At 59.6% G+C, this 57,671-nt stretch carries 49 protein-coding genes and 5 pseudogenes; 28 read left to right on the plus strand and 26 right to left on the minus strand.

All coding sequences use genetic code 11. The features are described from left to right. Positions 1-267 (minus strand): transposase (locus ACP7E0_RS20535; protein WP_426127355.1); only part of this gene is annotated, 267 nt, incomplete at its 3' end. A 310-nt stretch (positions 268-577) separates the two neighbouring features. Here ACP7E0_RS20535 and ACP7E0_RS20540 point away from each other — a divergent pair. Both ACP7E0_RS20540 and ACP7E0_RS20545 read left to right on the plus strand, forming a co-directional pair. Beyond that, positions 578-1,366, plus strand: a pseudogene (locus ACP7E0_RS20540) (Tn3 family transposase); the annotation flags it as partial. 510 nt (positions 1,367-1,876) lie between these two features. Further along, a complete protein-coding gene (locus ACP7E0_RS20545; protein WP_426127356.1) occupies positions 1,877-2,296 on the plus strand; it encodes an Rrf2 family transcriptional regulator in 420 nt (139 codons plus the stop codon). 998 nt (positions 2,297-3,294) lie between these two features. Here the strand turns inward: ACP7E0_RS20545 and ACP7E0_RS20550 are convergent. Further along, complete coding sequence (locus tag ACP7E0_RS20550) at positions 3,295-4,383, minus strand: DUF475 domain-containing protein (protein WP_426127358.1); 1,089 nt, start codon at positions 4,381-4,383, stop codon at positions 3,295-3,297. Between the two features lie 1,391 nt (positions 4,384-5,774). Between ACP7E0_RS20550 and ACP7E0_RS20555 the strand changes: the two genes are divergently transcribed. Together ACP7E0_RS20555 and ACP7E0_RS20560 are read left to right on the plus strand one after the other, a co-directional pair. Next, entirely contained in the window at positions 5,775-6,344 is a 570-nt protein-coding gene (locus ACP7E0_RS20555) for a hypothetical protein (RefSeq protein WP_426127360.1), read from the plus strand. Further along, positions 6,341-6,676, plus strand: a complete 336-nt coding sequence (locus tag ACP7E0_RS20560; RefSeq protein ID WP_426127675.1) for a hypothetical protein — start codon at positions 6,341-6,343, stop codon at positions 6,674-6,676. The genes ACP7E0_RS20555 and ACP7E0_RS20560 overlap by 4 nt, the downstream gene beginning before the upstream one ends. Before the next feature lie 628 nt (positions 6,677-7,304). Here ACP7E0_RS20560 and ACP7E0_RS20565 read toward each other — a convergent pair. Together ACP7E0_RS20565 and ACP7E0_RS20570 are read right to left on the minus strand one after the other, a co-directional pair. Next, positions 7,305-7,745, minus strand: coding sequence for an acetyltransferase (locus tag ACP7E0_RS20565; protein ID WP_426127362.1), 441 nt, complete (start codon positions 7,743-7,745; stop codon positions 7,305-7,307). Positions 7,746-8,315: 570 nt separating this feature from the next. Continuing rightward, positions 8,316-9,435: pseudogene (locus tag ACP7E0_RS20570) on the minus strand (RHE_PE00001 family protein). Between the two features lie 183 nt (positions 9,436-9,618). On the opposite strand from ACP7E0_RS20570, the gene ACP7E0_RS20575 reads away from it, so the two are divergent. The 5 genes and pseudogenes from ACP7E0_RS20575 to ACP7E0_RS20595 all read left to right on the plus strand — a co-directional run bounded on the left by ACP7E0_RS20575 (position 9,619) and on the right by ACP7E0_RS20595 (position 12,712). Further along, positions 9,619-9,876, plus strand: a complete 258-nt coding sequence (locus ACP7E0_RS20575; RefSeq protein WP_426127363.1) for a type II toxin-antitoxin system VapB family antitoxin — start codon at positions 9,619-9,621, stop codon at positions 9,874-9,876. Further along, complete coding sequence (locus tag ACP7E0_RS20580) at positions 9,873-10,277, plus strand: type II toxin-antitoxin system VapC family toxin (protein ID WP_426127364.1); 405 nt, start codon at positions 9,873-9,875, stop codon at positions 10,275-10,277. The genes ACP7E0_RS20575 and ACP7E0_RS20580 overlap by 4 nt, the downstream gene beginning before the upstream one ends. Beyond that, positions 10,274-11,416 (plus strand): site-specific integrase, encoded by a 1,143-nt coding sequence (locus ACP7E0_RS20585; protein WP_426127366.1) that lies wholly within the window; start codon positions 10,274-10,276, stop codon positions 11,414-11,416. The genes ACP7E0_RS20580 and ACP7E0_RS20585 overlap by 4 nt, the downstream gene beginning before the upstream one ends. Positions 11,417-11,744: 328 nt before the next feature. Then, a pseudogene (locus ACP7E0_RS20590) lies at positions 11,745-11,855 on the plus strand (hypothetical protein); the annotation flags it as partial. A 215-nt stretch (positions 11,856-12,070) separates the two neighbouring features. After that, entirely contained in the window at positions 12,071-12,712 is a 642-nt protein-coding gene (locus ACP7E0_RS20595) for a DUF4143 domain-containing protein (RefSeq protein WP_426127650.1), read from the plus strand. Between the two features lie 275 nt (positions 12,713-12,987). Here ACP7E0_RS20595 and ACP7E0_RS20600 read toward each other — a convergent pair whose 3' ends face one another. The 3 genes from ACP7E0_RS20600 to ACP7E0_RS20610 all read right to left on the minus strand — a co-directional run bounded on the left by ACP7E0_RS20600 (position 12,988) and on the right by ACP7E0_RS20610 (position 18,143). Then, a complete protein-coding gene (locus ACP7E0_RS20600) occupies positions 12,988-13,194 on the minus strand; it encodes a cold-shock protein (protein WP_062603015.1) in 207 nt (68 codons plus the stop codon). A gap of 621 nt (positions 13,195-13,815) precedes the next feature. Beyond that, a complete protein-coding gene (locus tag ACP7E0_RS20605; RefSeq protein ID WP_426127367.1) occupies positions 13,816-16,902 on the minus strand; it encodes an efflux RND transporter permease subunit in 3,087 nt (1,028 codons plus the stop codon). Then, a complete protein-coding gene (locus tag ACP7E0_RS20610) occupies positions 16,899-18,143 on the minus strand; it encodes an efflux RND transporter periplasmic adaptor subunit (RefSeq protein ID WP_426127368.1) in 1,245 nt (414 codons plus the stop codon). Before ACP7E0_RS20610 ends, ACP7E0_RS20605 begins: the two co-directional genes overlap by 4 nt. A gap of 343 nt (positions 18,144-18,486) precedes the next feature. Here ACP7E0_RS20610 and ACP7E0_RS20615 point away from each other — a divergent pair, with 343 nt between their 5' ends. Further along, a complete protein-coding gene (locus ACP7E0_RS20615) occupies positions 18,487-19,155 on the plus strand; it encodes a Crp/Fnr family transcriptional regulator (protein WP_426127370.1) in 669 nt (222 codons plus the stop codon). Here the strand turns inward: ACP7E0_RS20615 and ACP7E0_RS20620 are convergent. From ACP7E0_RS20620 to ccoN, 9 genes are all read right to left on the minus strand, one after another. Then, positions 19,152-19,613 (minus strand): hemerythrin domain-containing protein, encoded by a 462-nt coding sequence (locus tag ACP7E0_RS20620; protein ID WP_426127372.1) that lies wholly within the window; start codon positions 19,611-19,613, stop codon positions 19,152-19,154. The two genes, ACP7E0_RS20615 and ACP7E0_RS20620, sit on opposite strands and share 4 nt — an antisense overlap. A gap of 136 nt (positions 19,614-19,749) precedes the next feature. Beyond that, positions 19,750-19,923 (minus strand): cbb3-type cytochrome oxidase assembly protein CcoS, encoded by a 174-nt coding sequence (gene ccoS, locus ACP7E0_RS20625; protein WP_426127374.1) that lies wholly within the window; start codon positions 19,921-19,923, stop codon positions 19,750-19,752. Beyond that, entirely contained in the window at positions 19,920-22,187 is a 2,268-nt protein-coding gene (locus ACP7E0_RS20630; protein ID WP_426127376.1) for a heavy metal translocating P-type ATPase, read from the minus strand. Before ACP7E0_RS20630 ends, ccoS begins: the two co-directional genes overlap by 4 nt. Beyond that, the gene (locus ACP7E0_RS20635) at positions 22,184-22,672 is read right to left on the minus strand and encodes a FixH family protein (protein ID WP_426127378.1); all 489 of its coding nucleotides are present in this window, start codon (positions 22,670-22,672) and stop codon (positions 22,184-22,186) included. The genes ACP7E0_RS20630 and ACP7E0_RS20635 overlap by 4 nt, the downstream gene beginning before the upstream one ends. Further along, entirely contained in the window at positions 22,669-24,228 is a 1,560-nt protein-coding gene (gene ccoG, locus ACP7E0_RS20640) for a cytochrome c oxidase accessory protein CcoG (protein WP_426127380.1), read from the minus strand. The genes ACP7E0_RS20635 and ccoG overlap by 4 nt, the downstream gene beginning before the upstream one ends. A 110-nt stretch (positions 24,229-24,338) precedes the next feature. After that, the gene (ccoP, locus tag ACP7E0_RS20645; protein ID WP_426127382.1) at positions 24,339-25,214 is read right to left on the minus strand and encodes a cytochrome-c oxidase, cbb3-type subunit III; all 876 of its coding nucleotides are present in this window, start codon (positions 25,212-25,214) and stop codon (positions 24,339-24,341) included. Between the two features lies 1 nt (position 25,215). Beyond that, positions 25,216-25,365: a cbb3-type cytochrome c oxidase subunit 3 gene (locus ACP7E0_RS20650; RefSeq protein ID WP_426127384.1), complete on the minus strand. Its 150-nt coding sequence runs from the start codon at positions 25,363-25,365 to the stop codon at positions 25,216-25,218. 13 nt (positions 25,366-25,378) lie between these two features. Beyond that, on the minus strand, positions 25,379-26,110 hold the full coding sequence (gene ccoO / locus ACP7E0_RS20655; RefSeq protein WP_426127385.1) for a cytochrome-c oxidase, cbb3-type subunit II: 732 nt from the start codon (positions 26,108-26,110) through the stop codon (positions 25,379-25,381). A 12-nt stretch (positions 26,111-26,122) separates the two neighbouring features. After that, positions 26,123-27,733, minus strand: coding sequence for a cytochrome-c oxidase, cbb3-type subunit I (gene ccoN / locus ACP7E0_RS20660; protein WP_426127387.1), 1,611 nt, complete (start codon positions 27,731-27,733; stop codon positions 26,123-26,125). Positions 27,734-27,922: 189 nt separating this feature from the next. On the opposite strand from ccoN, the gene hemN reads away from it, so the two are divergent. Continuing rightward, complete coding sequence (hemN, locus tag ACP7E0_RS20665; RefSeq protein ID WP_426127388.1) at positions 27,923-29,269, plus strand: oxygen-independent coproporphyrinogen III oxidase; 1,347 nt, start codon at positions 27,923-27,925, stop codon at positions 29,267-29,269. A 70-nt stretch (positions 29,270-29,339) separates the two neighbouring features. Here hemN and ACP7E0_RS20670 read toward each other — a convergent pair whose 3' ends face one another. After that, positions 29,340-30,506 (minus strand): MFS transporter, encoded by a 1,167-nt coding sequence (locus tag ACP7E0_RS20670; RefSeq protein WP_426127390.1) that lies wholly within the window; start codon positions 30,504-30,506, stop codon positions 29,340-29,342. 173 nt (positions 30,507-30,679) lie between these two features. Here ACP7E0_RS20670 and ACP7E0_RS20675 point away from each other — a divergent pair. Then, a pseudogene (locus ACP7E0_RS20675) lies at positions 30,680-32,187 on the plus strand (winged helix-turn-helix domain-containing tetratricopeptide repeat protein). Between the two features lie 101 nt (positions 32,188-32,288). Here the strand turns inward: ACP7E0_RS20675 and ACP7E0_RS20680 are convergent. After that, positions 32,289-32,996, minus strand: coding sequence for a transcriptional regulator NanR (locus ACP7E0_RS20680; RefSeq protein WP_426127652.1), 708 nt, complete (start codon positions 32,994-32,996; stop codon positions 32,289-32,291). 207 nt (positions 32,997-33,203) lie between these two features. Between ACP7E0_RS20680 and oiaX the strand changes: the two genes are divergently transcribed. Then, a complete protein-coding gene (oiaX, locus tag ACP7E0_RS20685; protein WP_426127653.1) occupies positions 33,204-34,460 on the plus strand; it encodes a 3-oxo-isoapionate-4-phosphate decarboxylase OiaX in 1,257 nt (418 codons plus the stop codon). 5 nt (positions 34,461-34,465) lie between these two features. Continuing rightward, positions 34,466-35,809, plus strand: a complete 1,344-nt coding sequence (locus tag ACP7E0_RS20690; RefSeq protein ID WP_426127392.1) for a four-carbon acid sugar kinase family protein — start codon at positions 34,466-34,468, stop codon at positions 35,807-35,809. 16 nt (positions 35,810-35,825) lie between these two features. Here ACP7E0_RS20690 and ACP7E0_RS20695 read toward each other — a convergent pair whose 3' ends face one another. Next, entirely contained in the window at positions 35,826-36,830 is a 1,005-nt protein-coding gene (locus ACP7E0_RS20695; protein ID WP_426127394.1) for an HD-GYP domain-containing protein, read from the minus strand. Positions 36,831-37,184: 354 nt separating this feature from the next. On the opposite strand from ACP7E0_RS20695, the gene ACP7E0_RS20700 reads away from it, so the two are divergent. From ACP7E0_RS20700 to ACP7E0_RS20750, 11 genes are all read left to right on the plus strand, one after another. Further along, positions 37,185-38,012, plus strand: a complete 828-nt coding sequence (locus ACP7E0_RS20700; protein ID WP_426127395.1) for a phosphogluconate dehydrogenase C-terminal domain-containing protein — start codon at positions 37,185-37,187, stop codon at positions 38,010-38,012. 82 nt (positions 38,013-38,094) lie between these two features. Then, positions 38,095-39,036, plus strand: a complete 942-nt coding sequence (locus ACP7E0_RS20705) for a D-ribose ABC transporter substrate-binding protein (protein ID WP_426127397.1) — start codon at positions 38,095-38,097, stop codon at positions 39,034-39,036. A 74-nt stretch (positions 39,037-39,110) separates the two neighbouring features. Further along, positions 39,111-39,767, plus strand: coding sequence for a DUF2291 family protein (locus ACP7E0_RS20710; protein ID WP_426127399.1), 657 nt, complete (start codon positions 39,111-39,113; stop codon positions 39,765-39,767). Between the two features lies 1 nt (position 39,768). Next, a complete protein-coding gene (locus tag ACP7E0_RS20715; protein ID WP_426127400.1) occupies positions 39,769-41,325 on the plus strand; it encodes a sugar ABC transporter ATP-binding protein in 1,557 nt (518 codons plus the stop codon). After that, the gene (locus tag ACP7E0_RS20720; RefSeq protein WP_426127655.1) at positions 41,325-42,389 is read left to right on the plus strand and encodes an ABC transporter permease; all 1,065 of its coding nucleotides are present in this window, start codon (positions 41,325-41,327) and stop codon (positions 42,387-42,389) included. The genes ACP7E0_RS20715 and ACP7E0_RS20720 overlap by 1 nt, the downstream gene beginning before the upstream one ends. A gap of 38 nt (positions 42,390-42,427) precedes the next feature. Further along, the gene (locus tag ACP7E0_RS20725) at positions 42,428-43,462 is read left to right on the plus strand and encodes a Gfo/Idh/MocA family protein (protein ID WP_426127402.1); all 1,035 of its coding nucleotides are present in this window, start codon (positions 42,428-42,430) and stop codon (positions 43,460-43,462) included. Next, positions 43,462-45,321, plus strand: coding sequence for a D-apionate lactonase (apnL, locus tag ACP7E0_RS20730; RefSeq protein ID WP_426127657.1), 1,860 nt, complete (start codon positions 43,462-43,464; stop codon positions 45,319-45,321). Before ACP7E0_RS20725 ends, apnL begins: the two co-directional genes overlap by 1 nt. Continuing rightward, entirely contained in the window at positions 45,318-45,644 is a 327-nt protein-coding gene (locus ACP7E0_RS20735) for a LysR substrate-binding domain-containing protein (protein ID WP_426127404.1), read from the plus strand. The genes apnL and ACP7E0_RS20735 overlap by 4 nt, the downstream gene beginning before the upstream one ends. Before the next feature lie 85 nt (positions 45,645-45,729). Continuing rightward, positions 45,730-46,206, plus strand: a complete 477-nt coding sequence (locus tag ACP7E0_RS20740) for a ribonuclease H family protein (protein ID WP_426127406.1) — start codon at positions 45,730-45,732, stop codon at positions 46,204-46,206. A gap of 432 nt (positions 46,207-46,638) precedes the next feature. Then, entirely contained in the window at positions 46,639-47,655 is a 1,017-nt protein-coding gene (gnd, locus tag ACP7E0_RS20745) for a phosphogluconate dehydrogenase (NAD(+)-dependent, decarboxylating) (RefSeq protein WP_426127408.1), read from the plus strand. Between the two features lie 47 nt (positions 47,656-47,702). After that, positions 47,703-48,080: a LysR substrate-binding domain-containing protein gene (locus ACP7E0_RS20750; protein WP_426127410.1), complete on the plus strand. Its 378-nt coding sequence runs from the start codon at positions 47,703-47,705 to the stop codon at positions 48,078-48,080. A gap of 76 nt (positions 48,081-48,156) precedes the next feature. On the opposite strand, the gene ACP7E0_RS20755 is transcribed toward ACP7E0_RS20750, so the two are convergent. Together ACP7E0_RS20755 and ACP7E0_RS20760 are read right to left on the minus strand one after the other, a co-directional pair. Then, positions 48,157-48,426, minus strand: coding sequence for a hypothetical protein (locus ACP7E0_RS20755; RefSeq protein WP_426127411.1), 270 nt, complete (start codon positions 48,424-48,426; stop codon positions 48,157-48,159). Positions 48,427-48,579: 153 nt separating this feature from the next. Beyond that, entirely contained in the window at positions 48,580-51,126 is a 2,547-nt protein-coding gene (locus ACP7E0_RS20760) for a DNA translocase FtsK (RefSeq protein WP_426127413.1), read from the minus strand. Between the two features lie 358 nt (positions 51,127-51,484). Here ACP7E0_RS20760 and ACP7E0_RS20765 point away from each other — a divergent pair. Further along, positions 51,485-52,688: pseudogene (locus ACP7E0_RS20765) on the plus strand (MFS transporter); the annotation flags it as partial. 171 nt (positions 52,689-52,859) lie between these two features. On the opposite strand, the gene ACP7E0_RS20770 reads toward ACP7E0_RS20765, so the two are convergent. Together ACP7E0_RS20770 and ACP7E0_RS20775 are read right to left on the minus strand one after the other, a co-directional pair. Further along, positions 52,860-53,024, minus strand: coding sequence for a hypothetical protein (locus ACP7E0_RS20770; protein WP_426127415.1), 165 nt, complete (start codon positions 53,022-53,024; stop codon positions 52,860-52,862). 267 nt (positions 53,025-53,291) lie between these two features. Further along, complete coding sequence (locus ACP7E0_RS20775; protein ID WP_426127417.1) at positions 53,292-53,636, minus strand: DsbA family protein; 345 nt, start codon at positions 53,634-53,636, stop codon at positions 53,292-53,294. 248 nt (positions 53,637-53,884) lie between these two features. On the opposite strand from ACP7E0_RS20775, the gene ACP7E0_RS20780 reads away from it, so the two are divergent. Then, on the plus strand, positions 53,885-54,856 hold the full coding sequence (locus ACP7E0_RS20780) for a sugar-binding transcriptional regulator (protein ID WP_426127419.1): 972 nt from the start codon (positions 53,885-53,887) through the stop codon (positions 54,854-54,856). Between the two features lie 68 nt (positions 54,857-54,924). Then, complete coding sequence (locus tag ACP7E0_RS20785) at positions 54,925-56,979, plus strand: bifunctional aldolase/short-chain dehydrogenase (protein ID WP_426127421.1); 2,055 nt, start codon at positions 54,925-54,927, stop codon at positions 56,977-56,979. Here ACP7E0_RS20785 and ACP7E0_RS20790 read toward each other — a convergent pair. The 3 genes from ACP7E0_RS20790 to ACP7E0_RS20800 form a co-directional block, all read right to left on the minus strand. After that, on the minus strand, positions 56,904-57,170 hold the full coding sequence (locus ACP7E0_RS20790) for a hypothetical protein (protein ID WP_426127423.1): 267 nt from the start codon (positions 57,168-57,170) through the stop codon (positions 56,904-56,906). The two genes, ACP7E0_RS20785 and ACP7E0_RS20790, sit on opposite strands and share 76 nt — an antisense overlap. 65 nt (positions 57,171-57,235) lie before the next feature. Continuing rightward, positions 57,236-57,415, minus strand: coding sequence for a PIN domain-containing protein (locus tag ACP7E0_RS20795; RefSeq protein ID WP_426127425.1), 180 nt, complete (start codon positions 57,413-57,415; stop codon positions 57,236-57,238). 6 nt (positions 57,416-57,421) lie between these two features. Continuing rightward, positions 57,422-57,607, minus strand: a complete 186-nt coding sequence (locus ACP7E0_RS20800; protein WP_426127427.1) for a type II toxin-antitoxin system VapB family antitoxin — start codon at positions 57,605-57,607, stop codon at positions 57,422-57,424. Positions 57,608-57,671: the final 64 nt, after the last annotated feature.

A 57,671-nucleotide genomic window follows, 5' to 3' on the forward strand; every position in this document is an offset into this window, starting at 1 on the left:
CTCAAGGAAGCTCGGGAAATAGCTGCCTGTGCGAAGCTTCGGAATGCGCAACTCGACGGTGCCCGCTCGCGTCTCCCAGTCCCGGTCGCGATAACCGTTGCGCTGGGCCAGTCGGAAGCCATTCTTCTCGCCATAACCCGCGCCGGTCTTCGTCCCGACCTCCAGCGCCATCAGCTTCTCGGCAGCAAAGCCGATCATATCCCGCAGCAAATCGGCGTCGGCGCTCTTCTCAACGAGTGAGCGCAGGTTCATCATGTCGTCGGTCATCAGTGGTGTCCTTCAGGTTGGTCTTGAACAACCCGACCCTACCGGAAAACACTGGTGACCACCGCTACGCCGCCCGCTCCCTACAGCACTATGGAAGGTGCGCTTGCGAGCGGCTTCGCTATCGCCCAGCTACACCACTCGGCGGGACACGATCCGAGCTCACTGAACAAGAGTCCTCAAGGGTCAGCGGCTTGACGTTGTAGAATGACCTACAATTTAGGGCCGAACAAGTTCCGACTGTTCACCCTGGGAACTAGCAGTTGATAAAAAAATGACGGATTATCCCTGAATTGGCGTTATCGAGGATGACAACGACCAGTTCGCGCCGTTCGCATCACAAACTATTCCCGCGACAGTCAGCGAGGCACCATACATCCTGGATGGCCTGCTGATGAATGAGGCCGGTCGGCAGGTTGGAGAGCAATATGCGGATACGGGAGGGTTTACCGATCACCTGTTCGGAACCAACGGCATGCTCGGATACCGCCTTGTTCTGCGCATCCGCGATCTTCCATCGAAGCGCCTTTACGTGTTCAATCCCGCAGGGACGCCGAAGGATTTGCGCAAACTGGTTGGCGGCAAGATCCGTGAGGAGCTGATCATTGCGAACTGGCCCGACCTGTTCCGCTGCGCCGCAACTATGGCTGCCGGCAAGATCAAGCCGAGCCAGTTGCTCCGCAAGCTTGCCTCCTACCCGCGCCAGAACGATCTGGCGGTTGCGCTGCGCGAGGTTGGCCGCGTGGAACGGACACTCTTTATTTTAGAATGGATCCTCGACACGGACATGCAGCGGCGTGCCCAGATCGGCCTCAACAAGGGCGAGGCCCACCATGCTCTCAAGAATGCGCTGCGTATCGGTCGCCAGGGTGAAATCCGTGACCGCACCACCGAGGGCCAGCATTACCGCATCGCCGGGCTGAACCTGCTCACCGCAATCATCATCTACTGGAACACCCTCCATCTCGGCCACGCGGTCGCAGAGCGCCGGAATGAAGGACTTGATGTGCCGCCCGAACTTCTGGCGCATATCTCTCCGCTGGGTTGGGCACATATATTACTGACCGGCGAATATCTCTGGCCCAACGCCGCAAGCGCTTAGAGTGTCATTTCGCCCCCAGCCGGAACCGACCCCTATCTTGCGGAACTGCAGCTCGAAGGACGTTCCGCAAATGCTTTGGCCGGAGAAGCCGGATCGGGCAACCTTCCTGAAAGAGGGGCACTCTATCTAAGGCATCTTCGCCGCATGCGGGAACTCTACAACGAGCGGCGCAACCTCTTAATGAGCGGTCTTGAGCGAGCTGGCTTTCGAGACGTAACTACCGCAGCTTTGTCCGTGATTGTCCCCTTGCCGAGAGGATACGACGATCAGCACATTGCCATGACGGCGAGAGAGGCGCAGTTTGGACCAGCCCCCTTGTCGCTCTGGTATTCCGCTTCCGCTCGCGGAAGATCAGGTCTGCTGCTCAGCGTGACCAATGTAAATGAGCGTCGTGTGGATGAGAGCTGCCAGCGGCTTAAACAGTGCGTTGACGTTGGAACCTGCCTGGTCCCGCCGGCATTGTTCGCGATCTCAACATCATGAACAACAAGGCCAGGAAGCGGTGTTCGAATGAGGGGTAGTAGTGGTCCCAGCCAAGCGATCTGCGCAGTGGTCCTCATCGCCCAGCTTGATGGAGAAATCATCGCAGCTTCAGCACTAGCGAGGCTGCTCGGCGTCTCGAAATCTTATCTTCTGAAACGTTTGCAGTCCCTTTCAGGTGCCGGGATTTTGACGGCAATGCCTGGCACATTTGGCGGTTACCGGCTGTCCAAATCTGCCGAGACCATAACAGTCCTTGATGTCCTTGACGCAATTGAGGGCAAAAGACGTCGCCCGTCCCTTAAGCGTGCTTCTCAATCTGGCGCTGGCATTGTTCCTAACTGTGTGGAGGGTGCGTTGGAGAAAGCTGAGTGCGCCCATCGCATAGCTCTTGAACAGGTCTCGATCAGAGACTTGGTCAAGAAAGCGGAGGCAAAGACGGCGACGTGAATTTTATCGATGAAAAACTCTCCGCCGCAGAAGCTCAGGACAATACGTGCATTGAAAGTAGAATAATGACGACGCCGAAAATTTGAGCCGCAGCCGATTGAAAGAGGTCACCGCAACCACCGTCCCGGTGGGACATCACAGGCCCAAGGCAGCCCTGCGATCTCGGGTAAAGGTCGAGGATCAGGCAGATACCTTGCGGACTTCGGGGAAACAGGGGACAAGAGGTGCTTTGCAAGTGCGCACCGAATTTCGACACAGCAGGCGTCACAGTCCGATCATCAGATACGCGGCGTTATGGACAAACTGCCGTCAACCAGACCATAAACGCGTGAATGCCGCTGAGTTCTGACAGAAGACTGCCGAAGGAAGGGCGGTTTTTGTCGGATCTCGGTGGATTCAGGATGGAGTCTGCCTCGCGAACCGAGCCGCTCCGGCTCAGCGGACAATGCAAGCGCGCTTCTCACTTCCAGCCTATTCCTGCCTAACGGTGGGAAAATCGGTCGTCCTGTGACATACTGCCAAGGTCTCAAAGAATTCTGCCCGACAGTCAACACGGGACGCGACGATGCATATGAATGACAAGGGTCTCCGGTACCGTATGGCAATCGTGATCTTGGGGGTGATCGTGATCGCCTATGCGTATGGGTTGCTTTGAGCCTTGTACTTGTGTCCCCGACGGAGGCAGACCGATGAGGAGATTTGGGCTCAAGGCGGATTGAGTCACCGACCAGCCAAGAGAGGATGCGCCCCGCCGCACACTGCCGCCCCGAACTGAGCTTTAGTTCTCAGCACCGCGGCATAAGTACCGAACAAGGCGTTGTAGCGCGGAAGCGGGTGCGAATATGATTCGCAGGACGGCCGATGACAAGAGATTGCGCGAGGGCGAGCAGATCGCCGTGCAACGGACGGAAGTTTTCATCCGTTCAATCCCATGGACCTGAACCGAATGAACGAATCTAAAAGGTCCTGATCCTAAAAAACGGCCCGCTAGGGGCGGCTCATTTTGGTCTTCGATTATTTTCGTCGTCAGACCTCCGCGCCTCCCGCCGGTTGTGGCGGATCGAGGACCAGAGCGAGAGACCGATGAGGCCGGCGCCGCCGAGGCCGGTAATGACCTCGGGAATATGCACCAGCGTCTGGAAATACATAACGATCGAAAGGATCAGGATCGCATAGAAGGCACCGTGTTCTAAGTAGCGGTATTCACTGAGCGTATCCTTGTCGACCAGCATGATCGTCATGGAGCGAACATACATCGCGCCAATTCCGAGGCCGATTGCGATGATGAAGAGATTCTGCGTCAGGGCGAAGGCGCCGATGACGCCGTCGAAGGAGAAGCTGGCATCGAGCACCTCCAGGTAGAGAAATGCTCCGAAACCGCCCTTGGCCGCAGCGCTCATGGTTTTCTGGGAGGCATCCAGCAGACCACCGACGATGTGGACGACGAAGTATGTCAGCAGACCGTAGACCGCCGCATGGACGAAGGCGATCGCCTCTTCCCCCTCGAGCAGGGTTGAAAAACCGAGGATGAGACCCAGCACGAAGGCGATCTCGATGCCCTTGATGGTCGCGAAGCGCGCCATTTTTCGCTCGATCCAAGCGATCCAGTGCACGTCCTTCTCGTGGTCGAAGAAGTAGTTGAGGCCAACCATCATCAGGAACGTTCCGCCGAAGCCAGCGATCGGCAGATGCGCCTCGTGCATGATGCGGGCATATTCCTCCGGCCTTGCCGCCGCAAGAATCACCGCATCGCTCGGGCCGATTTTCGCGGCCACGACGACAATCAGGAGCGGGAAGACGATGCGCATGCCGAAGACAGCGATGATGATCCCCCACGTAAGGAATCGGTGCTGCCAGACCGGCGTCATGTCCTTGAGCGTGTTGGCGTTGACGATGGCGTTGTCGAACGACAGGGAGATTTCGAGGACGGCGAGCACGCTGCACACGAAGAAGACCGTCGCCATGCCGCTGAGAGTGCGGGTCGATTGCCAACCGACCCATCCGCCAAGCAGGAGGCCGATGGCCGTGACGATAAAAGCCCATCTGAAATAATCAAGTGCGGCCGTTTGAGGACGGGTCTGATTCATGCGCGAAGCTCCCTTGCGCGCGCGCTGGACGCTTCAGCGAAGGGGAGATTCGGTGCAAGAAACAAACGCCCATCCGTAAGGGCACATGCGTGAGGTATAGGGTGGAAGGGCAGCTGCGGCTGTGCAGGATCGCGCGGCGCAAGGCGCTGACAACGCAGAGCGGGATCCCTCTCATGGAGAAGGCCAATCGGAGCCTGTTTTCTCGGTCGCGTGGTCATTCCGTCTTGCCACCAATGCAAACGCCTGAATTCTGTATCACCTAGCGTTCGTAGGCGACAAGAAAATCCTGACTGCTGGAGCCGCGTAAGAATCTACGCTAACGACGCCAGCCCTGAGAAACGCAAGTTCCTCGCCTGGCATGAGAATGCAGCATCGGCCTTTTGGCTGCTCCTGGCCGACGAGATCGGCGTTCGAACCTTGTCGTCCGCGATCCGGCTGAAGTCCCGAATCAAGGGCGTGTTTGCTTGCTAAAACTCCAGTAGTTCCGGAATTTCAGGACTGGGGCATGATCTTACGTCGGTGCCGCACCGTCTGAGCGCAGCTTGCCACGATGCGTTTCGACAGACATCCCTGCCCTTTCATCGACCGGATCAGGAGACGCTTGGCTGCGTCGGTGTGGCGCGGGCCCTGAGCGATTTCGTCGAGTATATAGCCATCCTTGATTGGGCTGGATGGCTTTCGCCGCCGGTGGATTTGGACCAGCTCGACCGACACGACCGTTGCGTGATTGTGGGCTATGAAGGAGCTCGATACGTTGAATCAGGCGGCATTAATGAACAATTTGGTTGAATAAATTCTGGCGATGCCTTGGCTTTTGGTTGCTCGGGGAACTCTTCCCGACGTAAAGCGTGGCTAAAAGAGGAAGCGTTGCACAGCTTTAGGACCCGCATTGATGACCATGAGCAATCAAAGCGGCCCATCTTCATCTCACCACCGCCCTAGACAGCCTCTCGCCGCAAAATCCAATAGAGCATCAAGGGATGGAAATTAGTCGCTCTACGTCCAAGGGCTGGATTGCCGATAACTGCAGGGGCCTCGCGAGTACCGCAGCGCGCCCCATTGGCGGCGCCATGATCACGCCTACCCTTTCCGTCATGTTTTGGTCGTGATGGGACATGAACGCGCGACCCCTTTGGTTTAGTGGCCGCATCTTTATCAAATTTCCCAATCGTGGAAGCTACTTGCTTCTAGAAATGGCAGGTCATTGAGCCGTCTGCGGCCCAGCCCGACGGGTTCACTTCCAACAAGGGTTAACATTCCCATTGGCGCTCCGATCTCTGTATGGGACACCAGCTCATTACGCCCGCCCCACGGTATTTACATTCATTATATTTGACAAAACAGTTGGATGCACTCAAATGTCCTCAGTCCTAGGACAAAGGACATAGACAATGAAAAGTCAGGATATTGTCGTCCTGCTGAAATTGATCAGCTTGCAGGACCAAGAGCTCGAGAAGGGCTCAGATGGATTGCGATCGGAGTCGATCGGCGGAGATCCCTATGCTGTCCGAAATCTGGAAAATCTTACAGGCATTAGCAAAACAGAAATTGCCCAATCCATCAAGCGAAGTGTAGCATCCGGTATCGCACGGAAAGACAACGCGAAAAATGAGCCACGCCCACACCGACGAAACCTGTTCAACTTCATCACTCACGGTTTGAGATTCGTATTCCCCGCAAATCCGGGCCCCATGCAACGCGGCATCCCGACGGCGTTCGCGGCCCCTATGCTGGAAGGGTTGCTCGTCAGTGGCGGAAGCTACAACTACGTGTGGCCATACGCCGAAGGGCAAGAGATGGGGCAATCAGTGGAACCATTGTTCAAGAGTGTGCCGGAAGCAGCCTTGAAGGACCAGCACCTCTATGAATATCTGGCTCTGGTCGATGCCATCAGACTTGGCAACCAGCGCGAGGTCGGACTGGCAAGCGATCACCTCAAATCAAGGATGCTCGCGAAATGACCGAGATCCGCGAGCAGCTGTTGGAGATGCTAAAGGCCGTCGCTACCGCTCTTGGCGATGACCTCCGAAACCGTCTCGTCTTTGTCGGAGGATGCACAACTGCGTTGTTCATCACAGACCCGGTGACGCTGGAAGACGTCAGGTCGACGGACGATATCGATCTGATCGTCGAGCATCATCATATCGATGCCGCGTCGACACGACCTCGATGTCGGACGGATGATCAAGCTGGTCGCAGAATTCCAGTCGAGCATGCTGTTTTCGGGCTTTCTGATCCGTGGAGGGATAACGGTGTCGTTTTGCACTTAACCGTAAGATTCTGCCGTGAGTGAAATCAGATAGTTAAAGGCGCACATAATTTGAGACTTGGCATTTAACTTGAGACTTCCGACCCACCCTTTGCCAGTTAAAATGAGACTCGGCCAAGACGTCGTTTCGAACGGATCTCTTGCACTCCTCCACAGTATTCAACGATTACAAACCGTTACGCCGAGCGCAACCGCCGTATCCTCGGCGGCGTGGCGTGTGGGAGTCTCGCTTTAAGTGCCTGACGCCATCATAACCGCCGGAATCTCACGGTTAAGTGCCAAACGACATTTCGAAAGTAAGTCGAAAGTGTCGATATGTCGCCTTGAAGAAATCTGAACCGAAGACCCGTAATCCCGATCGTATGGAATGACGAGCAATTATGGCAGCTTTTACAAATCTTTATAAGATCAGGGGCCGTAACCGGAGCTCTTGTTACAGTGCCTGACACCTGAAACAGCGCGATGCGAACGTCTCAAGCCGATTTCCGCTTACGAAGCGCGGCTTCCACCGATGTGACACCACGGGTGCGAGCGTTTGCCGAGCACCTCTTGCGGTTGCTTGAATCCTTCAGGCGCAGTGCGATACTGCCGTTTCAGATCAGCGGTCAGGCAACCGAATCTATACGGAACCACAGTGGATCCGCCGCGCGCGCTAAAGCGGCGCATACCGTAAGTGGATCAACGGGTATGGCTTGCCTTGACCGTCGACTTCAGATCGTCCGGTCCGGATAAATTCCATTCGCTCGTAGAAGCCGATGGCCTGATGATTTTGTTCGTTCACGTCAGTGGTCATGTCAGGCCTGTCTACCAGTGCCTCTTCTAACATCATCCGACCAACACCCCTCCCACGATATTCGGGATCGATGAAGAGCGCCTCCAGGTGGCGATCGGAAACCAACATGAAGCCTACCGTGTTGCCGGCCTCATTCACGGCAAGTGTGAGGGGTGCGGTCGGCAAGAACCCAGAGAGCATATCGTCAAGCTCGGCTCGGTACTCCAGCGACAGGAAGTCGTGCGTAGCATCGACGGACGATCTCCAGATCTCCATGACGCGGTCAGCGTCGGCAGCGGTCGAATCTCGGAACGTAATCATTCCGGCTCACTAGTGCCATTAGTCAGAAGGTGCAATCCCATAAAGCCGAGATCTGAGTTCAACGCCATTTGCCGGGCTGCTTAGGTACTGACTCGTTGTCAGAGAGCTTTCACTCGGCTGTCACGGGCGGTGTGGCAATGCTGATTAATGACGCCCTTTCGTTCGGCATGACCAGCGAGGGACGCTTGCCCGTTGGTCTTAGGGTGATGCTTGGCTGCGGTGAACTCGTCGCCCCTGGTTTTAGCGCGTGCGATATCGTGGAGCGCGCGTGGACGGCTGAAGGGATATGTCTGCCGAAATTTCGACTCCGCCTTACCGACGATAGCGTCCCGGACAGTCGTCGATCTTTCACGCTTCTGAACTGATAGGAAGGACTTCGCCGATCGAGTGCTCTACACGACGTCTCGATACATGGAACACACCGCTCCGAATTTCGAGCGACAGCGTTCGATAGAGGCTGGACTCGTCGCCAAGGGGGGTGTGGACAGCGACGGAAACGGCCCGGAAGGTCGCGCCTTCAACGCGCTGTTAAAAGGCATTATAAAACAGTGATTGAACAATTTTGTACCGCTAGATGACACCCCATGCCCGAAACCTCCCCCTCCCCGTCATCTCCCTAAGGCCAAGCTCCAAAACGATCCGCCGCGCCGCCTGCGGCGTGACGTCGAGCGTTTTCGCAACCATCTTGGCCGACACCAACGGCTTGGCCAGCACCAGATCGACCAGCTCTGGCAATCTCGAAGACGTGCGGCGCCCGTCCAGCTTCCGCTCGAGCAGTGTTCGGGCCAACGCCAGCCGGTCATGTTCCTTCAGCCCGATCTCGGCGGCCAACAAAAGCCCATGCGCGATCGCAAGCAGCCGGGTCCCCCGGTCGCGATGCCGACGACGATCGACTGGAATGGATTTCAGGCCGGTATTGATGGCGGCGAGATGGGCACCGGTGGTAACGCCGGTCTTGCGCAATATCGACGCGGCCAACAGCCGGCCAAGCCAGGGCGCGTGTTGCAGAACAGCGAGCTCGTTCCAGGCATCGAGGGCGACAATCGCGTGCAAAACCGCCGGCAGATGCTCGGCTTGTCGCAACACGCCGCGCCATTCCTCCAGCCGGGCATCCTCGTCCCAGTCGAGATCGTAGATCATCGGATCTTTCTCTTGGTCGCCACTCCAGCCCGGCCGTGTTGCGTTCTCGATTGCCGCCTCCGATCGGGCGAGAACCGCATCGATGGCGGCATAATCGATGCCGGGGAGATGTTCGATGTCGTCGGCGTCTTCCCCCCTCGCCTTCCGGATCGTTAGCGACTGCGCGCCGGATGGCATCGGCAGCCGCCGTGATCTCCGAGGTTTTGCGCAGCGACCGAACCCCGTCTTCCGACAGGGCCCAGCCTGGGAGTTGGGCGGCGATGCGCCGGCGGGTGCGCAGGACGTCGCGGGCGATTGTCAGTTCGTGGGTGGGTGTGCGAATATCTCTAATATCGTCGTGGAGGACGAGGTCTTCGAGATGGACGAGTTCGCCGTCGATCCACAGCGAAGCGCAGGCGTCGGCAAAATGGGATCGTTCGATCCATCCCTGGCCGACCGGTGAACGGGCGATGCGCTCGTCCAGACGCGTGAGGGCGATGCCGGCGCGGAAAGCCGGTTCCATCAGGGCTGCAATGCTGATTTTGGCGAGATCGTAAGCCATTGAAATCATGGTAAATGATTTGCTAAAGGAACTCTATATGAATATTGCGGTTCGCTACATTGTATTATTGCGAGTTGGGCGTCTGAACCATCGATAAGTAAAGGTTATCGATGGTTAGCCATCTGAGCGCTACTCCTTGCCATCTTGCCTCACAAACGCTATGCTTGAGCCATCCAATCGATGAGGAACACCATGTCCGAACCACAGCTTTCTATCCGCAGCGGCAAGGCGAGAGATCTTGCGCATGCGCTCGCTCGCCGCACCGGTCAGCCAATAAACCGCCTCGTTGAACTGGCGCTTGAACGCTACGACCAGGAACTTTCAGAGAAACCGGCCCAAACGCCCGCGGCTGCTCTGTGGGACCTGATGGCTGAAGGACGCCGCTCGGTGCCCGCTGGCACCACCTCCGCCCACGACGATCTCTACGACGAAAACGGCCTGCCGATATGATCGTAATCGATACATCGGCGATAGTGGCGACATCGCTGAATGAACCCGAAGCGGAACTGTTCCACTCACTTGTCACTCGAGAAGAAATCCTGGTCGGTTGGCCGACCCTTCTCGAGGCGCGTATGGTGCTGGCGGGTAAAAACTTCCCGAACGCCGGGGCGATCATCAAACAGCTTGTAGACCTGCCAAATGTGACTGCGGTCGACTTCGGTGAACGGCATTATTACGCTGCTGAGAAAGCTTTTGACCGGTTTGGAAAGGGCCGTCACCCGGCCAGCCTGAACATGGGCGACTGTTATTCCTACGCTGTCGCCGGGGTTTCCAAAGCGCCGCTGCTGTTCAAGGGGCATGATTTTGGGCAGACGGATTTGAAACTACATCCCGCGTCGTCAATGGAATGACAAGCGTTGTCCGTGACCCGATCGATCGTCGTGGACAAGAGCTCGACACGATCGCTGCCGTCCTGCCGATGGAGCGGCGCGACGAACTCGCAGAGTTGCTCACGGACCAAGATGTCGAAACGCTGCGGCACCTGGTCAACGAGGGCATGGGCGCCAATACCCTGCGCGCACTGACCTCGGATCTCGCCTATCTGGAGGCCTGGGGATTGGCGGCGACCGGAAAGTCGCTGCCCTGGCCGGTGCCGGAAGCGCTGCTTTTGAAATTCGTCGCCCATCATCTCTGGGATCCGGAAAAGCGTGCTGCCGATCTCGATCACGGCATGCCTGTAGACGTCGACGAAAATCTTCGAAGCCAGGGGTTTCTGAAATCCGTCGGTCCGCACGCGCCATCGACGGTCCGCCGGCGGCTGGCCAACTGGTCGACGCTGACCAAATGGCGAGGCCTCGAGGGAGCCTTCGCCTCCCCTGCCCTCAAATCAGCTATTCGGCTGGCGATCCGAGCCGCGCCAAGACAACGTTTTCGCAAGAGCGCCAAGGCGGTCACCGGTGACGTGCTGGCAAAACTGCTGGCGACCTGCGCCAGCGACAGCCTGCGCGATCTGCGGGACCGGGCGATGCTGATGGTCGCCTTTGCCTCCGGTGGCCGCCGGCGCAGCGAGATCGCCGGTTTGCGTGTAGAGCAGTTGAGCCTGGAGACGCCAATCGAGACGCCGGACGGACCTCCCCTCCCGTCTCTCGCCATTCATCTCGGCCGCACCAAAACCGCCTCCGGCGAACAGGACGATGTCGTTTATCTCACCGGCCGTCCGGTGGAGGCGCTCAATGCCTGGATGGCGGCGGCAAAGATCGACAGCGGAAGCGTGTTTCGGGGGATTGGGCGATGGGGGACTGTTTCGAAGCGGGCGATCGATCCGCAGTCGGTCAATGCCATCCTCAAGCAGCGAGCGGAGATGGCTGGGTTGGAGGCAGCGGAGTTTTCGGCGCACGGGCTGCGGTCAGGTTATCTCACGGAAGCCGCCAATCTCGGGATCCCCCTCCCCGAGGCGATGGAGCAGTCACGACACCGCTCTGTTCAGCAAGCGTCCAGCTATTACAACAACGCAACCAGGCGCAGTGGACGCGCTGCTCGAATGATTTAGGCCGGCTCAGGCTAGGCGTCTGACAATGCATTATCGGACGTGTTATTTATGATCGAGAGATGGCGCAAGTCATCGAGCAAAACAGCGAAAATTACGCCGGCGAGAGCTCAACGCCGTCTCTCAGCATAGCGCCCAGCCGTGATCTTTTCTCGCGCCGAAGATCGATCGAGACCAACCCGCTTCCCTCCCCTGAATGAAGTGGGACGTGGTACCGAGCGAGCCCAAGCGATTGGCAGCCCTTTTAAGAGCTAGAAACTTGGCCATGGCTCGAGAGTAACCTTGCAATTATGGATCTTAACTCCATAATTGCAATGATAAACTCGTCATCCTGGACGAAGTCCATCGAGTTCCAGATCTTTTCCAGAACCTTCGCGGACTGATCGACCGAGGACGGCGCAAGGGACTACGCAGCGGTCGTTCAGCCTCGATGGATCTCCTGAAACAGTCCGGCGAGAGTTTAGCCGGGCGGATCGCGTATCTGGAACTTCCGCCGATTGACGGCCTCGAAGTTGAGGCCAGTGACCTTAACAAACTTTGGACCAGAGGAGGCTTTCCAGACAGTCTCCTCGCCACGAATGAATCGATAGCCATTGCTGGCGCCTCGATTTCATCAGGACCTATCTCGAGCGAGACATTCCGCTGCTGGGGCCCAGGATACCGACCGAAACCTTACGGCGCTTCTGGACGATGCTCGCGCATCATCAATCCAGCCTCCTCAATGCGGCGGAGTTTGCCCGCGCGCTCGGCGTCGACGGAAAGACCGTCGCCTCGTATCTCGACCTCATGGTGGACCTCCTTCTAGTGCGCCGGCTTGAACCGTGGCACAGCAATGTGGGCAAGCGCCTGGTAAAGTCACCGCGTGTCTACGTGCGCGATTCCGGTTTGCTCCACAGTCTGCTTGGTTTATCAACGCTGGAGGACGTCCTTGGCCATCCTGTCGCCGGCGCCAGTTGGGAAGGCTTTGTGATTGAAACAATCCTTGCCGTCATGCCTGACGGCGCTCAAGCGAATTTCTACCGCACGGCGGCCGGGGCCGAGGTCGACCTGGTTGTGACCTTGCCCGGAGGTCGGCGCTGGGCAATCGAGATCAAGAGAAGTCTCGCTCCGAAAGTGGAACGAGGCTTCCATCACGCCTGTCTTGAGCTGAACCCGGGCCGTCGGATCGTCGTCTATCCAGGCGACGAGCCCTACCCTCTCGGCAATGAAATAGAGGCGCTACCACTGCAACTGCTTGGCGAGCAACTCAAGGACAATCGCGGGCAAGCGGAATTCCGGCTTTCGCCGCAAGGTCGCTGAATTTTCATCGTGTTCAAACCGTGCGATCGCACGCATGTCATCACCAAGCTGCGTGGGTCGTAAAACGCTGCGATATCCTCGCCCGCGCAGCCTGTCTTGCCGCTTCCCGCACCCCCATCTCGCTGAGCTCGGTTTACATTTCATTGAAGTAAGGGCAGTGACCGATAAGAATGGCAACATCTGGATTAGCCCCCGCCCTGCCTGGGTCACATTTTGGAGCAAAGAGGGCCGGGTCTGGCCCGGCCTTCCTAAACCTGGTGCCTTCGAAATCGGGCTTATGCTTGCAAGTTGTCCGCCGACATCTTGCCGGACTTGCGGTCCTTCACCAATTCATAAGTGATCTTCTGACCATCGTTCAATCCACGCATACCAGCGCGCTCCACCGCCGACACGTGGACGAACACGTCGGTGCCGCCGTCGTCAGGCTGGATAAACCCAAAACCCTTCGTTGCGTTGAACCACTTTACAGTTCCTGTAGCCATCCCGGCTTTCTCCCATTATTCTCTTCAGACGAAGGGCATCTGGCCCTTCGCAGCGAACATAGGTAGTCAGACCAAAAATGCAAAGGAGCTTTGCGGATTTCTCCGGCCTCCCGCCCAACTCGATGAGGCGAAGTTTCGGAGAAGGCTCGCGGACGCAGAACAATAACGCGAGAAATCCCACGGTAACTTCGCATGGTGAACGGAAGGTAAAAATTGTGGATCGGCGAGCCGCCTGAAACTGGTGGACACGGTCACTTCTCCTCTTTTTTCCAATAGCCGACCCCGGTCCTGGGGTTCTGTCTCACTTGAGGCAAGCGAGCTATGTCATTTCATAAACCGATATTCCCATGCGGTATAGCCAGCACTAAATTATGATCAAGTCGGTCGATGGCCGGGTTGCTCCTCGCGACCCGGCCGTCCACGTTTCACTTGGGTGAGCTTGTGAGAAGATGTATGAGTTCGTCGATCTGGACTATAAACTGGTCTAATCCGCGGTCTTGAAAGGATGTGAACCGTCGCACGTCCCTCTATGCAAGGCATCTGCCGGGGTGGTGCGGCCCAAGCGACTGATCTTTCGACCAGAAACGAACCGCCCACCGAGATCAGCCTCCCTCTGAGCCCTTATTGCGCAGGCGCAACAGCGCCCTTGCGTGACCAGAGTGACCGGGCAAAGTCGGACAACCGCTCGATCTCGACGAAGATCACCGGCGTGATGAACAGCGTCAGTACCTGGCTGACCAGAAGCCCGCCGACAACCGCAACCCCGAGCGGCTGGCGTAGCTCCGAGCTGGCGCCGGTTCCGATCGCCACCGGCAGTGCGCCGAGCAGTGCGCAAAACGTCGTCATCATGATCGGCCGGAAGCGTCGCACGGCTGCCAGATGGATGGCCTGGTGCGTTTCGTGATGTTCGTCGCGCTGGAGCGTCAGTGCCACATCGATCATCATGATCGCATTCTTCTTGACGATACCGATCAGCATCAACAACCCGACCAGGGCAATGATCGACAGGTCAAAGCCGAAAATTTGCAATGTCAGCAGCGCCCCAAACGCTGCGGACGGTAAGCCGGAGAGAATGGTCAGCGGGTGCAGGAAGCTTTCGTAGAAAACACCGAGCACCACATAGATGATCAGCACGGCGGCGCCGATCAACAGCCCGGTATTGCCGCTCGCCTGCTCGAAAATCTGGGCAGCCCCGGCATAGTTCGTCGTCACGGTCGCGGGAAGATTGATCTGCTGCTTGAGGGCATCGACGCGCGCGGTCGCGGTCCCCAGTGATACGCCTTCCGGCAGATTGAACGACAGGGTGACTGCGGTCAGCTGCCCCGTCTGGTTGACGGTGACCGGCCCTGCCTCACGTGTCACCCGTGCAAAGCTCGACAACGGTACCAGCTTGCCGGACGCGGATGCAATCCGGATCGCGGACAGAGACTGTTCGTTCCAATCCAGCGACTGATCATATTCGATAATGACATCATAGCTGTTGCCGGTGGTCTGGATCTGGGTGACGACATAACTCCCGAATGCCGCCTCCAGCGTCGTGCGCAATGCTTGGGACGAGATGCCAAGGCTGTTGGCCCGGTCGTTATCGACCGTGACATGCGCCTGAAGCGCATTGTTCTGCAGATCGGTGGCAACATCGACGAAATGGGCGGGATCGGCCCGCATCGCATCACCGAGCGTCTGCGACCATTGCCGTGCTGCCGCCGCATCGATCGATTGCAGGACCACCTGGTAGAGGCTCTGGGTGTTGCGTCCACCAAAACGCAGGCTCTGCTGCGGGGTGATAAAAGTCTTCAATCCGGCAATCTGCGACAGCGAATGCCGCAGAGCTTGCAGCGTCGTATTAAGCGGGGGACGCGTGGCGCGCGGTTTCAGCTGAACCAGAAGCGACCCGGCATTCAGCGCCGATCCGCCTGGCCCTGAACCAAGCGTCGAGGTTACATGCGCGACGGCCGGATCGCTCGACACGATGGCAGCGGCACGGGCCTGCAAGGTGCTCATCGCCTGATAGGATATATCTTGCCGGGCCTGCGTCGATATCGTCAGGATGCCGATATCCTCGGAAGGGAAAAAGCTGCGTGGCAGGCTGGCAAACATCCATCCGGACGCAACAAACGTGGCGGCGAACACAAGCATGACGATTGCGCGGTGGTTGAGGAGCCATCCGACAGCCCGGCCGTAGGCAGCTGTTATCCTGTCGAACAACCCCTGGCGCTGCGGTTCCTGCATATCCCGGTGTGGAAGCCGGGCCGCGAGCATCGGCGTTACGGTCAGTGAGACAGTGGCGGAGGACAGGATTGCCAATGTGACGACGACGCCGAACTCGTTCAGCACCCGCCCGACGATGCCCCCCATCAGCAGGATCGGCAGGAAGACGGCGACCAGCGAAATCGACATCGAAATGATGGTGCCGGTGACTTCCCGGCTGCCCTCGATGGCCGCCTGAAGCGGCGCCATACCCTCCTCCACCTTGCGGACGATATTTTCCAGCATGACGATGGCATCGTCGACGACAAGCCCGACCGAAAGGGTCAGGCCCAGAAGCGAGATATTGTCGATCGAAAAGCCGAGGGCATACATGGCGCCCAATGTCGCCACCAGCGACAGCGGCACGGCGAGCGCCGGAATAAGCGTTGCCGAAACCCGCCGGAGAAACAGATAGATGACAAGAACGACGAGGCCGATGGTAATCATCAGCGTCGTCTCGACATCAGACACTGCGGCGCGGATCGAGACGGAAGCGTCGTTGACGATGTTGATGTGCATGTTCGCCGGAAGATTGGCCTGAAGTTCCGGAACCTTGGCCAGAAGGGCATCGACCACCGCCACGGTATTGGCACCGGGCTGGCGTTGCACGGCAAGCGCAATGGCCGGCTTTCCATCAAGCCAGCTTCCCTGATTGACGATGGAGGCGCTGTCGACGACATCGGCGACATCGTCCAGCCGCACGATGCGGCCGCCCGGCTGGGCGATGATCAGGGTTCGGAAGGCTTCTGCATCGCTGCGCTGAGTGGCAACATCGACGGTCAGCGCCTGCGACTTGTTTTGCAAGGTGCCGACCGGGGACTGATCGTTGGCTGCGGCAACCGTCGCCGCCAGGCCGTCAAGGGAAAGGTCACGGCTCTCCAGCTTGTGTGGATCAACCTCGATCCGCACGGCATAGGCCTTGGCACCATAGACCTGTGCCTGCGCCACACCGGAAATCGTCGAGAGCGCCGGCGAAATGATGTTTTCCGCGACGTCGTCCATTTTCGTGAGCGCGGCGCCGTCGCCGGTCAAAGCCAGGATCAGCACCGGCGCATCGGCTGGATTTGCCTTGCGATAGCTCGGTGGCGCTGTGAGATTGTCCGGCAATTGCCGTTGGGCTCTGGCAATCGCTGCCTGCACGTCCGCGGCGGCCGCATCTATGTCGCGCGAAAGATCGAACTGGATCGTGATCTGGCTGTTCCCAAGTGACGAACTGGCGCTGATCGTATCAATCCCGGCGATCGTCTCGAATTGCTTGATCAAGGGCGTGGCGACGGAACTGGCCATCGTGTCCGGCGAGGCACCGGCCAGCTGCGCTGTGACATTGATGGTCGGAAAATCGGCCTGCGGCAGGGCGGCGACAGGCAGGTTGGTATAGGCGGAAGCGCCTGCGAGCAGAACACCAACAATCAGAAGGATCGTTGCGACTGGACGCCGGATGAAGATTTCGGAGATGTTCATTGGGTCGCTCCGGCTTTGGCCTCGCTTTCAGCGACTCTCTCAGGCGCAATCGCGGGCGCCGAGACGATCTCGACATGCGCTCCCTCCACCAGCCCCGCCTGCCCCTCGGTGACGACGATCTCGCCCTCCTTGAGACCATCGGAGATACCGGTGGTATCCCCGACGGCGAAAGCGACCTTCACCGTGCGCACTTCGACCGTTTTGTCCGGCTTGACGACGTAGCAGACGGCACCATCGCTCTGCGGCTGCACGGAGACGGACGGTACCAGGACCAGATCCTTCCTTTCGCCAGCGGTGACCGTGACGCTCAGCGATTGCCCCGGCCAGAATGTTCCACCCGAATTTTCAAGACGCGCCCGCATCTTGAATGTGCCGGAGGGTGCATCCACCGCATTGTCGATGAACACGATTGGCCCGCTCTCTTGTGTCGTTTTATCCTGCGACAGGGTGGGAGAAATGCTGACATTGAGTTGCCCGTCCGCAAGCGCTTGGCGGGCGAGACCGAGATCCGTTTCGGGCAACGTGAACTCCGCATAGACCGGTCTCATCTGCGTCAGCGTGACGATATTTTCTCCCGGTGCGACATAGGCCCCGGGTGACAACAGGATCACGCCGAGCTTACCACCGAAGGGTGCGCGAATCTGTGTCTGCGTCAGGGCAACCTTGTCGGCTGCCAAAGTGGCACTGTCGACACCCATTGCGGCTTCCGTCTGTTTTGCGGCGGCAACGGCATCGTCATACTGCTGACGGGTTTCTGCTCCGTCATTGCTCAGCGCCTCTACCCGCTTCAGGTTTGTATTGGCCTCGTCGAGCGCCGCCTGGTCCTTGGCAAGCATGGCGGTGTCACGCGCAATATTTGCATTGATCGTGCGATCGTCGAGCTGTACCAGCAAGGTGCCTGCGGTGACTTCGGCACCGTCCTTGACAAGGATCTGCGCGACGGTGCCCGACGCCGGACTGGAAAGTGCAGTGGAGGCGAATGGAACGATGGTCCCGAGCGAACTGCGCGTCACGGGCAATGCACCGGCTTTTGCCGTCGTGATGTTAACGGTCACTGCATTGCGCATATGCCCAGCCGTACCCTTCGTCTTGTCGATTTCACCGCTCGGTATGCTTTCGGCGGAATCGATCGACAGAAAGCGTGCGACCGCGGCAGGTAGATAAGGCCCCAGCTCCGCGCGCCCGAGGAAAATGCCCGCAGCGGCAACAGCGACGACGAGGATTGAATTCCGGTACCGCATGTTGTTTTCCTTCAGTGGCAACAACGTTTTTCTGGATATCAGGATTGTCCGAATTGACGGGTATCAATGACCTCGAACCGGGCAACACGGTGTCAGGAATGGCCCGGCCAGAATTAAATTCTGTTTAGGATCGCGGCAATGTCTGCCGCTCAATCGGCATCACAGACGCCCCGCGACGAAAGGTCCGTGACACCTGCCAATTTCACAGCAGCAGAGGCCGACGAAATCTGCTAGTGCGTGTTCTAGTTGCAGACTTGACGATGCATTGGGGAACCCACTGTCAGAAACAGCCCGGATCGATATACATAACTCCGACACACCCGTTCTCTGTCGAAGCTGTGAAGTGCGCCACAAGGGATTGTGCGGTGCGCTTGATGCCCGGCAACTGGTTGCCATGGCAAAGCACACGCGCATGACCCGCCACGAAGCAGGCAAACTGCTGGCCGGCGAGGAAATGCCGATCCAGTCCTATGCCAACGTCATGCGCGGCGTCGTCAAGCTGACCAAGGTGCTCGAAAATGGCCGCCAGCAGGTCGTCGGGCTTCAGTTCGCGCCGGATTTTCTCGGCCGGCTGTTTGGCCGCGAAAATGCTGTGACGGCGGAAGCCGCGTCCGACGTCGAGCTTTGCGAGGTCCCCCGCGCCGCCTTCGAGCGGCTGATTGCCGAGTATCCGCAGCTGGAGCATCGCCTTTTCGGCCAGATCCTGCGCGAGCTCGACGAGGCCCGGGACTGGATGGTGACACTTGGGCAGAAGACGGCGGCGGAAAAGGTCGCTAGCCTGCTTTACCTCTTTGCCGGGCACATAGACCCATCCACCGGCCTTGAAACACGCGAGGGCACCGCGTTCGATCTGCCTCTATCGCGCATCGACATCGCAGAGTTTCTCGGCCTGACGATCGAGACGGTATCGCGCCAGATCACCAAACTGCGGACCGACGGGGTAATTTCCGTCGTCGCCAACCGCCATATCACGGTCCCGAACCTCAACCGCCTGAAGGCGCGCTGCGGTTAAACGGTGATCGCGGCAATCGGGACGGCGGACAGCATCGGGATCAGAACGGCGCAATCAAATCGAATGCGCCGCCTGGCGCAGTCGAAATAGCCGCGCAGCATGTAGCCGAGCGTGTCCGGCGATGGTTTGCCAAGCCCCGTACCGTAGGCGCGCAAAGCATCGCAGAGTTCTTCGGCATAACACTCTTCCTCGATCTGCTCGTAGCGGATCTGGTTGAGGATTTCCGGCAAGCCGGGCGGCATTCGCCAGCGCTCTGTCATCAATGGAAAGATGATATCCTCTTCCAGCCGGTGGACGGTTGTCAGGATCGGCTGGATCGCCCGGCGAAGGTGCAGGCATTCGCCCTGCGCGACCTTGTCCGGCAGCCGATCAGCAACACTTTCCAATGCGTCGCACAGTACCGCCTGATCCCTGAGCGCATACTCCAGCCGATCAAGCGCCGGATTAGCGCCGGTCATAACTCTGTCCCAACCTGGCAGCTTCGCGTCCATAAATGGTCCTCCCCGGTCAGGCGGCCGCCCATATTGCAGCAACTGTGCCGCCGGTTCCCCTCTCCATAAAACATCCATACGCCGCTTCATGCCTTGACCTCGATCAAGCCGAGCGGTTGCCGTCCGCATCCTGCGAACGATCGTCATCGAGCAGTATCCGCTGCGCCGCGCCGTCCATATCCTCGTACTGGCCGCTTCGCAGTGACCAGATGAAGGCACCGAGACCGGCCGATCCAAGCAGGATGGCAACCGGCATAAGATAGATCAGCGATCTCATCGGGACTGACCCTCTGGGGCGGTGGCCGACAATGATGACGTTTCGTCGAAATCGGCAGCGCCGGTATTCAACCGTAGGGCATTGCCGATCACCAGCAGTGAAGATGCCGACATGGCGATGGCTGCAACGAGCGGCGTCACATAGCCAAAAACGGCAATTGGGATGGCAAAAGCATTATAGCCGATCGCCAGAGCCAGGTTTTGCCGGATCAGCCTGCCGGCCCTGCGCGACACGTCCCGTGCCACGACAACGGCGCTGAGGGGTTCGCGCAGAAAGACGAAATCCGCGGCGTTGCGGCCAACGTCCGCTGCCGTCGCCGGTGCCATCGAGACATGCGCTGCGGCCAAGGCGGGCGCGTCGTTGAGCCCATCCCCGACCATCAGCGGCCGCCGGCCCTCTCGCACAAGCGCCTGCAGGCGCTCAAGCTTGTCGCCGGGAAAAAGTTGGGCGCCATAGCGTTCGATCTTCAGCGTATTGGCCACGGATTGCACGGCCGCTTGGCTATCCCCCGAGAGGAGTTCGACGGGCATGCCATCCTGATGCAGGCGCTCGATAGTCATAGCCGCATCCGGCCGGAGCCTGTCGCTGAAGGTGAAGCGGGCGATGACCCTGCCCTCTTCGGACAGAACCGTGGTGGGGCTGCCCGGGCCCGGCTCCACAGGTCCTGCCCACGGACTGCGTCCGAGGCGATAGGTCTTGGCCGAAACCGTCGCCTCGATCCCGAGTCCGGGATGTTCGGTGACCCGGTCAACCGCAACATCCGGGTAATGATGGCGGGGATGCGCCGTCCAGATGGCGCGGGAGGCCGGATGGCTTGAATATCCGGCAAGGGATACGGCGATAGCGAGGGCTGCCTCGTCCCGCACCGCGCTACCGGCAAGGCTTAAATTGCCAAGCGTCAGGGTTCCGGTCTTGTCGAACACCGCGACATCGGCCTCGGCGAGCCGCTCCATGGCTGACCCGTCCTTGACCATGATGCCCCGTTCGAACAACCGGCGCGCGGCAACCACTTGAACGATTGGAACCGCCAGTCCCAGTGCACACGGGCAGGTGATGATCAAAACGGCAATCGCAACGGTGATGGCCTTGTGCCAGTCGCCGGAGACCAGCAGCCAGCCGATCCCTGTGAGAAATGCAGTCAGATGCACCGCCGGCGCATAATAAGTTGCCGCGCGATCGGCGATACGCTGGTAGAGCCCCCGGCCCGCTTCTGCCGCTTCCATCAGCCGGATGACTTCCGCAAGAAAAGACGCTTCGGCTACAGCGGTGACTTCGATCGTCAGCGGCCCCGTCAGGTTGAGGGTGCCGGCGCTGATCGTGTCGCCGATCGTCACCGGCCTTGGATCGCTTTCGCCCGTCACCAGCGAGCAGTCGAGTTCGGAGATGCCCTGCCGGACGATGGCATCCACCGGAATGCGATCGCCAGCCGCGATGAACACGTTCATCCCAGCCGTGATCCGTGAGAGCGGCACGTATTCGCGGGCTCCATCTGGTCCGAGCACCACCGCTCCGGCCGGCGTCATGCGCACCAGACTGCTGACGGCAGAACGCGCCTTCTCACGCATCACGTGATCGAGCACGCGGCCGATCAACAGGAAGAACAGCAGTGAAGCTACCGCATCGAAATAGGCATGCTGGCCATGATGGATGGTCTCATAGAGGCTCATGCCAAAGGCAAGCGAGATGCCGACGGCGATGGGAACGTCCATGTTGGTGCGGCCATGCCGGAGCGCCGAGGCTGCCGAGCGGAAGAAGATACCGCCGCCCAACAACAGTGCCGGCAGCGCGATCAGAGCCGAGACCCAGTGGAACATATCGCGCGTTGCACCTTCGGCGCCCGACCAGACCGAGACAGAAAGGAGCATGATGTTGGCAGCCGCAAAACCACAGACCGCAACCGCGCGGATCAGCTCGGACCGCGTGCGGTCGCCCTCCCCGTTCTCCTCGGAAAAGAGATGAGCGGGATAGCCGAGCCGGTACAGCGCGCCGCAAAAATCAGGAACGGCGCCGTCGCGCCAGCGGATCGAGACCCGCCGGGTGGAGAGATTGACCCGCGCATTCTCGACGCCGGCGAGCTTGCCCAGCGCCCGCTCGATCTTGCCGATGCAGGCGGCGCAATGCACATCCGGGACGGACAGGTTGGTCTGCCTCAAGCCGTCGCCAAGAGGGTGGCTGAGCAGACGGATTTCGTCGGCGGGCGGCATAGCTCGCCGCTCCGCCTCCAGCTCAAGCATAGATGCATTGCCGACCGCGCAGCAGCTCATAGCCGTTCTCCGTCCTTGACGAGGATGCGCTCCCTGTGACGGTAGGGCACGACAAGACCGCAATCGATCTCAATATTGACAACCCAGACCCCGGGAGAAACGGCCGAGGACGCGCTGAGCTGACCCTTGCCCGATGGCTGCAGCGAGGCGGTCCAGTCCGCCGCTTCGAATGTCGGATGCTGGAAGGTCGCCTTGCCACCGGTCATCCTGACCGGATTACCGATGCGATCGATCAGCGTGACGGTGATTTTTCCAGCAGCGATCTCAAGCTTCGGCAGCCAGCCGAGATCGTTCTGCGTGCGTACCGCCACCATCTTCTCGTTGAACTGCTGGCTGGCCACATAGGAGTTTTCGACCACCAGTCCCGTCCAGCTGGTCACGGCGAACCGCGCCATGACGACATTGACGGCGATGATCACCCCGAAGAAGGCGAGCATGATCATCAGCATGTGACGGCCGGTAAATTCGCGGGCCTGCAGCTTCATGTCGAACCTCCCGGTGTCTGAAATGTTGCCGTGTAGGTCTTGGTTTCGGGACCTTGCGTATCCTCGATGACGAACCGGAACGTCTGCAATGGACCATCGGCGGCATGGCGAGGCTGAGTGACGAAGACCTTCAGGCTGCGCAGGCGATCCGGCTCGACCGGGACGAGGAAGGATCCGTCACTCTGAGCCTCGATTCCGGCGATCGCGACAGAACTCTGCGGCAGGCCCTCGATACGCAAGGCCATCACCCGCGGCTTGGCTATCATATTGAGGATTTTCAGCGTGTAGCCGTTGCGCACCGAACCGTCCGACAGCATGACGAATTGCGGGTTGCGGTCGTGCAGCACATTGACGTCGAGCCGTTCGCGCATGACCAGTGCGTAAACGAGGCCGACGCCGACCAGCGACCAGAGTGCGGCGTAGAGAAGCGTTCTTGGCCGCAGGAACGAGGCGAGGCTGATATGGCGGAGCGTCGTGGCGAGCTTGCCATCGACGGTCCGTACCCGCGTAGGGTCGATCGGTTGCGTGCCTCCGGCGGTCGCCAGCGCCATATTGGCATTGTAGTCGTTGAGCGTGGTGTAGGAGATCAGGCCGGGTTCCCGGCCGAGCTTGTCCATCACCCCGTCGCAGGCGTCGATGCACAGCGCGCAGGTGATACACTCAAGCTGCTGGCCGTCGCGGATATCGATCCCCATCGGACAGACGGCGACACAGGCATTGCAATCGACGCAATCGCCGACGACCGCTCCCTGCGCTGCGGACTTCTTGGCGTGGCGTGAACGTGGCTCGCCGCGCCAGTCATTGTAGGTCACCGTCAGCGACGCTTCGTCGAGCATCGCTGCCTGGATGCGTGGCCAGGGGCACATATAAGTGCAGACCTGCTCGCGCATCAGCCCGCCGAAGACGTACGTCGTCGCCGTCAGGAAAGCGATGGTGCTGTAGGCGACGAAGGCCGCCTGGCCGGTGAAGACATCGACAAGCAGTGTTGGCGCATCCGCGAAATAGAAGATCCACGCGCCGCCGGTGGCCACTGCGATCAGCAGCCAGATAGCATGTTTTGTAGTCCGCAGCGCCAGCTTGCGCAGCGAATATGGTTCCTTGTCGAGCTTGATGCGCGCGTTGCGATCACCCTCGATCGCTCGCTCGACCACCAGGAACAGATCGACCCAGACGGTTTGCGGGCAGGTATAGCCGCACCAGGCACGCCCGACCGTCGAGGTCAAAAGGAATAGGCCGAGCCCGGCCATGACGAGCAAACCGGCGACATAGAAAAATTCCTGCGGCCAGATTTCGATGAAGAAGAAATAGAAGCGCCGGTTGGCAATATCGATCAACACCGCCTGATCGGGCGCATAACCGCCGCGATCCCAGCGCAGCCATGGCACGAGATAGTAGATGCCCAGCGTAATCGCCATCACCAGCCACTTGAACTGGCGAAATCCTCCCGACGCCCGCTTCGGGAAGATTTTCTTGCGCGGCGCGTAAAGCACCTGCCGCTGCTTCTGCGAATTGACCGCCTCGGCGTCCAGTCTCTCGATATCCATTTTTTCCAGCATTCCACCCGCCCGGGTATGATGCCGGCGGAGCCGGCCACTCGTCTGAATGAAGACTGGCACTCAGCGGTGCCAATCTCCTTGATCGAGGTCAAGCGACCGGGCTGCGGACCCTATTTTCCGCCGCCAAGCGAATAGACGTAGGCCGCGAGTTCCTTGACGGTGACATCGCCAAGGCGATCGCCCCATGCGGGCATGACGCCGTGTTTCGGTGCACGGATTTGTGCAGCAATCGCCTCCTCGCCATCCGCCAAGAGCGATAGGGTATCGGCAAGATCGGGGGCGCCCATCTCCTGGTTGCCCTCGCCGCGTTCGCCGTGGCAGCTGGCGCAGTTCTGAGCGAAAATCTGCGCTCCACTGGTCGTTTCCGCCGGAAAGCCCCTGCCTTTCGACAGTTCGGCAACGAAGGTGGCGACGGATGCGATCTCATCGGGTTTAAGAATATCGCCGAAGGCGGGCATCTCGCTGACATGCGTATCGGCGTCTTCCGGTGCACGAACACCATGGGTGATCGTCGTCAGGATCTGCTGCGGCGTTCCGCCCCAGAGCCAATCGTCATCGTTGAGGTTCGGGAACCCCATGGAGCCTTGCGCACCCGATCCGTGACACTGAATGCAGTTGACCTTGAAGGCAGCACTTCCGGCGGCAGTTGCGACAGTGCGCAACGTCTCGTCGGCAAGGATGTGCTGCATATCGGCGGCCTTGATCGCAGCAACATAGCCCGAACGGCCCGCTTCGGCGGCCGCGAGTTCGCTGCGCACATCCGCACGGCTCGAATAGCCAAGCACGCCCGTGGTTGCCGAAGTCAGCAACGGCCAGGCCGGATATAAGACGGTATAGCCAAGGGCCCAGACGATGCAGGCGTAGAAGGTCAATACCCACCAGCGCGGCAACGGATTGTTGAGTTCCTTGATGCCATCCCACTCGTGGCCGGTCGTCGTTACGCCCGACAGTTCGTCCAGATGAGGATCTTTATAAGGATCATGCATATCAGTCATCCTTGAGCGGGATTTGTGCGGCTTCGTCGGCGGATTTCCGGCTCCCTGGGCGGAACGCGAAGAGCATTATGCCGAGGAAGAACAGGGCCATTGCCAGAAGCCCCCAGCTATCGGCGAAGGTCCGCAATTGTTGATATTCCATCAGGGTCTCCTTCTCAGCGGTCGCTGCCGGCTTCGTCGTAAGTCTTGAAATCCACCAGCGTCCCGAGCATCTGCAGGTAGGCGACGAGCGCATCCATCTCGGTGATCGCCTGCGGATTGCCGTCGAAATCGCCGATGCGGGCCTTCGGGTAGCGGCTCACGATGCCCGACGTGTCTACCGTCGGGTCGGCCTGGGCGCGCAGATCAGCATCGGCTTTGTCAATCATCTCCAGGCTATAGGGCACACCGACGGCTGCATTGGCCCTGAGATGGGTGGCGACGTCCTTGACCGGCAGCAGCTTGCTTTTCAGGAAGGCGTAGCTCGGCATCATCGATTCCGGCACGACGTCGCGAGGCTCTGTCAGATGCTGAACGTGCCATTCGTTGGAATAACGATTGCCGACGCGGGCAAGGTCCGGGCCGGTGCGCTTCGACCCCCACTGGAAGGGATGGTCGTACATCGATTCCGCTGCCAGGCTGTAATGGCCGTAGCGCTCGACCTCGTCGCGGAAAGGCCGGATCATCTGGCTGTGGCAGGCGTAGCAGCCCTCGCGGATATAGATGTTGCGGCCAGCCAGCTCCAGCGGCGAATAGGGCCGCATGCCTTCGACCTTCTCGATGGTGTTTTCGAGATAGAAAAGCGGTGCGATCTCGACGATTCCACCGACGGTGACGACCAGAAACGAGCCGATGAGCAGAAGCGTCGCATTGCGCTCGAGGATCGCGTGTTTGTCCAGGATACCCATGGTCTTCTTTCCTTATTCAGCCGCTTGCGGAACGAGCATTGGGCCACCGATTTCCTGTTCGTCGCGCTGATATCCAAAGATGGTCATGGTGACGTTCCAGGCCATGATCAGAGCACCGAGCAGATAGACGGCACCTCCAAGTGCGCGCACGACATAGTAGGGATGCATGGCCTCGACCGTTTCGGCGAAGGAGTAGACGAGGAAGCCCTGCTGGTCGTATTCGCGCCACATCAGACCCTGCTGAATGCCCGATACCCACATGACGGCGGCATAGATGACGATGCCGAGCGTGGCGCACCAGAAGTGCCAGGTGACCATGCGGATCGAATAAAGCCGCTCGCAGTTCCACAGTTTCGGCACGAGGAAGTAGATGGCGCCGAAGGTGATCATGCCGACCCAGCCGAGCGCACCGGAATGGACGTGACCGATGGTCCAGTCGGTGTAGTGGCTGAGCGAATTGACTGCCTTGATCGACATCATCGGCCCCTCGAAGGTCGACATGCCATAGAAGGCAATGGCTGCGACCATCATGCGGATGATCGGGTCGGTGCGGATCTTGTCCCAGGCGCCCGAAAGCGTCATCAGGCCATTGATCATGCCACCCCAGGACGGCATCCACAGCATGATGGAGAAGACCATGCCGAGCGTCTGCGCCCAGTCGGGCAACGCGGTATAGTGCAGATGGTGCGGGCCGGCCCAGATATAGAGGAAGATCAGCGCCCAGAAGTGGATGATCGACAGGCGGTAGGAATAGACCGGCCGGTTCGCCTGCTTGGGCACGAAGTAATACATCATGCCGAGAAAGCCTGCCGTCAAGAAGAAGCCGACCGCGTTGTGGCCGTACCACCACTGGGTCAGCGCGTCCTGCACGCCGGCGAAGGCCGAATAGCTCTTCGAGCCGGTGATCGACACCGGAACCGCCAGGTTGTTGACGATGTGCAGCATCGCCACGGTGACGATGAAGGACAGGTAGAACCAGTTGGCGACGTAGATATGCGGCTCCTTGCGGCGCAGGATCGTGCCGAGGAAAACAATGAGATAGCAAACCCAGACGATCGTCAGCCAAAGATCAACATACCATTCGGGCTCCGCATATTCGCGCCCCTGGGTGATGCCGAGCAGATAGCCGGTCGCGGCCATGACGATGAACAGCTGATAGCCCCAGAAGACGAACCAGGCGAGATCGCCACCGAACAGCCGGGCACGGCTGGTGCGCTGGACGACGTAGAACGAGGTTGCAATCAGCGCGTTGCCGCCGAAGGCAAAAACCACGGCCGATGTGTGCAGCGGCCGCACGCGCCCGAAGGACAGGAACGGCTCGACATTGAGATCGGGATAGGCAAGCTGCAGTGCGATGACGACGCCGACCAAAAGGCCGACGACACACCAGAACACAGTGGCGATCACGCCATAGCGGATCGGTCCGTCCATATAGGCGGACATAGCGACCGCCGGCTGCGGCGCAAACGACGTCCGCCGCATCAAGACGACGACCGTCCCGACCAGCAGGATCACCAGAATTCCCATGTGGCTTGCGAACAATTCGTCCTTGGCAAGGCCGGCAGCAAGCAGCGCAAAAAACGCCGCTGTGCCGGTGCCGATGATCGCCGATCCATATTTCATCTTGTCGTCCCCGCATCAATTAGATGTCGGACCGCGCGTAGCGGTCCCCTGCCCCCTTCTCGGGGCAAGCGAAGGGACACGCCTTGATCCAGATCAAAGCGGCGGGTGGAGAATATGGACAGGTTCTCTGCGAAGGCCGGTCCTTTTGGTTCATGGCCCTTTGAAACATATTAAGATTGGACAATCCCCATGCTTCCAGCGGCAACGATGCTTGATGCGAAGGTGCCCCGCTACACCAGTTACCCGACCGCGCCGCATTTCCATTCCGGCCTCGGGCCTGAGACCGCAAGGGAGTGGATATCGGGGCTGCCTGGCGACAAGTCCGTATCACTCTACCTGCACATCCCGTTCTGCGACCGGCTGTGCTGGTTCTGCGCCTGCCATACCAAGCAGACACGGCGCTACGAACCAGTCAGTGCCTATCTCCAGGTTCTCCATGCGGAAATCACAGGGATCGGCCGGCTTCTTGACGGGCGCGTGCCGGCCGGCGCCATCCATCTGGGCGGCGGCTCGCCGACGATGCTGCGTCCGGAAGACCTGATCACCCTTGGCAAGTGTCTGCGCGACGCCTTTCATGTCCTGCCCGATGCAGAAATCAGTGTCGAGATCGACCCGAACGACATGGATGAGCAAAGGCTCGATGCCCTCGCCGAATTCGGCATGACCCGGGCGAGCCTCGGCATCCAGGATTTCGATCCACGCGTGCAAGAGGCCATCAACCGGCTGCAGAGCTTTGAGCAGACGGCCTATGTCGTCGACGGCGCGCGTGCCCGCGGGATCGATTCCGTCAATCTCGACCTGCTCTACGGCCTTCCCCACCAAACCGTCGAAAGCGCCACCTCGACATTGCGTCAAGCGCTGCAAATGGCGCCCGGTCGCATGGCGCTGTTCGGTTATGCCCATGTACCCTGGATGAAGAAGCACCAGACCCGGATCAAGGATGAATGGCTGCCGGACGGGACGGAGCGTTACGCGCAGGCGCAAGCCGTGCGGGCGCTGGCGCTTGAGGCCGGCTATCAACCAATCGGCATCGACCATTTCGCTCTGCCTGGCGATGCCCTAGCGCTGGCATCACAACAGGGCCGCCTCAGGCGCAATTTCCAGGGCTATTCCGCAGACCGGTGCGATACGATCATCGGACTTGGCCCATCGGCCATCAGCCAGTTCGAACAAGGCTACCTGCAAAACGCGCCCGCGACCGGTGATTACACGCGCCGCATTGTCGACAAAGGTTTTGCCACCGTGCGCGGCGTCACCCTGACGGACGACGACCGCATCCGGCGCTGGGTCATTGAGAAATTGATGTGCGATTTCTATTTTTCCCGCGCTGAGGCCTTCAACCGCTTTGGAACTGCCGCCGATAATGTGATGTGGCAGGCAAGACAGCTCGCCGAAACGGAAACCGGTTCACTCTGCGAATGGCGCAACGACCGCTTCGAAGTCACGGACACTGGCCGCCCCTTCGTCCGCCTCATCGCCGCAAGATTCGACGTATACTTCACAGCGGCCGCAGCAAGGCACTCCGTAGCTGTTTAAGCTAGGCGACTGGGAAACGACGCACCTTCGCGTTATGGCGGCCCGGCGCGCGCATGCGCTCGGCGACAAATCATGCCCGCCATCGCTGCGCCATCAGAAACACCGCCAGAACGCAACACAGCAGGCCAAGGGATGATGGCAGCCCGTGATGTCCGATCAGTTGCATCGCCAATCCTGTCGCGGGCGAGCCAAAGATGCCGCCGAGGCCCCATGCGAGCGCAAAGGCCGCGTTACCAGCGATCAAGGCATGGCCCGTGAAACGCTCGCCGAGCTGAATCAGCGACATGGTGTAAATCCCGAACGAGACCCCACCCCAGACGAAAACGAGCGGCCAGATGAGCCAGGAGTTAAAGGTCGGCGCCAGCAGCAAGCATCCGGCCAGACAAACCAGAACACAGAACAACATCGTCCGTGTCGAGCCGAACCGCTCGGCCAGACGCCCGAGCAATATCTGCAGCACCGCATTGCCTGCGATGAAACATGTGAGGAGCGAAGCGATGTGCTCTTCGGCGCTTCCGAACGCGGCCCCAAAGACCGCGAACAGGGCAAGCAGGGTCTGCTCGAAGGCGGCAGCGGTGAAAACCGCGAATAAAAGAAGTGGCGAGAGAGCAAAGAAACCGCCGACCGATGTAACCTCGCCTTCATGCGGCATGCTGGGCAGGCGCCGCACGACCGCAAGCACGGTCAGGCCGCAAAGAAGGAAGGCCGCGATACCGATCATGAAAGGCGGCCAACCCTCAGTGCCAACAAGGCCGAGGGACAGCGGGCCAACGGCGAATCCACCCGAAACGATCGACGAATAAAGGCCCATGATGCGGCCCCTGCGTTGCGGCGGCGTGATAGAGATCAGCCAGGTTTCGCTAATCACGTATAGCGGATTGGCGAGGAAGCCGAGCAGAAAACGAAGCGGCATCCAGGCCCAGATATCCTGCGTCCAGGCAATCGCAAAGAGGGTGGGTGCGGTGAGAAACGAACACAAAATAGCAAGCCGCGCTCCGCCCGCGCGTCGCGCCAGCGCCGGGATGAACGGCGAAGACACGATGAAACCCAGCGGGGTCATGGCCGCCGAAAATCCAATTAGACCCGGCGCCGTCCCCTGCCGCTCAAGGATGAAGCTGAGCAGCGGATAAGTGAGCCCTTGTGCCACGGCAAACACCGTGATGGTCGCGATGATGCCCGCCATCGCAGCCCACGGGATGGGGTTCCGTTGGGTCAATGTCGTGCTTTCGGCGGTCATACAGGCGTGGCGATGGGATGTCATCAGCGCTAACCTTATCTGCCGGAAGGGTTTGAGGATTTCTTGCAAAGGACCGGCCTGAAAGAGGTTGAATTCTGCCGGAGATGAACAGTGCCGTCTTTAAGCCCACCCAAATAGTTCCAAAAAGTTCCAAACGGGCTATAGATGCGCTTATGCAGGGATTGCGCTTTGCCTTTGGTCCGTTCGTGCTTGATCCGGGTGCAGGACGCTCCTTCGGAACGGCGATCTCGTTGCCATTGGCCACCGTGGATTAAAGCTGCTTGCGGCGTTCGCCGGACGGCCCGGGGAAATCCTGGGTAAGGCCGAGTTGATGGACGCGGCGTGGCCGGACACGGCCGTGGCGGAAGGCAACCTCACCGTCCAGATTGCTCAACTGAGGAAACTGCTTGGTCCAGCCACCACGGGCGGTGAATGGATCGTCACGGTTCCGCGTGTCGGATACCGTTTCCCAGGGACCATCGAAAGGTTGGGTAGCGCGAAACGAACACTTTTGCCACTGCCCGACAAGCCATCCATCGCCGTGCTATCCTTCGTTAACGTCAGCAACGATCCCGAGCAGGAGTCCTTTGCGGATGGCTTGACCGAAGACCTGATCACGGACCTCTCAAGAACGTCCGGCCTGTTCGTCATCGCCCGAAACTCAGCCTTCGCCTACAAGGGAAAAGCGATGGATGTGCGCACGATCGCCGAAGACCTTGGCGTGCGCTACCTGCTTGAGGGCAGCGCAAGACGCGCGGCGGGACGCGTCCGCATCAACGCCCAGCTGGTCGATGCGGTGAGCGGGGATCATCTCTGGGCAGAACGCTTCGATCGCAGTCTGGACGATATCTTTGCCGTTCAGGACGAAGTGACAGCCAAGATCGTAGAGGCGTTGCTCGGGCGGCTGTGTGCATCGCCGCCCCGTCATCGACCCAAGAAACTTGAGGCTTACGATCTCTGCGTACGGGCACGCAGGCTGATGGATGACACGCCGCAGATGGCACAGGAAGCGCATTTGATGCTCACGCGTGCGGTCTCCCTTGATCCGGACTATGCCGAAGCCTATCGCTGGCTGGCCGTGAACCACTGGATGGGATTGGTTCATTCCGGTGGCCCAACGGAACCGTCCCGCGGTATTGCTTTGGGATTGGCGCGCAAGGCTGTGGCAATAGATCCCAACGATCCTGGTTGCCGCTGGGTGCTGGCATATCTGCTTGCCTATGAACGCCACTTTGACGAGGCAGATGCGGAATTTACCAAGGCGATCGAACTCGATCCGAACGAGGCCGATACCTTTGCGGCATTGTCCGACATCGCGGTTCTCGCTGGACGGATCGAAGACGGTCTCGATAACATCCGAAAAGCGTTCCGGTTAAACCCGGTTCCGGCAAGCTGGTATTATCTAACGCTCGGCCAGGCACAATATGCGGCCCGCGACTACGAAGCCGCAGTCGAGACACTGCGCCGGGACGAGACCTATCGGACGAGTTCACGCCGTTTCCTGGCAGCAAGCCTTGCGCAGCTCGGCCGGTTCGACGAGGCACGTGCGGAGGTAGAACTGTTTCTCGTCGGAAACCCGCAGTTCACAACCCGTCACTGGGCAGTGACCGAGCCGTTTCGCGACACGGCGACGCTTGAACATTTCGTCGATGGCTACCGAAAGGCCGGGCTTCCGGAATGACGGCCAGCATAGCCGCCTCGAGGCGGCGGCCATCAGTTGATGCCAGATACCGGTCGCAGTGCTTTAAATAGCTGTCGACCGGCCGCCCAGAGGCTTCGCGGTCACTTCGCAGCGTAGAGCGCCCGCGACCGTTCCAGATGTTTCAGCACGGCCTGTTCTGCAGCATCCGGATCGCCGGCCTCCAGGCAGGTGATGATTTCTTCGTGCTCGGCTAGCGTGAACTTTTCCTTGCCGGTCCAGATCAACATTTCGGTATGGTATTCCTTCAGCCACGCAAGCATCGCCTCGCTGACGGCGACGTAGATCGGGTTGCGCGAAATCCGGGCAATCCGCGAGTGGAATTCCATATCGGCGGCAATGAAGGCTTCGGCGTCGCCCAGTGATGCGCGCTGCTTCTCAAGGATTTCGCGCAAGTCCGCAATGTCGTTGGCATCGCCCTTCTGGGCCGCCTCACGCGCCATGCCGCGCTCGAAAAAGATACGGGCGCTCTTCAGGTGCTCCAGTGAATCCGACGATTTGGCCAGCATCATCTTTGCGGTCATGTCCATCTGGCGGAAGATCGATTGCGCCGTCAGCTCCAGCACCTTGGCGCGCTCGCCATGCGAAATCGCCACCAGCCCCATGCCCGCCAGCGCCTGCATCGCTTCGCGGATCGCCGGACGGCCGACGCCGAAGCGTTCCATCAGTTCGCGCTCGGACGGCATCTCGTCACCGGGCTGCAGCTCGCCGGAGGTGATCATCGCCTTCAGCCGCGCGAAAACTTCGTCGGACAGTTTGCGGCGGACGATCTGTTCGGTCTGCTGGCCCATAGTATCTCGCTGGTTTACATTCGCCATCGTTATGCACTGCTCCCGCTCCGAAAGAAATGCACACATCCACGTGAGCCGGTGACAGTCCACACTGATTGTCGCGGATGCAAGCGCCCTCTTGCTTAATTGATATACTCATTATACCAGTTGCGGAAAATGTGCCACACAAACTGGCAGGGATTTGCCATACCGGGAGGCTCTTGCGCGATCATGATCGTCGTCACCTACAGAATTGAAACGTCAGGCAGTATCGAGGCCATGGCGGACAAGATCGCCAGCGACCAGTCGACGGGCACCTTCGTACCCCTCCCCGGCGAAACACCGGAATTAAAGGCGCGTGTTGCCGCCCGCGTGCTTGCCCTCCGCCCGCTCGACGATGCCGAAACTCCGAGCTGGCCCGAGGCTTCGCCGGACCATGGGCCGATCCGCCGTGCCGATGTCGATATCGCTTTCCCGCTTGATGCCATTGGAACCGATCTGTCCGCCCTGATGACCATCGCCGTCGGGGGTATTTTCTCCATCCGGGGCATGACCGGCCTGCGCGTCGTCGATCTGAAGCTGCCGCCGGTATACAAATCCGCATATCCCGGGCCGCAATTCGGCCTGCCAGGTAGCCGCAAACTCACCGGCGTCTATGACCGGCCAATCATCGGCACCATCGTCAAGCCTGCGCTCGGCCTGCGTCCGCATGAAACGGCCGAGCTGGTCGGCGAGCTGATCGGCTCCGGCGTCGATTTCATCAAGGACGACGAGAAGCTGATGAGCCCCGCCTATTCACCCTTGAGCGAGCGCGTTGCCGCCATCATGCCGAGAATTCTCGATCACGAGCAGAAGACCGGCAAGAAGGTGATGTATGCCTTCGGCATCTCGACGACCGACCCCGATGAGATGATGCGCAACCACGACCTCGTTCTTGAAGCGGGCGGAAATTGCGCCGTCGTCAATATCAATTCCATCGGCATGGGCGGCATGGCCTTCCTGCGCAAGCGCTCGGGCCTTGTGCTGCATGCCCATCGCAACGGCTGGGACGTGCTCACCCGCCATCCCGGCATTGGCTTCGACTTCAAGGTCTGGCAGCAGTTCTGGCGTCTTCTCGGCGTCGACCAGTTCCAGATCAACGGCATCGGTGTGAAATACTGGGAGCCCGACGACAGTTTCGTCGAGAGCTTCAAGGCCGTTACCACGCCGATGTTCGATCAATCCGACTGCGCCCTTCCCGTCGCCGGTTCTGGCCAGTGGGGCGGCCAGGCGCCAGAAACGTATCGCCGCACCGGCCGCACCACCGATCTGCTCTATCTCTGCGGTGGCGGCATCGTCAGCCATCCCGGTGGCCCGGCGGCCGGCGTGCGCGCCGTACAGCAGGCCTGGCAAGCAGCCGTCGCCGATATCCCGCTTGAAACCTACGCCAGGGATCACCCGGAGCTTGCCGCCTCCATCCAAAAATTCGGCAGCGCCAGCGAGTAGACATCATGACCGCACAGACCAACCCTCTCCTCTCCTATTATGGCGACGACCTGACGGGCTCTGCCGATGTGATGGAGGCGCTGGGCTCCAATGGCGTCGAAACCGTGCTGTTCATCGACGTGCCAGATGAGGCACTTCTGCAGCGCTTCGGCCATTGCCGCGCCGTCGGGCTCGCCGGTACCAGCCGCAGCGAAACGCCAGACTGGATGGATGAAAATCTGACGCCGGCGTTCCGCTGGCTGAAAAGCTTAGGCGCCGCTATCTGCCACTACAAGGTCTGCTCGACCTTCGATTCCAGCCCAGAGATCGGCAATATCGGCAAGGCCGTCGAGATCGGTAAAGCTCTGTTCGACCAGGCTTACGTCCCTGTTCTCGTTGGCGCGCCACAGTTGAAGCGCTACACTGCCTTCGGCCACCTCTTTGCCGCCTATCAGGGTGAGGTCTATCGCATCGACCGCCACCCGGTCATGAGCCGCCACCCGGTCACGCCCATGGCAGAGGCGGATCTGCGCCTGCACCTGAGCGCCCAGACGGCGCTGAAAACAAGACTCGCCGATCTCTCCATGCTTGCCTCTAAGAATGCAGATGACAGGGTTGACGATGCTTGCCGCGATGCGGACGGCATGGTGCTGTTCGATGTCGACAGCCCGGAAAGCCAGTCCCATGCTGGCCACCAACTCTGGCGCCTGAGACGCAACGGCGGTTGGTTCGTTGCCGGCTCCTCCGGCATCGAATATGCGCTGCTGACAACCTGGATTGCCGCCGGCCTGACGGAGGGAAAGAAACCCTTCCCCTTGCCCGGCAAGGCCGATCGTATCGCTGTCGTTTCCGGCAGCGTCTCGCCCACCACCGAACGGCAGATCCATCATGCAACGCAAAACGGTTTTGCCGGCATCAATCTCGATCCGCTGGAACTGCTCGGTGAAAACGGCAATGCAGCTCTTGAACGGGCAATCGCTAACGGCCTCAACCTCCTCAAAAGAGGCGAGAGTGTCATCCTCAACACCGCGCTTGGCCCCTCCGCCGATCGTGGCGGGGATATCGACCGGATCCCCGGCAGCCGCCATCGCCTCGGCCGGTTGCTCGGTGCAATCCTGCGGCGCCTGGTGGAGGAACAACAATTGACACGCGCCGTCATCGCCGGCGGCGATACGTCCAGCCATGCGCTGAGGGAACTGCGTGTGCAGGCGCTGACCACGCTGCTGCCGCTACCACAAACGCCGGGATCGCCGTTGTGCACGGCGCACGGCGCTTTTGCCGCGACCAACGGCTTGCAGATCGCGCTCAAAGGCGGACAGGTTGGATCGGATGGTTATTTCGCGCAGATCCGGGACGGCCTCCAATCATAGCCATGCTGCCGCCGGTCTATTGGACTGCGCGAACCCCGTTGCGGCGGTCTTTCGGTGGCACGGGCGAAAACGACGCACGCAGGCTGGCGTTGAACTGCGTCAGCAGATGCCGGTCGAAATGGCCCTCCGATTTCAGCATCATCCTCAGTGTTTCGGCGGGTGTCCACGCGCGCTTGTAAGGTCGTGCCGAGGTCATCGCGTCATAGACATCGCAAATGGCGGCGATCCGCGCGGACGGGCTGATCTGCTTGTCCGACAGGCCGAAGGGATAACCCTTGCCGTCTATCCGCTCGTGATGGTGCAGGCAGACATCCAGAACTATCTGCGGCATGTCGTCCTGGCGCGACAGCAATTCGTAGCCGCGAAGGGGATGGGTGCGAATTTGCGCCATTTCCTCGCCGGTCAGCGCACTCTTCTTCGACAGCAGCCCGTCGGGCATGACCATCTTTCCGATATCGTGCAGCAGGCCGCTGACCCCAAGAATGCGCACTGCCTGCTCGTCGAATTTGAGGAAGCGTGCGAAATGCACCATCAGCGCGCTGACGGCAATCGAATGCAGGAACGTGTACTCATCCTTGGTCTTGAGGCGGGTAATGCCGATCAGCGCCGCTGGATTCCTTACCATCGATTTGGCGATCTGTTCGACTGCGCGATCGGCGGGCTCGAACGTGACCTTGCCATTCAGGCGGGCGTTTGAAAACAGCGTGTCGACCAGCGGCCTGGCCTGCTCGATCGTCTGCAGCGCCTCCTCGATTTCGGTCTGGGTAAAAGGCCGGGAAAGATTGGACAGCGATGCCTCGCTTTCCCGCTTGTCCGGCTGAGGCCGGCCGGCGCCGACGTCCACTCCCCTGCGGGTATCGATGACGAGGCTGATGATATTGCTGGCTCTCACCTTTGCCGCCGCCGCTTCGTCCTTCAAAAGAAAACTACGCACAGGCGCTGCCTCGTCTCGCAACGGGTCTTCGATATCGGTGATGAACATGCCCACTCGGGCTTGGTGTCGCTTGATACGCTTGAGCATGCTATCGCCCTCTCTTCAATCGTCGCGGGCACTATCTCGGAAAACACCAATAAACTGTCGATTTCTGAGTGTGAATTTTGATCTTTCACCGAGATGAATGAAAGCCTCAAGTTTCCATCCATGCACTATCGCCGCCGCCAATCTCCCAAAGCCTGATCTTTTGGTCAGAACCATTTAATCACCTTCGAGTGTTGAGGGACAACAGGCCCCTTCTGCATATCGCCGAAAACCGCCTCCCGTACATGACACTAAAAGAAAAGCCGCAGAAAACCCTTCTCACCATGTGACATACTGATTGACTCATCATACCAGTTATCATAAACCATCGCAAAACAAACGCGCAGGTGAGGAAACATGACTTCGATCGCACTCTTCGGTGCTGGCGGCAAAATGGGTTACCGGCTTGCCAAGAACCTCAAGGGCTCACGCTTCGACGTGCGCCATGTGGAAGTAAGCGAGGCCGGCAAGGCACGGCTACTCAACGAACTCGGCCTGTCCTGCATTGATGTCGATGCAGCGCTTGCCGGCGTTGATGTTGTTATCCTCGCCGTGCCGGATACGGCCATTGGCAAGGTTGCCGCCGGGATTTCGGATAAGTTGGAAACCGGCACGATAGTCGTGGCGCTTGATGCCGCCGCTCCGTTTGCCGGCCATCTGCCGGAACGCACCGATCTCACCTATTTCGTCACCCATCCCTGCCATCCGCCAATCTTCAACGACGAGACGGATATACAGGCCAAGAAGGATCATTTCGGCGGTCTGTTTGCCAAGCAGCATATCGTTTCCGCCCTGATGCAGGGTCCGGAAGAAGCCTATGACCTGGGCGAAGAAATCGCCAAGGTCATTTGGGCTCCCGTCATGCGCTCGCACCGCGTCACCGTCGATCAGATGGCGATGCTGGAGCCGGGCCTGTCCGAAACCGTTGCCGCTTCGCTGCTCGTCGTCATGAAGCAGGCCATGGACGAATGCGTGAAGCGCGGCGTGCCGGAAGAAGCTGCCCGCGACTTCCTGCTCGGCCACCTGAACGTGCTTGGCGCTGTCATCTTCGGCGAAGTCCAGGGCGTGTTTTCCGATGCCTGCAACAAGGCCATCGAATTCGGCATCCCCGCGCTGATGCGCGACGACTGGAAAAAAGTCTTCGAACCCGAGGAGATCGCCGAAAGCATCCGGCGCATCACCTGATCGACGAGGAGCAGATGCTCCGCACATCAACGGCTCCGCCGGGAACGGAGCCGTAACACTTACATCAACCGGGAGGATCCACATGAAACTGACACGCAGACTGACGCTTGCCGCCTTCGCCGGCGCCCTTTCTCTTGGCGTTGCCATGCCGGCATTCGCAGCCGATCTCATCGCCATCATCACCCCCTCGCACGACAACCCCTTCTTCAAGGCGGAAGCCGTCGGCGCGGAAGCCAAGGCCAAGGAACTTGGCTACGAGACCCTCGTTCTCGTTCACGATGACGACGCCAACAAGCAGAGCCAGCTGATCGATACCGCCATCGGCCGCGGCGCCAAGGCGATCATCCTCGACAATGCCGGCTCCGAAGCCTCGATCGCCGCCGTCCAGAAGGCCAAGGACGCTGGCGTCCCCTCCTTCCTGATCGACCGCGAAATCAACGCCACCGGCGTTGCCGTCTCGCAGATCGTTTCCAACAACTACCAGGGTGCGCAGCTCGGCGCCGAAGAGTTCGTCAAGCTGATGGGCGAAAAGGGTAATTATGTCGAGCTGCTCGGACGCGAAGCCGATTTGAACGCCGGCATTCGCTCCAAGGGCTATCACGACATCATCGACGAATATCCGGAGCTGAAGATGGTCGCCCAGCAGTCGGCCAACTGGAGCCAGACAGAAGGCTATTCCAAGATGGAGACCATCCTGCAGGCCAACCCCGACATCAAGGGCGTCATTTCCGGCAACGACACGATGGCCATGGGGGCGATCGCCGCCCTTCAGGCTGCCGGCCGCAAGGACGTCATCGTCGTCGGATTCGATGGCTCCAACGACGTGCGCGATAGCATCACATCGGGCGGCATCAAGGCAACCGTACTTCAGCCGGCTTACGCTCAGGCGCAGATGGCGGTCGAGCAGGCCGACGTGTTCATCAAGACCGGCAAGGGTCCGGCTGAAGAAAAGCAGCTGATGGATTGCGTGCTTATCAACGCCGACAACGCCCCAAAGCTCGAAACCTTCGCGCTCAAGGACTAATCCTCCCCAAGGATGCGCACAGGGCGGACGAAATCTGCCCTTTGCGTTTTATGCCATTTGACGGAGTGACATTCATGCCGCATTTCCGGCTCGCCGCCGCCATCCCGCTTTCCCTCGCGCTGACCACACTTTTGGCGCTCGGCGGCTGCAAGATCATCAAGACACCGACGGCGGAAGAGGCTGCGCAAGCGGCAAGCGGCGGCTTCAATCCCGCACGTCAAGTTGCGGAAATCTGGGACAGCAAGGTCATCCCTTTCCTGCAAACGCGCGCCGGCCCCTTCCAGGAAGTCTCAGCCCTTTCCAAATCCGATCTCGACGCTGCCGCGGCGAAATACGGCCACAAGGAGAAGGAGGGCAGCGCGCCCTGGACTTTCGCGGCCAAAGTCTCCGGCACGATCGTCAAGGCTGAAACCGCATCGCGCGCCGCCTATCTCGACACCGATGTCGATGGCGACGGCAAAGCCGATGTCCGCATCCAGATCGGCCCGGTCATCAAGGGCACGGCAATCCGCGACAGCCTCGATTTCGTCAATTTCAACGAATTCAAGAACCAGATCCAGTGGGCCGAATTCGGCAAGGCCTTCAACATTCATGTCACCGGCCTGACGCTCGAAAAGCTGCCGCGCGAAGGCCTTGAAGGAAAGAAGGTCGAAGCGCTCGGCGCCTACCCGCTGCCGTCCTCCGGCCAGCCGGCGCTCCTAACGCCCGCCAGCATTACGATCGGCGGCTGACATGGCAGCCCAAACTCACGATACCATCCTGAAACTCGACGATGTGACGAAAGTCTATTCGGGCATCGTTGCCATCAAACATGCGAGCCTGGAGCTGAAGCGCGGCGCGGTCAACGTGCTTGTCGGGGAAAACGGCGCCGGCAAGTCGACGCTGATGCGGATGATCGCGGGCGTCGAAAAACCCTCGCTCGGTCGCATCCTTCTCGAAGGCAAGGAAGTCGAGTTCAACTCCCCTGCCGACGCCCAAAAGCACGGCATCGGCATGGTGTTTCAGGAACTCAACCTGTTCGGCAATCTCTCCGTCGCCGAAAACATTTTTGCAACCCGCGAAATCACCCGCGGCATTCGCGGCATCGACCACAAGGCACAGGTTCAGAAAGCCAACCAGTTCCTCGACAAGCTCGATGCCGGCATCAGCGCCGAAACCATGGTCGAAGATCTGCCGATCGGCCAGCAGCAGCTCGTCGAAATCGCCAAGGCGATCTCGCTCGATACCCGCATCCTCATTCTCGACGAGCCGACCTCAGCACTCTCCGCCGCCGAAGTCGATATCCTGTTCAAGGTCATCGGTGAACTGAAGGCGCAAGGTGTCGCCATCGTCTATATCTCGCACCGGCTGGAAGAGCTGATGCGCATCGGCGATTACATCACCGTTTTGCGCGACGGCCAGATCACCGGCCAGGCCATGGTCCGCGACATCGACACCAAGTGGATCGTCCGTTCAATGATCGGCTCGGATGCCAAGGACTTTGCCAAGTCTCTCGATCACAAGCTGGGCGCTGAAGCCTTTCGCGCCGAAGATATCTGCCTGCCGCGCCGGACCGGCGGCCTTGCCGTCGATCACCTGTCGATCTCGGTTTGCGCCGGTGAGGTGCTGGGTATTTACGGCCTGATGGGTGCCGGGCGCAGCGAGTTCTTCGAATGCGTCATTGGCCAGCATCCGCATTCGACTGGCAAGATCTTTGTCGCCGGCGAAGAGATTGTGGCAAAGGACACCTCCACCCGCATCCGTAAGGGCCTTGCCCTCATCCCAGAAGACCGCCAGCGCGAAGGCCTGGTGCAGGTCCTGTCGATCGCCTCGAACCTGACGCTGGCGAGCCTCGAAAAATTCGTCAAGTTCGGCTTTCACATCTCCGGCGAGCGCGAGCGGTCCGCCATCAAGGAATCGATCCGGAACCTGTCGATCAAGGCGCCGAACCCGGATTTCGACGTCACCTCCATGTCCGGCGGCAACCAGCAGAAGGTCGTCATCGGCAAGGCGCTAATGACCAACCCGAAGGTTCTTTTGATGGACGAGCCGAGCCGTGGCATCGATGTCGGCGCCAAGGCGGACGTCTTCCGCACCATGCGCCGGCTCGCCGGCGAGGGCCTCGCCATCCTGTTTTCCACATCCGACCTCGAAGAGGTCATGGCGCTGTCAGACCGGATCGCCGTCATGAGCAACGGCAGGGTAACAACGATCCTGGACCGGGCTGACGCCACCGAAGAACTCATCGTCAAGGCTGCGTCCGAGGGACACAAATCGGCCGGCCACACATCGACAAGGGAAATTGCATGATGACGACTGCAACCTCGACCGAAAAAGTACCGGCGGCCGATAGCGGCTCCGTCCTCCTGACGCTGATGAAGCTCAGGACCTTCATCGCGCTGTTTGCCGTCATCGCCTTCTTCGCGATCTTCGCGCCGAACTTCCTATCGACGGCCAACATCATCCTGATGTCGAAGCATGTGGCGCTGAATGCCTTCCTCGCCATGGGCATGACCTTCGTCATCATCACCGGCGGTATCGACCTTTCCGTCGGCTCGATCGTCGGTCTCTGCGGCATGGTGGCCGGCGGCCTGATCCTCAACGGTATTGACCTGCAGATCGGCTACACGATGTATTTCAACGTCGTCGAGGTCTGCCTGATCACGCTCGTCGTCGGCATCCTCATCGGCGCCGTCAATGGCCTGTTGATTACAAAGCTCAATGTCGCGCCCTTCATCGCTACGCTCGGTACCCTTTATGTCGCCCGAGGTTTCGCGCTGCTCTCGTCCGACGGCCAGACCTTTCCGAATCTGATCGGCAAACCCGAACTGGCAACCACCGGCTTCGGTTTCCTCGGCTCTGGCCGCATCATCGGCCTGCCGGTGTCGATCTGGATCCTGATCATCGTGGCGCTGGCCGCCGCCTATGTCGCCAAATACGTGCCGATCGGCCGCCAGATCTTCGCCGTCGGCGGCAACGAGCGCGCTGCCCGCATGTCCGGCATCCGCGTCGATCGCGTCAAGATGTTCGTCTACATGTTCTCCGGCTTCTGCGCAGCCATCGTCGGCATCGTCATCTCGTCAGAGCTGATGGCCTCGCATCCGGCAACCGGAAATTCGTTCGAACTGAACGCGATCGCCGCGGCCGTTCTCGGCGGCACCTCGATGTCGGGCGGTCGCGGTACGATCGGCGGAACCATCATCGGCGCCTTCGTCATCGGCATCTTGTCCGATGGCCTGGTGATGATGGGCGTATCCTCCTTCTGGCAGATGGTCATCAAGGGTATCGTCATTATCGTCGCCGTGGTGGTAGACCAGGCGCAACGACGTTTGCAGCAGCAGGTGACGTTGATGCAGCTGGCCAGGAAGGGCTAAAGTTTTAAGGCTCCTCGAAGCACGAAGGAACGTTTTACATGCCAGACCTCAAGGGCGCCTTGATCGGCTGCGGCTTCTTCGCCGTCAATCAGATGCATGGCTGGAACGACGTCAAGGGTGCCCGCATCGTTGCCATCTGCGACCGCGATCCCGAGCGCCTGAACATCGTCGGCGACCAGTTCGGTATTGCGCGCCGCTATACCGACGCGCGGCAGATGTTTGCCGATAGCGGCTTCGATTTCGTCGATATCGCCACCACCGTCAACAGCCACCGCGCGCTGGTCGAAATGGCCGCCGCCTACAGGGTACCGGCGATCTGCCAAAAGCCATTCGCACCGACGCTCGCCGATGCCAAGGCCATGGTCGCTGCCTGCGAAACGGCCGGCATTCCGCTGATGATCCATGAAAACTTCCGCTGGCAGACGCCGATCCAGGCCGTCCACAAGGCGCTCGGCTCGGGCGCGATCGGCATGCCGTTCTGGGGCAGATTCTCCTTCCGCTCCGGTTATGACGTGTTCTCCGGCCAACCCTATCTCGCCGAAGGCGAGCGCTTCATCGTCGAGGATCTCGGCATCCATACGCTCGATATCGCCCGCTACATTCTCGGCGATGTCACCTCGCTGACGGCTCGCATCAAGCGCATCAATCCGAACATCAATGGCGAGGATGTCGCCACCATCCTGCTCGATCATGAGAACGGCGCCACCTCCGTCGTCGATGTCAGCTATGCGACAAAACAGTCCACTGAGCCCTTCCCGGAGACGCTGATCGAGATCGACGGTACCGAGGGCTCGATCCGCCTGTCGCAGGGCTACGAACTGCAGATCACCAATGCTGGAGGCACCGTCAATACCGACGTTGCCCCGACACTTCTCTCCTGGGCATCGCGCCCATGGCACAACATCCAGGAAAGCGTTTTCGCCATCCAGCAACACTGGATCGACAGCCTGAAGGCCTCCTTTGAAAGCTCGACCTCCGGCGCCGACAATCTCAAGACCTTCGCGCTGGTCGAAGCGGCTTACGAAAGCGCTGCCACCAAAGCCACCATCGAGATCGGAACCCTGCTGAAATGATGGACGCAGACCTCGCCTTCAGGCTTTACGGTACAAGGCAGGCCGAGCCAGCCTCGCGCCTGTTGAAAGCCGGAAAGCTGACGGCACAACTGGCTGGCGGCAATCTGCGGGCTATCACCTATGACGGTGTCGAGGTGCTGCGCGCCATCTCCTACCTGGTGCGCGACCGCGACTGGGGCACTTATGACCCTACACTGGCGGACCTCGCCGTCACCGAAAGGGAAACCGGATTCACCGTTGCCTACACTGCCCGCTGCAACGGCCCGGACGGCACCCTTCTCGATATATCCGCGGCAATCGAAGGTAACACCGAGGGCAGGCTGACGTTCAAAGGCACGGCCCGCTCGACCACCGGCTTTGAGACCAACCGCTGCGGTTTGTGCGTCCTGCATCCGATCGTCGGTGTTGCCGGTACACCCGTGACCGTCGAGCATGTCGACGGCTCTATTGACGGCACGAGGCTGCCCGACCTGATCGAGCCCTGGCAGCCGTTCAAAGACATGCGTGCCATCACCCACACCGCGTTTCCCGACGTCAGCGTCGAATGCCGCGTGGAGGGCGACACGTTCGAGATGGAGGACCAGCGCAACTGGTCGGACGCCTCCTACAAAACTTATGTCCGCCCACTCGCCTTGCCCTGGCCCTACCGGATCCCGGCAAACGAGCCGGTCACGCAGCAGATTACCCTGACCATCGCCGATCGCCGCACCGCCGCGGGCAATCCTCCCGCCTCCGCCGGAAACACCGGCATCATCCGCCTCACCCCCGGCACAGCCGCCGGCACCATGCCCGCCATCGGCCTGTTGATCACACCGGAAGAAGCCAAGGCCAGCCTCGCCGCCCTGCGGCATCCGGATGCGCCCAGGGTTCAGGATCTGCTCTTCCATTTCGACCCGACAGCCGGTCACAGTCATTCAGCCTTTGGGGATTTCGTCGGGATTGCCGCCATTCACACCGGCACTACGACGCTCGAAATCGCCGTCCCCTGTCAGCGCCCTCTCGATGAGGAACTGCAGGAAATCGCTGCCTGGATGCGTGCGGCCGGTTTCGCGCCCGGCGCCATCATGGTTTGTCCCTCCGTCGACCGGCAATCGACCCCGCCCGGCAGCAGGTGGCCCGACTGCCCGCCGCTCACAGACGTTTATACGGCGGCCGCGAAAACCTTCCCGGGCATCCGCCTCGGCGGCGGCATGCTGTCCTATTTCACCGAACTCAACCGTAAGCGGGTGCCGGGTGAAAACCTCGCCTTCATCAGCCACTGCACCAACCCGATCGTCCACGCACCTGACGATGTCAGCGTGATGCAGTCACTCGAAGCCATGCCCTTTATCACCAGATCCGTCCGTGCCATCTACGGCAACAAGCCCTATCGCATCGGCCCGTCCACCATCCCCATGCGCCAAAACCCCTATGGCAGCCGCACGATGGACAATCCGGATGGCGGCCGGATTCCGATGGCCAATCAGGATCCCCGCCACAACGGCCAATTCGCCGCAGCTTTTGCCGCAGGCTATGTCACGTCCGTATTGGACGCCGGTCTCGAAACCCTGACCTTGTCGGCACTGACCGGCCCGTTCGGGCTTTATGCCGGAAAGCATGAACCGGTCGAGGAGGGCGGTAACCGGCCACTGCATGCCGTCGTCAAAGGTTTAGCCGAGGTTGCCGGGCAGAGATGGCAGGCTGTCACCTCGTCCCATCCGGGTAGGGTGCTGGCATTCACGGTAGAGACTGAAATCGGCCGAACGGTCTGGATCGCAAATCTCACGCCGGAGGAACAGTCCCTCGATGCAACGCAACTCAATGTGAGGTCCCTGCCGGCCAAACTCGCGCCATTTGGTGCAACCTGCATCGCCTTTTGATCCGTCATCGAACTGATAAAAATGAAAGATACCCGCTACTGATCCAGTCGGTTGCCTCGATGCTTCGCCCCATCCTCAATGAGGTTATCGATAATCCAAAGCTGCCGTTTGGCAAGACGATCTCCTGCAACAATATGTCGGCCCTTGCCGAACTAGCCGCCTATGGTCTGGGTATCACCATCCCGCCCAAGACATTCTTCAGCCGCCAAGTCGAAGACGGCCGCCTGCACATCGTGAAATCCGAATTCGAATTGCCAAAACTCGAATACTTCATCACCTCCCGGAACGACTATAACGGCGCCTTCTTCGAGGAAATCGCCTAAATTTGCCGCGATATCTGCGACTTCAACAAGGCTTTGCACAAGGATGCGTAGCCATTATGTCTCGTTAAGGTCTACGACAGGAACAATGGAAACTCATCATAGCGAACTCCACCTCTTCGCAGACGGTTGTTGTGATCCACTTTCTGCCCAAGGCGGCTGGGCATTCGTGGCGTACCGTGACGGCGCGGAAATCGCTTCCAACTTCGGCAAGGTCTTACAGACCACAAATAACGCAACGGAGCTCATCGCCGTGCTCAAGGCGGTGATATGGATCAACGGCACGGCGCCGGGTGCTCACGCAATTATCTGGTCCGATTCCGTCTACGCCGTAAAAGGCTGTAATCACTGGCGGCATATCTGGGTGAACAACGGCTGGAAGAAAATCGTTCCTCAGGCGAACGCCAGAAGCCGGTCCATCGCCAACGCAGAGCTTTGGAAGGCTATCGACCTTCAATTGCGCCGGAACCAGCTATTGACCGTTGCCTGGTGCAAAGGACATGCAGGTCTTGTTGGCAACGAACGCGCAGATGAACTCGCGCAGGCCGGACGTCTCTCAAATTGAAGCGGCGAATGCATGGGACCGTGAGCCCTGGCACGTCCGGCGCAGGAAGGAAGCTGCCACTTGCTACATGTCATGAGTTTTTCTTCGCCTGATCGTTGACGCGGTTGCCGCCGGCTCTATCTGCCCGTCCTCGTTTACGAGGAGCGACACACCAGGCCTGGCCTTTGCGAATCGGACGAGCGGGCGCCGGTTCTCGAATTCCGGGGGATTTGATGACGTATGATTGGGAAGGCCGGCGGAACCGGCGAATGAGGCGCTTGACAACGGTCGTAGCTCTAACGCTGTTCGTGTTCTCGTTGCCTCTTCTCATCTTCGCCTGAGTAAGCAAGTAAGTGTAATCGGTAATCGGCCTCACCATCGCCATTACCGCCCTAAATACATCCTGGGTTTCTCTATGCTTTCGGCGTCAACTTTATCAAAAAGGACACACCCATGCAGATCGGAATGATAGGATTGGGCAGGATGGGCGCGAACATGGTCCGGCGCCTGTTGCGCGACGGTCATGAGTGCATCGTCTACGATATCAATCCGGCCAGCGTCGCAGCTCTCGTCGTTGAAGGTGCCACGGGCTCGACTTCTCCGGAGGATTTTGTGGCCAGATTGAAGAAACCGGCCTGCGCATGGCTGATGCTTCCGGCGGCACTCACCGGCACAAATGTCGATAGGCTGTCCGCTCTGATGACCTCAGGCGATATCATTATCGATGGCGGAAACTCTCACTATCATGACGCCGTCGACAAGGCCGCGCAGCTCCACTCGAAGGGCATAAACTATATCGATGTCGGCACCAGTGGTGGCGTGTGGGGCCTTGAACGAGGTTATTGCCTGATGATCGGCGGCCCGGAAGCGGCCGTCCAGCATCTCGATCCTGTCTTTGCAACACTTGCTCCGGGCAAAGACGCCGGCGCAGCGGCCAGCAGCGAAGGCCTTCGCACAGCCCATCTCGGCTATCTCCATTGCGGTCCGAGCGGCGCGGGCCACTTCGTCAAAATGGTTCACAACGGCATCGAATACGGCATGATGGCAGCCTATGCCGAGGGCATGAACATCCTCAAGGCCGCCAATTCCGGCAATGAAAAGCGTGAGGCCGATGCGGAAACAAGTCCGCTTCAAACGCCGGAATACTACAAATTCGATATCGACATGGCGGCAGTGTCGGAAGTCTGGCGGCATGGCAGTGTCATCAGTTCCTGGCTGCTTGACCTGACGGCGGACGCGCTCAAGCGGGACCCCGGACTATCCGCCTATAGCGGCCGGGTTTCGGATTCGGGCGAGGGTCGCTGGACCCTTAAAGCCGCCATCGACACGGGTGTCCCCGTCCCCGTTCTGTCTTCCGCCTTGTTTCAGCGATTCAGCTCACAAGGCGAATCCGAATTCGGCGACAAGCTTCTGTCCGCCATGCGATTTGCCTTTGGTGGTCATCACGAAAAACCCAAAGGAAATGTGTAAGTACCTGCGGAAAATAGTTCATCATGCGGCCGGTGTTCCGATACTCCATGCGCTGCCCCAACGACGCGGCTGCAATTCAGGTATCTGACCAGGACGGCGAGACGGAGGTCGACTTGCTACCGGCCGCGACCTGCATCACCAACGATTACTGGACGATCAAATATTTCGCGGTCGCGGGCGAAGGGTTCGCCTATCTACCGGAATTCTTCGTCGAAACGGAACGGCAGGCGGGCCTGCTCATACCCGTGCTGGGCGCATGGAGCTCACCGAAGACCGCAGTCAATCTGATCTATTCGCGCCGCAGGCACGTTTCAAAGCGCTTCAAGGTCGAATTCTGCATCGATTTTTATCGGAATCGCGATCACATGAGCATCCCCCGCTACTGTGTCGAGAAGGTCAGCATGCCAGCCCGGGATCGGGGCTGATGACAACCTGCGTCACCGCGCCATCAACAAATCGTTAACCATGTTCGCCGTTACCGGGGGAACATTGAAGCCGGCGTCATACGAATATCACGTTGTTCCGATTTGACACATCTGCGGAAAACGAGGATGCAGCCATGGTAAAATCAGAGAGAGGTGCAAAGATCACAATTGTCATCTTCACGATGGCGACCGCCATGATCCTGCATTTGGCAATGGGTAGCGAACGTTCTGTCCCCGCCGGCGTTTCATCGGAGACGACTGCGTCTATACCTGAAAAACCATAGCCGACCGGCAGCGAAGGGCGATTGTCGCCGGTGCCGTATGGAACGCAGCCAAACGTCGGCAACCGGCCCGGCCGAATGCTCGCCCCTGCAATGGCTGTTATTCAAACCGCCATTGCAGGTGAAGTCATTCACATGCTGCGCTCCTGACTTCGTTTACAGTCGGTCGCCGCCGCCTATACGATTGCATTTGAACCAACGGGCCTGCGTACCCACACTTATTCGTCATCAGCAACCGGCATCTCTACCGGCTCCCGGCCTACCGAGAGAATCGAGCGCTTACCGACGTGGTTGGCCTGTCCGACGAGGCCTTCCCGCTCCATCCGCTCGACCAGAGATGCGGCCTTGTTATAGCCGATCTGCAGGCGGCGCTGGATATAGGAGGTGGAGCATTTCTTGTCCCGCAGGACGACCTTGACCGCCTTGTCGTAGAGATCGTTGCCATCCTCCTCGGCCATTGCGCCCTTGTCGAAAACTGCGGCGTCTTCTTCGGCTGTATCCTCGATCTCTTCGGCATCTTCCGTGACGGTGCCCAAATATTCCGGCCGGCCTTGCGTCTTCAGATGGGCGACAACCTTTTCGACCTCCTCGTCCGAAACAAACGGCCCGTGGACACGGGCAATACGCCCGCCACCGACCATATGCAGCATGTCTCCCTGCCCCAGAAGATGTTCTGCACCCTGTTCGCCAAGGATGGTGCGGCTGTCGATCTTCGAGGTGACCTGGAAGGAAATCCGCGTTGGGAAATTGGCCTTGATCGTGCCGGTGATGACATCGACGGACGGTCGCTGGGTCGCCATGATCAGATGGATGCCGGCAGCGCGGGCCATCTGGGCCAGCCGCTGGATTGCGCCCTCGATCTCCTTGCCCGCAACCATCATCAGGTCGGCCATCTCATCGACGATGACGACGATATAGGGCATCGGCGCGAGGTCCATTTCTTCCTGTTCGAAAATGGCTTCGCCGGTCGAGCGGTCAAACCCGGTCTGCACGCTGCAAAGGATCGTTTCGCCCTTTGACCGCGCCAGCGCTGCACGTGCATTGTAGCCATCGATATTACGCACGCCGAGCCGCGACATCTTGCGGTAGCGGTCTTCCATTTCGCGCACGGCCCATTTCAGTGCCATCACCGCCTTTTTCGGGTCGGTAACCACTGGGGTCAGGAGATGCGGGATGCCGTCATAGACCGACAGTTCGAGCATCTTCGGATCCACCATGATCAGGCGGCATTCCTCGGGCTTTAGCCGGTAGAGCAGCGACAGGATCATCGTATTGATGGCAACCGATTTGCCCGAGCCTGTCGTGCCGGCGACCAGAAGATGCGGCATCTTGGCAAGCTCGGCAATGACCGGTTCGCCGCCTATGGTTTTGCCCAGGCAGAGCGCCAGCTTGAACCGGGTCTCCTGGTAGTTTTCCGATTCGATCAACTCGCGGAAATAGACGGTTTCACGCACCGGGTTCGGCAACTCGATACCGATGACGTTACGACCAGGCACAACAGCGACACGGGCCGACAAGGCCGACATCGACCGGGCGATATCGTCGGAGAGACCGATGACACGCGACGACTTTACGCCCGGCGCCGGCTCGAATTCGTAAAGTGTGACGACCGGTCCCGGCCGGACATCGATGATCTCGCCGCGTACTCCGAAATCTTCCAGCACGCTCTCCAGTAGGCCGGCGCTCTGTTCAAGCGCTTCCTGGGTGATAACAGCTGTCTGCTGAACCGCCGGCTCCTGCAAAAGCTCGACAGGTGGGAAAACATATTCGGCGCTGCCGCCGTCCGGCGCGAAATCCGGGATAGCGACAAATGTATCCGGGCGCACGGCACGGATAGGCCGGATTGCTGTCACTGCTAGCTTTGCAACGCGCGCCGGCTCTGGGGGCGCGGCTGCGGCTGCAACACACAATTCGGGCTCTTCGCCCACCTGTTCCTTCATCTGCAGCGGCGTTTGGGCAGCGACGGGGGCGGAAACGGGATCGGAAATCACCGGCATCGACAACAGCGGCGCCGAAACCGCGCGATCAGCCAGCTTGACACCGATTTCGCGGTAAAGCGCGGTCACAGAATTGGGCGCGACCTGATAAGCCGGCGGCTGCCATCGCAACGCCGGTACAAGGGCATCCATGTCGGCTTCCATATCCATCGTGTCCCAGAACACTTCGTCGGAAACATGCAGAAAGGAGTTGGACCGCACAAATACTGGTTCAGGAACATCCGCGGACACAACACGGTCCTCGGCGGGAAAACAGGCGAGATCAACGTCGGCTTGGTCCGACTCCTCCTTAACAACAGATGCCGCGGCTTTCGTTTCGAGTTCGTGTTTCAGACGGAGCGAAAGCAACTGAATGCCGGACGTTGGCTCTTCCACCTGAACCGCCGGATGAAACTGTTCGATCACCGGCGGGCAAACAACATCCATAGGCTCATAGCTAGCCAGAACCGGATCGGTGGGGACATCCGGGGTTTCCGCTTCCCTGGTCACATCCGCAGAGGGCCGCTTCGAATAGACGCTTTCCGGAGTCCGAGTGAACCGTACGTTTGGGCCGAGCACGAACGCACTTTGCCAGACGGGGGCATCGCCCCTGCCTTCGATTTCGGCCATAGCATCTGTATCAGCTTCGTACAGGCCCTCTTCAGCCTTCGCCTCCAGCGGAGCGCCGTAGATACGGCGCTGGAACTCGCTCTTCCCCAAATGATTGTCCGGGCTCTGCTCTCCCGTATTGTCGAAGGCGTTCGAAAAGTTGGTTCGGGAAAGACGCATAGGAACCTGCTCACTCAAAATTCACGGGCAATGGGCACACACCTTTTCAATAGAAAATAAAGGTTAATCACCCCTTTCCAGCCACCCTTTCTCAGAGAATTTCCGTTCAGTTTCGAGAGGGCGACAATCATTCGGCTGATGGAAAATTCATCACTTTGGGCGCGGCTAACTAGGTCTCACAGGGGCTCCAGCGGCATCCGTCCGACATTCCCGGCACCAGACCAGGACCCTTAAAATATGTCTATCTATGTCTCTGGCCGAGAGGCGGGACCTCCCGGTTGCCGCAAAGCGCCGTCTCTTTCAGGGCCTGAAATAAACGGTTGCGCCGCCGCCGCAAAGGTCAATTGCGGATTCCAGGCTGGGGAGGCGGTACGGCGCCCGCAAATGGCTTCATGGCGGCGATTGCGATCTTCGTGATCGCGTCGCTTTTCTGCGGCCTGTCCACGACGCTCGCAGAGTTCATCGCCGCCCGCGCTGTCCAGGGGTTCGGTAGCGCGCTGATGAACCCGATCGGACGGATGATCGTGCTGCGAAATGCGTCGAAACGTGACCTCGTCAACGCCGTCGCATTGATCACCTGGCCGGCTCTTATCGCACCTGTCATCGGGCCGGTGCTTGGCAGCGTCATCACCACCTATGCCAGCTGGCACTGGAACTTTTTCATCAACATCCCGATCGGTCTTACCGGTCTTGCGCTTGTCTGGCATTTCGTGCCGCAGCAAAAGGAGGCGGATACAGACAGGCTGGATCTCCTCGGCTTCGTGCTGTCCGCGCTCGGCCTCACCCTGTTGCTGGCCGGATTGGAAAGTTTCGTTCATGGAACTGTGTCTTCATATCAGGTCATGGGCTTTTTTGCCGTGGGCTTTGCCCTTTCCGCCTGGGCTATCCGCCATTTTCGCAGAACCGCCAATCCGCTTCTGGACCTTTCACTTTTCGCCATCCCGACCTTTGCCTTTTCGACCCTTTCTGCCGGCACCGCTTCAAGGCTTGCTATCAACGCCATGCCCTTCCTGATCCCGCTGCTCTTCCAGGTCGGTTTCGGCCTCGATGCAATCGCGACCGGGATATTCTGGTTCGCCGGAAATCTTGCGATGAAGTCTGTCACGACACCGCTTCTGCGCCGGTTCGGTTTCCGAACGATCCTTGTGGTCAACGGCGTGCTTGCCTCGGCTTCCATCGCCACTTGCGCCATTCTATCTCCAGCGACACCGGATTTGGCAATCTACGCGCTCCTGTTCGTCGCAGGGCTATCCCGCTCCATGCAGTTTACAGCATTGAATATGCTGGGCTTCGCCGACATCACGCCAGCGCAACGCAGTTCGGCATCGACACTGTCCAGCATGTTGCAGCAATTTTCGATGGTGCTGGGTGTTGCCGTCGCTGCCGCGGTTCTCAGCCTATCTCAGCATCTGCGCGGTGGCGTAGCCCTGTCGCTCACTGATTTTCGATGGTCGTTCATCGCGATCGGCACGATCGGGATACTAGCTTCATTGAGATTTTTCGGACTGCAGCAGAACGCTGGTGCAGAGGTGTCGGGGCATTCGCCCGTCAACCGCAGGTAATTCCAAACCCGGCCAATCCAGATAGGGACGACCCATTTTTATGGGTGCCCAGGGAAACTCTGCACGGCGATACCGCCGCTACTTGAAGCGATGGTCTGACCAAAACTGCCGCGTGCATTGGAATCACGTCGTTGAAAATGCCCGTCAAGGCAGATCACCACCCAATACGCGCTATCCCGCAAAGCGTTCCATCAGGAAACCGTTAGAGGGGGCGGCTCCGGTCAAACGGCCCATCTTGCTCAGCTGCACATCCCGTGGGGAGAGCGCGCTTGTGGCAGTCAGTAGTGTGGCGGTTACCAGGAAACCCAGCGCCAGATATGTGATTTTGGTGATCATCGTTCGAAACCCTCCAGCCCACCTCAAACAAGAAACACGATAGAGATTTTCCGAAATTGCCCATTTTCTCAAGTCGGCTGTTGGGAGATACGCCCCGCATCTAAAGCGGTCCGGCATGAGTTTCCGTTACGGCGCAAGCCGTCAGGCTTCTCCTTCGGGCGCCCGGTGCATCCTCATTCCGGCGGGGTGCCTCATGAATTTTGTGGTGCTGAACGGGCGAAGGCTACCTCCGGCAGCGCCAGTTTGTAAATTTCGCCGCCCTTGCGATCATTCAACGGCGTGCAGCCGCATCGACAGCCTGAACACGACCTGCTTCCCGCTAACAAAGAACGATGGCGTGCCTGTGACACTGAAGGCATCACGGGCTTCGCTCGTCGCTCTCGTCAATTGATGGAGATAGGGCTGGTTGGCGACGGCCTGGTCAAACGCGAGTTGATCGATTCCAATGTCGCCAGCGATCTTGCGAACCGCAGCTTCCGTGCGCTCGCCTGCCGCCGCGATCTCCATCCTGTTCATAAATACCGAAACCGTCTCGTCGAAACGGTCTGCGCCCCTGGCATTGGCAATCATGAAGATCACGGCATCCAGTGAATTGCGCATGAAAGGCCGCATCGAGGCCGGTCACCGCATGGTGGCCGACTTTTTGCATTCTTTTTAAGTGTCTCTGAATGCCGAAATTACATCTCAGCATTCTTGACTCGGTTCAATCCGTGATGGCGCGCAGTTCAGACATTCTTGGGCGCTCGGCGCGATCGCCGGGAAGATGCGTAGCGGAGTTAATATCCACCTCCGAACGCAATGTTTGACTTTTGTCAAACCTCGTGACTATTGTCTAATATCGATCTATCGAAGGAGAAACGATGCCCGCCCGGTCTACAGATCAGATTCTGCACAAGGCCGCCTGGCTTTATTACACCCACGGTCTGCGGCAGGACGAAGTGGCGCAGCACCTGAACATTTCCCGTGCCTCAGTCGCGACCTATCTTCGCCGCGCACGCGAGACGGGTATCGTCAATATCTCGACGTCGACACAGCTTTTTGCCGGCGACGTGCTGGCGCGCGAACTGGAAGATGCGCTCGGGCTTGCCTCCGTCTGGATCGTGCCGGAGGACCGTCATGCCATGGACCCGACAGCGGAAATGCCTGTTGTGGCAGCTGCCGTGTTTCTCGAACTGATCACTAAGGGCGACCGCGTCGGCGTTGCCTGGGGCCGCACCGTCTATCATTTGGCCGATGTCATGCCCTATGCCGACCTGCAAGGGGTGACCGTCGTTCAGCTCTGCGGCAATCTGGGCGCGCCCTATTCGTATCGCCCCGACCAGTGCACGACCGAAATCGCCCGTCGTCTGAATGCCGAGGGCATCAACGTCTACGCGCCGCTCGTGCTGAGTTCCGAGCTGCTGGCGGACGCACTGCGCAACGAGCCTGTCATTCGCGAGCAGCTTGCAACGATTTCAGACTGTCAGCTTGCGCTATACTCCGTTGGCGGTATCGAGGATGATAGCCATCTGGTGAAGTGCGGAGCCCTCACCCCTGCCGAAATGCATGCGCTGGGAGAGACAGGCGCTGCCGGTGTCATCGCCGGCCAGATCATCGATGCCGAAGGCCAGTGGCTCGATTGCGCCCATAACCGGCGCTGCATTTCCGCTGATCTCGGCTCGATCCGCGCCATCGCCAAACGCATGATGGTGGTTCAGGAAGACAGCAAGTTCGAGCCCCTGGTCGCGGCGATCAACGGCGGTTTCGCTTCGCACCTGGTGGTGACAACGTCCATGGCGCGGCGGTTGCTCGACCGGTGGAATTTCGAAGGCCGCAGTCGCCGCACGACGTAACTATCCAATCCACACTTACGATTTGCCCGGTACGCCCGGGCCTTAAACCTGTCCAAGGGAAGAAGGCAATGGAAAATCTCTGGAACGATGCCGACGCGGAAACCATGGTTGCCGCCTATGCCGGTAAAGGGATCAATCGCGACCTCGCCCTGCGCACCTATACGACGCGGCTGCTCGGCGGCGACCCGCGGCTGGTTCTGCATGGCGGCGGCAATACATCGGTGAAGACCACCGTCCGCGATCTCGTCGGCGACCAATGGGATGTTCTCTGCGTCAAGGGCAGCGGTTGGGACATGGGCACCATCGAACCGGCGGGCCTTCCCGCCGTCAAGATTGCGCCTCTGCTGAAAGCGCGCAAGCTGACCAAGCTGTCCGACGAGGACATGGTGACCTTGCAGCGCGCCAACCTGATTGATCCGGCCTCGCCAAATCCGTCCGTCGAGGCACTGCTGCACGCCTTCATCCCGCACAAGTTCGTTGACCACACCCATTCGACCGGCGTTCTGGCGATTGCCGATCTTGAGGGCAGCATGGAGGTCTGCGCCAAGGTGTTTGGGCCGAAGATGGGCCTGGTGCCCTATGTGATGCCCGGGTTCGATCTTGCCAAGCTGGCCGCCGAAGTTTTCGACCGGGACCCGACGGTGGACGGCCTGATCCTCGACAAGCACGGTATCTTCACCTTTGGCGCCACCGCCAAGAAAGCCTATGACCTGATGATCCACTATGTGACCCTGGCCGAAGACTACGTGGCCAAAAACGGCCGGAACCCCTTCACCCCAGCCGCCCTGCCCGCAAATCTCGCCACGCCCAACGATATCGCGGCCATGTTGCGCGGTGCCGTCGCGGTCTCCAAGGGTGAAGGCCGGTACGACCGGATGATCGGCGAGTTCCGCACCTCGCCGGCAATCCTCGATTTCGTCAACGCCGTACAAGTCGAGGACATGGCTTCGCGCGGCGTTTCGACGCCGGACCTGTCCATCCGCATCAAGACGGGACCGATGGTGCTGCCAGCGCCGGATGCGAACAATCTGGATGGATACAAGGCCGTCATCGCCGAGCGTGTTGCGGCCTTTGCCAAGGACTATACCGCCTATTTTGAGGCAAATGACGGACGCGACGACGTCACACGCGTCATGCTGGATCCGATGCCGCGTTTGACGCTGGTGCCGGGGCTAGGCATGTTCGGCCATGGCCGCACCCTGAAGGATGCCAAAATCGCTGCCGATGTCGGAGAAATGTGGATCGAGGCAGCCCGCGACGCCGAATCCATCGGGCGGTTCCAGCCGGTCAGCAAGCCTGATTTGTTCGATCTCGAATACTGGTCGCTGGAGCAGGCAAAGCTCGCTGGCGCCAAGGCCAAACCATTCACCGGGCAGGTCGCGGTCGTCACCGGTGGCGCGGGCGCGATCGGCGCGGCAACCGCAAAGGCTTTTGCCCGTGAAGGTGCCCATGTCGTGGTGCTTGATCTTGACGGTGCCAAGGCGGCAGAGGTTGCAAAGTCGAACGGCAATCAATCGATCGGCCTCGCCTGCGACGTCACCGACCCTGCCTCGGTTCGCGCAGCCTTCGATGCCGCCGTCACCACCTATGGCGGCGTCGATATCGTTGTCTCCAATGCAGGTGCCGCCTGGGAGGGCCCGATTGCCACCATGGACGATGTTCTGCTGCGCAAGAGCTTTGAGCTGAATTTCTTCTCGCATCAGAGCGTTGCGCAGAATGCGGTGAGGATCATGAAGGAGCAGGCCACTGGCGGTGTCTTGTTGTTCAATGCCAGCAAACAGGCGGTCAATCCCGGCGCCAATTTCGGTGCCTACGGTCTGCCCAAAGCAGCAGCACTTTTCCTGTCGCGCCAGTATGCTCTGGAACACGGCAAGGACGGCATCCGCTCGAACGCTGTCAATGCCGACCGTATCCGCTCAGGTCTGCTCAATGAGGAGATGATTACAAACCGTTCGGCGGCACGCGGCCTCTCCGTCACGGATTACATGGGCGGCAACCTGCTGGGCCTTGAGGTTACGGCCGACGACGTAGCCCAGGCCTTTGTACATCAGGCTTTGGCCGAGCGCACCACCGCCGATGTGACCACCGTCGATGGCGGGAATATCGCTGCGGCAATGCGGTAAGCCATGATCAAGACCTCGTTCAGGCGATCGGTTAACGCGAAGGCATCGCCGTTGTATTCAAGGGCGATGTTCATGGCCTTCGCACAGGCGTAGCTGAAACAGTCTCCGAAGTTGAGATCCGCCGGGTGGCCAACCGCCTTGCCGTAGATCATGGCTGTCTCGATGGCTATCGAGCCGATTTCCGGCGTCACAGCCATCTCCGTGGCCCAGACCGCTGACAGACACTCCGTGACGGCGGCATTGGCTGCGGCAATGGCTACTTGCTCTTCGGCTTGTCCGGCGGCTGGAATTTCCGGGCGATGGCAAGCACGGCTTCGAAACGGGCGACCGGCGAGACCACGGACGCACCATCACCAATTTCCAGCCGCTTGACGATCTCCTTCCAGCCGGGTTCGCGGGCAATGATCGCCACAATGACGGACGCATCGAGGAACATCAGAGATTATCCATCGGTAAATGTTTTCATATCGAAATTCGGGTTGCTGGCACCCATTGCCCCGACCATAGCCTGGGCCTTGGCAATCCGATCCCGCAACTGGCGTTGCTGCTGCACGCGATCAAGTTCACGCTGCAGGCCTGTCGGCAGCTGTGCTGCGAGCGCATCATCATCGCGAATGAAAAGAGCCAAGGGAGATATCCTTTCTGGATATACGCGCAATTAAGCTCTGGACCGAGTACCAAAAAAAGGGCGG

Source organism: Pararhizobium sp. PWRC1-1 (genome assembly GCF_049897905.1).
In the GTDB taxonomy this organism is placed as follows: domain Bacteria; phylum Pseudomonadota; class Alphaproteobacteria; order Rhizobiales; family Rhizobiaceae; genus Pararhizobium.

Bases quoted from the DNA above. Each gene is read 5' to 3' on its own strand.
- ACP7E0_RS20545 (WP_426127356.1), top strand. From the start codon at position 1,877: ATGAGGGGTAGTAGTGGTCCCAGCCAAGCGATCTGCGCAGTGGTCCTC.
- ACP7E0_RS20550 (WP_426127358.1), bottom strand. From the start codon at position 4,383: ATGAATCAGACCCGTCCTCAAACGGCCGCACTTGATTATTTCAGATGG.
- ACP7E0_RS20555 (WP_426127360.1), top strand. From the start codon at position 5,775: ATGAAAAGTCAGGATATTGTCGTCCTGCTGAAATTGATCAGCTTGCAG.
- ACP7E0_RS20560 (WP_426127675.1), top strand. From the start codon at position 6,341: ATGACCGAGATCCGCGAGCAGCTGTTGGAGATGCTAAAGGCCGTCGCT.
- ACP7E0_RS20565 (WP_426127362.1), bottom strand. From the start codon at position 7,745: ATGATTACGTTCCGAGATTCGACCGCTGCCGACGCTGACCGCGTCATG.
- ACP7E0_RS20575 (WP_426127363.1), top strand. From the start codon at position 9,619: ATGTCCGAACCACAGCTTTCTATCCGCAGCGGCAAGGCGAGAGATCTT.
- ACP7E0_RS20580 (WP_426127364.1), top strand. From the start codon at position 9,873: ATGATCGTAATCGATACATCGGCGATAGTGGCGACATCGCTGAATGAA.
- ACP7E0_RS20585 (WP_426127366.1), top strand. From the start codon at position 10,274: ATGACAAGCGTTGTCCGTGACCCGATCGATCGTCGTGGACAAGAGCTC.
- ACP7E0_RS20600 (WP_062603015.1), bottom strand. From the start codon at position 13,194: ATGGCTACAGGAACTGTAAAGTGGTTCAACGCAACGAAGGGTTTTGGG.
- ACP7E0_RS20605 (WP_426127367.1), bottom strand. From the start codon at position 16,902: ATGAACATCTCCGAAATCTTCATCCGGCGTCCAGTCGCAACGATCCTT.
- ACP7E0_RS20610 (WP_426127368.1), bottom strand. From the start codon at position 18,143: ATGCGGTACCGGAATTCAATCCTCGTCGTCGCTGTTGCCGCTGCGGGC.
- ACP7E0_RS20620 (WP_426127372.1), bottom strand. From the start codon at position 19,613: ATGACCGGCGCTAATCCGGCGCTTGATCGGCTGGAGTATGCGCTCAGG.
- ccoS (WP_426127374.1), bottom strand. From the start codon at position 19,923: ATGAGATCGCTGATCTATCTTATGCCGGTTGCCATCCTGCTTGGATCG.
- ACP7E0_RS20630 (WP_426127376.1), bottom strand. From the start codon at position 22,187: ATGAGCTGCTGCGCGGTCGGCAATGCATCTATGCTTGAGCTGGAGGCG.
- ACP7E0_RS20635 (WP_426127378.1), bottom strand. From the start codon at position 22,672: ATGAAGCTGCAGGCCCGCGAATTTACCGGCCGTCACATGCTGATGATC.
- ccoG (WP_426127380.1), bottom strand. From the start codon at position 24,228: ATGCTGGAAAAAATGGATATCGAGAGACTGGACGCCGAGGCGGTCAAT.
- ccoP (WP_426127382.1), bottom strand. From the start codon at position 25,214: ATGCATGATCCTTATAAAGATCCTCATCTGGACGAACTGTCGGGCGTA.
- ACP7E0_RS20650 (WP_426127384.1), bottom strand. From the start codon at position 25,365: ATGGAATATCAACAATTGCGGACCTTCGCCGATAGCTGGGGGCTTCTG.
- ccoO (WP_426127385.1), bottom strand. From the start codon at position 26,110: ATGGGTATCCTGGACAAACACGCGATCCTCGAGCGCAATGCGACGCTT.
- ccoN (WP_426127387.1), bottom strand. From the start codon at position 27,733: ATGAAATATGGATCGGCGATCATCGGCACCGGCACAGCGGCGTTTTTT.
- hemN (WP_426127388.1), top strand. From the start codon at position 27,923: ATGCTTCCAGCGGCAACGATGCTTGATGCGAAGGTGCCCCGCTACACC.
- ACP7E0_RS20670 (WP_426127390.1), bottom strand. From the start codon at position 30,506: ATGACCGCCGAAAGCACGACATTGACCCAACGGAACCCCATCCCGTGG.
- ACP7E0_RS20680 (WP_426127652.1), bottom strand. From the start codon at position 32,996: ATGGGCCAGCAGACCGAACAGATCGTCCGCCGCAAACTGTCCGACGAA.
- ACP7E0_RS20690 (WP_426127392.1), top strand. From the start codon at position 34,466: ATGACCGCACAGACCAACCCTCTCCTCTCCTATTATGGCGACGACCTG.
- ACP7E0_RS20695 (WP_426127394.1), bottom strand. From the start codon at position 36,830: ATGCTCAAGCGTATCAAGCGACACCAAGCCCGAGTGGGCATGTTCATC.
- ACP7E0_RS20700 (WP_426127395.1), top strand. From the start codon at position 37,185: ATGACTTCGATCGCACTCTTCGGTGCTGGCGGCAAAATGGGTTACCGG.
- ACP7E0_RS20705 (WP_426127397.1), top strand. From the start codon at position 38,095: ATGAAACTGACACGCAGACTGACGCTTGCCGCCTTCGCCGGCGCCCTT.
- ACP7E0_RS20710 (WP_426127399.1), top strand. From the start codon at position 39,111: ATGCCGCATTTCCGGCTCGCCGCCGCCATCCCGCTTTCCCTCGCGCTG.
- ACP7E0_RS20715 (WP_426127400.1), top strand. From the start codon at position 39,769: ATGGCAGCCCAAACTCACGATACCATCCTGAAACTCGACGATGTGACG.
- ACP7E0_RS20720 (WP_426127655.1), top strand. From the start codon at position 41,325: ATGACGACTGCAACCTCGACCGAAAAAGTACCGGCGGCCGATAGCGGC.
- ACP7E0_RS20725 (WP_426127402.1), top strand. From the start codon at position 42,428: ATGCCAGACCTCAAGGGCGCCTTGATCGGCTGCGGCTTCTTCGCCGTC.
- apnL (WP_426127657.1), top strand. From the start codon at position 43,462: ATGGACGCAGACCTCGCCTTCAGGCTTTACGGTACAAGGCAGGCCGAG.
- ACP7E0_RS20740 (WP_426127406.1), top strand. From the start codon at position 45,730: ATGGAAACTCATCATAGCGAACTCCACCTCTTCGCAGACGGTTGTTGT.
- gnd (WP_426127408.1), top strand. From the start codon at position 46,639: ATGCAGATCGGAATGATAGGATTGGGCAGGATGGGCGCGAACATGGTC.
- ACP7E0_RS20750 (WP_426127410.1), top strand. From the start codon at position 47,703: ATGCGCTGCCCCAACGACGCGGCTGCAATTCAGGTATCTGACCAGGAC.
- ACP7E0_RS20760 (WP_426127413.1), bottom strand. From the start codon at position 51,126: ATGCGTCTTTCCCGAACCAACTTTTCGAACGCCTTCGACAATACGGGA.
- ACP7E0_RS20770 (WP_426127415.1), bottom strand. From the start codon at position 53,024: ATGATCACCAAAATCACATATCTGGCGCTGGGTTTCCTGGTAACCGCC.
- ACP7E0_RS20775 (WP_426127417.1), bottom strand. From the start codon at position 53,636: ATGCGGCCTTTCATGCGCAATTCACTGGATGCCGTGATCTTCATGATT.
- ACP7E0_RS20780 (WP_426127419.1), top strand. From the start codon at position 53,885: ATGCCCGCCCGGTCTACAGATCAGATTCTGCACAAGGCCGCCTGGCTT.
- ACP7E0_RS20785 (WP_426127421.1), top strand. From the start codon at position 54,925: ATGGAAAATCTCTGGAACGATGCCGACGCGGAAACCATGGTTGCCGCC.
- ACP7E0_RS20795 (WP_426127425.1), bottom strand. From the start codon at position 57,415: ATGTTCCTCGATGCGTCCGTCATTGTGGCGATCATTGCCCGCGAACCC.